At 61.8% G+C, this 57,671-nt stretch carries 50 protein-coding genes, 1 other RNA gene and 1 riboswitch (2 of these 52 running past the window's edge); of the genes, 20 read left to right on the top strand and 31 right to left on the bottom strand.

Annotated features, from left to right (window positions below; genetic code table 11):
• The 4 genes from SR908_RS14865 to SR908_RS14850 all read left to right on the top strand — a co-directional run.
• On the top strand, positions 1 to 872 hold the 3' portion of the coding sequence (locus tag SR908_RS14865; protein WP_246921301.1) for a NupC/NupG family nucleoside CNT transporter. 373 nt of this gene lie to the left of the window's left edge; 872 of the gene's 1,245 nt are visible here — the last part of the coding sequence; the start codon falls outside the window, past its left edge; its stop codon occupies positions 870 to 872.
• A 78-nt stretch (positions 873 to 950) separates the two neighbouring features.
• Positions 951 to 1,166: riboswitch (cobalamin riboswitch) on the top strand.
• A gap of 121 nt (positions 1,167 to 1,287) precedes the next feature.
• Complete coding sequence (locus tag SR908_RS14860) at positions 1,288 to 3,135, top strand: TonB-dependent receptor domain-containing protein (RefSeq protein WP_246921304.1); 1,848 nt, start codon at positions 1,288 to 1,290, stop codon at positions 3,133 to 3,135.
• A gap of 95 nt (positions 3,136 to 3,230) precedes the next feature.
• Positions 3,231 to 3,530, top strand: coding sequence for a winged helix-turn-helix domain-containing protein (locus tag SR908_RS14855; RefSeq protein WP_097023182.1), 300 nt, complete (start codon positions 3,231 to 3,233; stop codon positions 3,528 to 3,530).
• Positions 3,531 to 3,603: 73 nt separating this feature from the next.
• Positions 3,604 to 4,680 (top strand): PA0069 family radical SAM protein, encoded by a 1,077-nt coding sequence (locus SR908_RS14850; protein WP_246921306.1) that lies wholly within the window; start codon positions 3,604 to 3,606, stop codon positions 4,678 to 4,680.
• A 28-nt stretch (positions 4,681 to 4,708) separates the two neighbouring features.
• Here SR908_RS14850 and SR908_RS14845 read toward each other — a convergent pair whose 3' ends face one another.
• From SR908_RS14845 to SR908_RS14835, 3 genes are read right to left on the bottom strand one after another with little or no spacing between them, the layout of a single operon-like run.
• On the bottom strand, positions 4,709 to 5,728 hold the full coding sequence (locus SR908_RS14845; RefSeq protein WP_246921309.1) for a sodium:calcium antiporter: 1,020 nt from the start codon (positions 5,726 to 5,728) through the stop codon (positions 4,709 to 4,711).
• A 27-nt stretch (positions 5,729 to 5,755) separates the two neighbouring features.
• The gene (locus SR908_RS14840; protein WP_246921312.1) at positions 5,756 to 8,077 is read right to left on the bottom strand and encodes a helicase C-terminal domain-containing protein; all 2,322 of its coding nucleotides are present in this window, start codon (positions 8,075 to 8,077) and stop codon (positions 5,756 to 5,758) included.
• Complete coding sequence (locus SR908_RS14835) at positions 8,074 to 9,750, bottom strand: VRR-NUC domain-containing protein (RefSeq protein WP_246921314.1); 1,677 nt, start codon at positions 9,748 to 9,750, stop codon at positions 8,074 to 8,076. Before SR908_RS14835 ends, SR908_RS14840 begins: the two co-directional genes overlap by 4 nt.
• 147 nt (positions 9,751 to 9,897) lie before the next feature.
• On the opposite strand from SR908_RS14835, the gene SR908_RS14830 reads away from it, so the two are divergent.
• Complete coding sequence (locus tag SR908_RS14830) at positions 9,898 to 10,215, top strand: hypothetical protein (RefSeq protein WP_246921316.1); 318 nt, start codon at positions 9,898 to 9,900, stop codon at positions 10,213 to 10,215.
• On the opposite strand, the gene SR908_RS14825 is transcribed toward SR908_RS14830, so the two are convergent.
• Entirely contained in the window at positions 10,169 to 11,080 is a 912-nt protein-coding gene (locus SR908_RS14825; RefSeq protein WP_246921318.1) for an oxygenase MpaB family protein, read from the bottom strand. The genes SR908_RS14830 and SR908_RS14825 overlap by 47 nt on opposite strands.
• Before the next feature lie 281 nt (positions 11,081 to 11,361).
• Here SR908_RS14825 and SR908_RS14820 point away from each other — a divergent pair, with 281 nt between their 5' ends.
• A complete protein-coding gene (locus SR908_RS14820; protein WP_246921320.1) occupies positions 11,362 to 12,093 on the top strand; it encodes a ParA family protein in 732 nt (243 codons plus the stop codon).
• A 73-nt stretch (positions 12,094 to 12,166) separates the two neighbouring features.
• Complete coding sequence (gene cobO / locus SR908_RS14815; RefSeq protein WP_097023174.1) at positions 12,167 to 12,766, top strand: cob(I)yrinic acid a,c-diamide adenosyltransferase; 600 nt, start codon at positions 12,167 to 12,169, stop codon at positions 12,764 to 12,766.
• Positions 12,767 to 12,775: 9 nt separating this feature from the next.
• Here the strand turns inward: cobO and SR908_RS14810 are convergent, their stop codons facing one another.
• On the bottom strand, positions 12,776 to 13,654 hold the full coding sequence (locus tag SR908_RS14810) for a cobalamin-binding protein (protein ID WP_246921322.1): 879 nt from the start codon (positions 13,652 to 13,654) through the stop codon (positions 12,776 to 12,778).
• A gap of 105 nt (positions 13,655 to 13,759) precedes the next feature.
• Between SR908_RS14810 and SR908_RS14805 the strand changes: the two genes are divergently transcribed.
• Positions 13,760 to 14,533: an SIMPL domain-containing protein gene (locus SR908_RS14805; protein WP_246921324.1), complete on the top strand. Its 774-nt coding sequence runs from the start codon at positions 13,760 to 13,762 to the stop codon at positions 14,531 to 14,533.
• Positions 14,534 to 14,635: 102 nt separating this feature from the next.
• Here SR908_RS14805 and SR908_RS14800 read toward each other — a convergent pair whose 3' ends face one another.
• Positions 14,636 to 16,096, bottom strand: a complete 1,461-nt coding sequence (locus SR908_RS14800; protein ID WP_246921326.1) for a sodium-dependent transporter — start codon at positions 16,094 to 16,096, stop codon at positions 14,636 to 14,638.
• A gap of 205 nt (positions 16,097 to 16,301) precedes the next feature.
• On the opposite strand from SR908_RS14800, the gene SR908_RS14795 reads away from it, so the two are divergent.
• The 3 genes from SR908_RS14795 to SR908_RS14785 all read left to right on the top strand — a co-directional run bounded on the left by SR908_RS14795 (position 16,302) and on the right by SR908_RS14785 (position 19,763).
• Positions 16,302 to 16,958, top strand: coding sequence for a potassium channel family protein (locus tag SR908_RS14795; protein WP_179703065.1), 657 nt, complete (start codon positions 16,302 to 16,304; stop codon positions 16,956 to 16,958).
• Between the two features lie 55 nt (positions 16,959 to 17,013).
• Positions 17,014 to 18,375 carry a TrkH family potassium uptake protein gene (locus tag SR908_RS14790; RefSeq protein ID WP_246921329.1) on the top strand — a complete coding sequence of 454 codons (1,362 nt, stop codon included), beginning with the start codon at positions 17,014 to 17,016 and terminating at the stop codon, positions 18,373 to 18,375.
• Positions 18,376 to 18,470: 95 nt separating this feature from the next.
• Positions 18,471 to 19,763, top strand: coding sequence for an arsenic transporter (locus SR908_RS14785; protein ID WP_246921332.1), 1,293 nt, complete (start codon positions 18,471 to 18,473; stop codon positions 19,761 to 19,763).
• Between the two features lie 16 nt (positions 19,764 to 19,779).
• On the opposite strand, the gene SR908_RS14780 is transcribed toward SR908_RS14785, so the two are convergent.
• The gene (locus SR908_RS14780; protein ID WP_246921334.1) at positions 19,780 to 20,106 is read right to left on the bottom strand and encodes an ArsR/SmtB family transcription factor; all 327 of its coding nucleotides are present in this window, start codon (positions 20,104 to 20,106) and stop codon (positions 19,780 to 19,782) included.
• A 55-nt stretch (positions 20,107 to 20,161) separates the two neighbouring features.
• On the opposite strand from SR908_RS14780, the gene arsH reads away from it, so the two are divergent.
• The 6 genes from arsH (at position 20,162) to cfa (ending at position 25,410) form a co-directional block, all read left to right on the top strand.
• On the top strand, positions 20,162 to 20,872 hold the full coding sequence (arsH, locus tag SR908_RS14775; RefSeq protein WP_246921336.1) for an arsenical resistance protein ArsH: 711 nt from the start codon (positions 20,162 to 20,164) through the stop codon (positions 20,870 to 20,872).
• A gap of 72 nt (positions 20,873 to 20,944) precedes the next feature.
• Positions 20,945 to 21,361: an arsenate reductase ArsC gene (locus SR908_RS14770; RefSeq protein WP_246921338.1), complete on the top strand. Its 417-nt coding sequence runs from the start codon at positions 20,945 to 20,947 to the stop codon at positions 21,359 to 21,361.
• 3 nt (positions 21,362 to 21,364) lie between these two features.
• The gene (locus SR908_RS14765; RefSeq protein WP_246921340.1) at positions 21,365 to 21,772 is read left to right on the top strand and encodes a metalloregulator ArsR/SmtB family transcription factor; all 408 of its coding nucleotides are present in this window, start codon (positions 21,365 to 21,367) and stop codon (positions 21,770 to 21,772) included.
• Positions 21,769 to 22,800 carry an ArsJ-associated glyceraldehyde-3-phosphate dehydrogenase gene (locus SR908_RS14760; RefSeq protein WP_246921342.1) on the top strand — a complete coding sequence of 344 codons (1,032 nt, stop codon included), beginning with the start codon at positions 21,769 to 21,771 and terminating at the stop codon, positions 22,798 to 22,800. The genes SR908_RS14765 and SR908_RS14760 overlap by 4 nt, the downstream gene beginning before the upstream one ends.
• On the top strand, positions 22,797 to 24,017 hold the full coding sequence (arsJ, locus tag SR908_RS14755; RefSeq protein ID WP_246921344.1) for an organoarsenical effux MFS transporter ArsJ: 1,221 nt from the start codon (positions 22,797 to 22,799) through the stop codon (positions 24,015 to 24,017). The genes SR908_RS14760 and arsJ overlap by 4 nt, the downstream gene beginning before the upstream one ends.
• Positions 24,018 to 24,243: 226 nt before the next feature.
• Positions 24,244 to 25,410 (top strand): cyclopropane fatty acyl phospholipid synthase, encoded by a 1,167-nt coding sequence (cfa, locus tag SR908_RS14750; RefSeq protein WP_246921346.1) that lies wholly within the window; start codon positions 24,244 to 24,246, stop codon positions 25,408 to 25,410.
• 245 nt (positions 25,411 to 25,655) lie between these two features.
• On the opposite strand, the gene pstB (SR908_RS14745) is transcribed toward cfa, so the two are convergent.
• The 9 genes from pstB (SR908_RS14745) to SR908_RS14705 form a co-directional block, all read right to left on the bottom strand.
• Positions 25,656 to 26,483 (bottom strand): phosphate ABC transporter ATP-binding protein PstB, encoded by an 828-nt coding sequence (gene pstB, locus SR908_RS14745; protein WP_272495912.1) that lies wholly within the window; start codon positions 26,481 to 26,483, stop codon positions 25,656 to 25,658.
• A 31-nt stretch (positions 26,484 to 26,514) separates the two neighbouring features.
• Positions 26,515 to 27,366 carry a phosphate ABC transporter permease PstA gene (gene pstA, locus SR908_RS14740; RefSeq protein WP_040243815.1) on the bottom strand — a complete coding sequence of 284 codons (852 nt, stop codon included), beginning with the start codon at positions 27,364 to 27,366 and terminating at the stop codon, positions 26,515 to 26,517.
• Positions 27,367 to 27,381: 15 nt separating this feature from the next.
• The gene (pstC, locus tag SR908_RS14735; protein WP_246921349.1) at positions 27,382 to 28,329 is read right to left on the bottom strand and encodes a phosphate ABC transporter permease subunit PstC; all 948 of its coding nucleotides are present in this window, start codon (positions 28,327 to 28,329) and stop codon (positions 27,382 to 27,384) included.
• Between the two features lie 82 nt (positions 28,330 to 28,411).
• Positions 28,412 to 29,452 (bottom strand): phosphate ABC transporter substrate-binding protein PstS, encoded by a 1,041-nt coding sequence (pstS, locus tag SR908_RS14730; RefSeq protein WP_246921350.1) that lies wholly within the window; start codon positions 29,450 to 29,452, stop codon positions 28,412 to 28,414.
• Positions 29,453 to 29,652: 200 nt separating this feature from the next.
• Positions 29,653 to 30,549, bottom strand: a complete 897-nt coding sequence (gene pstB / locus SR908_RS14725; RefSeq protein WP_246921352.1) for a phosphate ABC transporter ATP-binding protein PstB — start codon at positions 30,547 to 30,549, stop codon at positions 29,653 to 29,655.
• A 26-nt stretch (positions 30,550 to 30,575) separates the two neighbouring features.
• Entirely contained in the window at positions 30,576 to 31,742 is a 1,167-nt protein-coding gene (gene pstA, locus SR908_RS14720; RefSeq protein ID WP_246921353.1) for a phosphate ABC transporter permease PstA, read from the bottom strand.
• Positions 31,743 to 31,759: 17 nt separating this feature from the next.
• Positions 31,760 to 33,016 carry a phosphate ABC transporter permease subunit PstC gene (gene pstC, locus SR908_RS14715; RefSeq protein ID WP_246921355.1) on the bottom strand — a complete coding sequence of 419 codons (1,257 nt, stop codon included), beginning with the start codon at positions 33,014 to 33,016 and terminating at the stop codon, positions 31,760 to 31,762.
• A gap of 115 nt (positions 33,017 to 33,131) precedes the next feature.
• Entirely contained in the window at positions 33,132 to 34,157 is a 1,026-nt protein-coding gene (locus SR908_RS14710; protein ID WP_246921356.1) for a PstS family phosphate ABC transporter substrate-binding protein, read from the bottom strand.
• 126 nt (positions 34,158 to 34,283) lie between these two features.
• Positions 34,284 to 35,498, bottom strand: a complete 1,215-nt coding sequence (locus SR908_RS14705; RefSeq protein ID WP_246921358.1) for a Bcr/CflA family multidrug efflux MFS transporter — start codon at positions 35,496 to 35,498, stop codon at positions 34,284 to 34,286.
• 246 nt (positions 35,499 to 35,744) lie between these two features.
• Between SR908_RS14705 and SR908_RS14700 the strand changes: the two genes are divergently transcribed.
• A complete protein-coding gene (locus tag SR908_RS14700; RefSeq protein WP_246921359.1) occupies positions 35,745 to 37,433 on the top strand; it encodes a methyl-accepting chemotaxis protein in 1,689 nt (562 codons plus the stop codon).
• 43 nt (positions 37,434 to 37,476) lie between these two features.
• Here the strand turns inward: SR908_RS14700 and SR908_RS14695 are convergent, their stop codons facing one another.
• From SR908_RS14695 to SR908_RS14660, 8 genes are all read right to left on the bottom strand, one after another.
• On the bottom strand, positions 37,477 to 37,992 hold the full coding sequence (locus SR908_RS14695) for an STAS domain-containing protein (protein WP_246921361.1): 516 nt from the start codon (positions 37,990 to 37,992) through the stop codon (positions 37,477 to 37,479).
• Positions 37,985 to 39,124: a PP2C family protein-serine/threonine phosphatase gene (locus tag SR908_RS14690; RefSeq protein WP_246921362.1), complete on the bottom strand. Its 1,140-nt coding sequence runs from the start codon at positions 39,122 to 39,124 to the stop codon at positions 37,985 to 37,987. Before SR908_RS14690 ends, SR908_RS14695 begins: the two co-directional genes overlap by 8 nt.
• 15 nt (positions 39,125 to 39,139) lie before the next feature.
• Positions 39,140 to 39,889, bottom strand: coding sequence for an MlaA family lipoprotein (locus tag SR908_RS14685; RefSeq protein WP_246921364.1), 750 nt, complete (start codon positions 39,887 to 39,889; stop codon positions 39,140 to 39,142).
• A complete protein-coding gene (locus SR908_RS14680) occupies positions 39,889 to 41,031 on the bottom strand; it encodes a beta-ketoacyl-ACP synthase III (protein WP_246921366.1) in 1,143 nt (380 codons plus the stop codon). The genes SR908_RS14685 and SR908_RS14680 overlap by 1 nt, the downstream gene beginning before the upstream one ends.
• Before the next feature lie 49 nt (positions 41,032 to 41,080).
• Positions 41,081 to 45,073 (bottom strand): ATP-dependent RNA helicase HrpA, encoded by a 3,993-nt coding sequence (gene hrpA, locus SR908_RS14675; RefSeq protein WP_246921367.1) that lies wholly within the window; start codon positions 45,071 to 45,073, stop codon positions 41,081 to 41,083.
• Positions 45,074 to 45,155: 82 nt separating this feature from the next.
• On the bottom strand, positions 45,156 to 46,847 hold the full coding sequence (locus SR908_RS14670) for an AMP-binding protein (protein WP_281504812.1): 1,692 nt from the start codon (positions 46,845 to 46,847) through the stop codon (positions 45,156 to 45,158).
• Between the two features lie 332 nt (positions 46,848 to 47,179).
• Complete coding sequence (locus SR908_RS14665; protein WP_246921369.1) at positions 47,180 to 48,997, bottom strand: VWA domain-containing protein; 1,818 nt, start codon at positions 48,995 to 48,997, stop codon at positions 47,180 to 47,182.
• Between the two features lie 38 nt (positions 48,998 to 49,035).
• The gene (locus SR908_RS14660) at positions 49,036 to 49,491 is read right to left on the bottom strand and encodes a hypothetical protein (protein WP_246921371.1); all 456 of its coding nucleotides are present in this window, start codon (positions 49,489 to 49,491) and stop codon (positions 49,036 to 49,038) included.
• A 48-nt stretch (positions 49,492 to 49,539) separates the two neighbouring features.
• Between SR908_RS14660 and SR908_RS14655 the strand changes: the two genes are divergently transcribed.
• The gene (locus SR908_RS14655; RefSeq protein ID WP_246921373.1) at positions 49,540 to 51,651 is read left to right on the top strand and encodes a S9 family peptidase; all 2,112 of its coding nucleotides are present in this window, start codon (positions 49,540 to 49,542) and stop codon (positions 51,649 to 51,651) included.
• A 69-nt stretch (positions 51,652 to 51,720) separates the two neighbouring features.
• Here SR908_RS14655 and SR908_RS14650 read toward each other — a convergent pair whose 3' ends face one another.
• The 7 genes from SR908_RS14650 to ffs all read right to left on the bottom strand — a co-directional run bounded on the left by SR908_RS14650 (position 51,721) and on the right by ffs (position 56,823).
• Positions 51,721 to 52,167, bottom strand: coding sequence for a YcgN family cysteine cluster protein (locus SR908_RS14650; protein WP_097023146.1), 447 nt, complete (start codon positions 52,165 to 52,167; stop codon positions 51,721 to 51,723).
• Between the two features lie 5 nt (positions 52,168 to 52,172).
• Positions 52,173 to 52,463 (bottom strand): YcgL domain-containing protein, encoded by a 291-nt coding sequence (locus tag SR908_RS14645; protein WP_246921376.1) that lies wholly within the window; start codon positions 52,461 to 52,463, stop codon positions 52,173 to 52,175.
• Between the two features lie 12 nt (positions 52,464 to 52,475).
• On the bottom strand, positions 52,476 to 53,603 hold the full coding sequence (gene rnd / locus SR908_RS14640) for a ribonuclease D (RefSeq protein ID WP_246921379.1): 1,128 nt from the start codon (positions 53,601 to 53,603) through the stop codon (positions 52,476 to 52,478).
• Between the two features lie 28 nt (positions 53,604 to 53,631).
• A complete protein-coding gene (recR, locus tag SR908_RS14635) occupies positions 53,632 to 54,243 on the bottom strand; it encodes a recombination mediator RecR (protein ID WP_040243845.1) in 612 nt (203 codons plus the stop codon).
• 3 nt (positions 54,244 to 54,246) lie between these two features.
• Entirely contained in the window at positions 54,247 to 54,573 is a 327-nt protein-coding gene (locus SR908_RS14630; RefSeq protein WP_040243846.1) for a YbaB/EbfC family nucleoid-associated protein, read from the bottom strand.
• A gap of 39 nt (positions 54,574 to 54,612) precedes the next feature.
• Positions 54,613 to 56,556, bottom strand: coding sequence for a DNA polymerase III subunit gamma/tau (gene dnaX / locus SR908_RS14625; protein WP_246921381.1), 1,944 nt, complete (start codon positions 56,554 to 56,556; stop codon positions 54,613 to 54,615).
• 170 nt (positions 56,557 to 56,726) lie between these two features.
• An RNA gene (gene ffs / locus SR908_RS14620) (signal recognition particle sRNA small type) lies at positions 56,727 to 56,823 on the bottom strand.
• Between the two features lie 225 nt (positions 56,824 to 57,048).
• On the opposite strand from ffs, the gene SR908_RS14615 reads away from it, so the two are divergent.
• On the top strand, positions 57,049 to 57,671 hold the 5' portion of the coding sequence (locus SR908_RS14615) for an ATP-grasp domain-containing protein (protein WP_246921383.1). It continues 601 nt past the right edge of the window; only the first 623 of its 1,224 coding nucleotides appear in the window; the start codon lies at positions 57,049 to 57,051; the stop codon falls past the right edge of the window.

The following is a 57,671-nucleotide window of genomic DNA, read 5'->3' as shown; positions in this document are numbered from 1 at the left end:
TCAAGCTGATGGGCGGCGCGCTGCAGAAGCTACTGGGCACCTCGCGTACCGAATCGCTTTCCGCCGCCGCCAATATTTTCGTCGGGCAAACCGAAGCGCCGATGGCCGTGCGCCCCTTCTTGTCGCGAATGACGCGCTCCGAGCTCTTCGCGGTGATGGTCGGTGGCCTGGCCTCGGTGGCCGGAAGCGTGCTCGGCGGTTACGCCGCGATGGGCATCTCCCTGGAATATCTACTGGCCGCCTCGTTCATGGCGGCACCGGGCGGGCTGCTGATGGCCAAACTCATCGTGCCTGAAACCGAGCCGCCGTCTCAGCCGTTGGAAGACGTCATCGACGGCGAAGACGACGAGGCCCCCGCCAACGTCATCGAGGCGGCGGCCAACGGTGCCGCCTCCGGTGTCCAGCTAGCCCTCAACGTGGGCGGCATGCTGCTGGCCTTCATCGCCCTGATCGCGCTAGGCAACCAGATTCTGGGTAGCATCGGCGGCTGGTTGGGTTACCCGGACCTGACCCTGGAACTGCTGCTCGGTTATCTGTTCGCGCCCTTGGCGTTCTTGATCGGCGTCCCCTGGGAAGAGGCGATCCATGCCGGCAGCTTCCTGGGCCAGAAACTGGTACTCAACGAATTCGTCGCCTTCGCCAACCTCGCCGCCGATCCGCAAGCACTGAGCGCGCATGCTCGAGCCATCGTCACTTTTGCGCTGTGCGGTTTTGCCAATCTCGCCTCCATTGCCATCCTGATGGGCGGTCTCGGCATGATGGCGCCCAGTCGACGCAGCGATATCGCCCGGCTGGGTCTCAAGGCCGTCGCTGCCGGCACACTCTCCAACCTGATGAGCGCGACACTGGCCGGCGTGTTCCTTTCTCTCTGACGCACCTGGTCCCAGCACTTCGCCGGTCGCGCCCACCGCGACCGGCGTTTGACTTCCCCGGAACCGCCAAGCAGAATCCCCGCCCGTCGAGACCCAGGTGCTCGGGAAACGGGTGAAAGTCCCGTACTGCCCCCGCAACGGTAATCGCGCCACATCGGAAATCGTCGCTGCCAGCCGCATGCGACCGCCACTGCTCTTTCGTCAGTTCGAGTGGGAAGGCGTTTCCGCCCGGTGTCGGATCTTCTCCGCCGCCAGCGCGTCAGTCCGGAGACCGGCCTGGTTCTCAGCACTGGCTGATGCGGAGGGCTTCGCCAGTGGCGACCGTTGCATTCACGTCGTCCAGGCGACGCGGCGGCGTCACCTCTTGTCCTCCTCATCGCGTAACTCGTTTCTTACGCTGATGAGGCGTTTTTATATGTTGCATAAAAAGAATCTGCTGTGGCTGGCCCTCGTAATGGCGGGCAGCGCACAGGCGCAGGGCGATCAACGACTATCCGATCTCCAGGTCACCGCTAACCGGCTTCCCCAGTCGCAGAGCGATGTTCTGGCCAGCACCACCGTCATCGACCGCGATGATATCGAGCGCAGTCAGGCTGGCTCGATCATCGACTTGCTGCAAGGCCGTGCGGGCCTCGAAATCGCCCAGAATGGCCCCCCAGGAACGCTCTCCAGCCTGTTCATGCGCGGCACCGAATCCGACCATAGCCTGGTGCTGGTCGACGGCGTGCGCATCAACTCGGCCACCAGTGGCGGCGCCAGCCTGGAAATGCTGCCGCTCGAGGCCATCGAGCGTATCGAAATCGTCCGCGGGCCGCGGGCCGCCGCCTATGGTGCCGACGCCATCGGCGGCGTCATCCAGGTCTTCACCCGGCGTGGCACAGCCTCCGGCACGCAAGGCGGGCTCAAGGCGAGCACGGGCAGCGACAGCACCCAACGCCAGAGCGCCTGGGTCGCCACCGGCGATGACGACACTCGGCTGAACGCCTCGCTCTTCCACCGCGACGGCGATGGCTTCAATGCCACCCAGGCGGACGACAGCGGCGAGCGTGACGGCTTCGAGCGCGAAGGTGCCCAGTTGGGGCTCTCACATCGAATCAACGATGACGTCGAGGTGAGCGTCAACGCGCTGCGGCAGAACTTCGAAGGCGAATACGACAATTGTGGCTTCGGCTATTCACCTGGCTGCGAGGACATGCAAACCAAAGGCTATCTGCAGTCCTTTAGCGGCCAGCTCGATGTCCAGCTCCAGCCGGACTGGCAGATGCTGATCACCGCCGGTCATTTCGATGAACAGCGTGAGGAGCGTGACGAAGGCACTAGGACGACTCTAAGCGAATCGCATCGCAATGAGGCAGGCATTCAACACCGCTTTACTCGTGACAATGGCATCGATGTCATTGGTGTCGACTACCGTCAAGACAAGATCGATTATCAGGATGAAGTCGGCGGGAATAGCTATGAAAAAGATAGCCGGGAGAATTACGGACTCTACGGCATGATGCAGCGCACTTATGGCGCCCACGAGCTTTCCGGTTCCTTGCGCTACGACGATGACTCCCTGTTCGGCGATAAGACTACCGGCAGCTTGGGATATGCTTATCAACTAAGTACCAGCCAACGCATAGGTATTTCCTACAGTACGGCTTACAAAGCCCCGAGCTTACAAGAACTTTATGGACCCGAAAGCTGGGGCGCCAATCCGAACCTCAAGGCGGAAGAGTCTAAGAATATCGAGGCATTTTGGGCATTTGATCAAGGGCCTTGGCGCTCACGAGTCACTGTCTTCCAGAACCGTATTGATAACTTGATCACGACCGTCGGCCAATATCCGCACTCTATCTATCGCAACGTCGACGAAGCCCGCATCCGCGGAGTGGAGCTCAGCGGCGGCTGGCAAGCCGGCGGATTGGTACTCAGCGCCAGCCTCACTCACCAGAACCCCGAGGACCGGCAAACCGGAGAGCGCTTGCAGCGTCGTGCCCGTACCTTCGGTCGCCTGGACGCTGACTACGCCCTGGCTGATTGGTCGTTCGGTGCTACCCTGCGCGCGGCGGGCGATCGTCGCGATACCGACTTCGTCACCTATGGCGACACCACCACCGCCGGCTACGGCGTGGTCGATCTACGTACCAGCTGGCAGGTCACGTCGATGGTCGAGCTGTCGGCCAAGGTCGAGAACGCCTTCGACAAGGAATACCAATTGGTCGACGGCTACAACACCCAGGATCGCTACTTGGAAGGCGGTGTGACGCTGCGCTTCTGATTCGTCCTTCCTACGCTGCACACCGCATGGCGCCCTGCCCCTTTATGGGGGTGGGGCGTTATGCTATTCGCCCCTTCCCCTTCCGGAGAACGCCCATGGCACTCAGCAAGACGCAAAGCAGTTTCTATCGCCGGCTATATGTTGCGCACCTCATCGACAACGGGACGGCTAGCGTGCCCGCACTGATCGAAGCCACCGGCATGCCGCGCCGCACCGCCCAAGATACCGTCAATGCCCTGATCGAGCTGGATATTCACTGCGAATTCGAACAGCAGGCCGGTGCCCGGCATCATATCGGACGCTACGTCATCCGCGACTGGGGGCCCATCGACCCGACGTGGGTCGCCGCGCATGCGGCGCGTTTGCGCGATGCCCTGGGCTATCCGCCGGGCTGACACCACGCCGGCCGGTTTGAACCCACCTAAATGACGCCTATACTGTTCATATATACAGTCAAGGTATTGCATGATGACGACGCCCAGAGATCGCTCACAGGCCCGCAAGGGACGAGGCGCGACCTTCGACCCCCACAATCGGTTTGCACCCACGGTCAGTGAAGCCGTCGACGATGGCTGGTGGCAGGAAGAAGCGCCCGCACGGCTGGCAACGCAAGTACGTGACGAGCCCGCCAAGAGTGCGCTGTCCTGGAACCACTCGCCGGATCTGTCCTTCGACCGCTCGTTGAACCCTTACCGAGGTTGCGAACACGGCTGCATCTACTGTTACGCACGTCCCAGCCACGCCTACTGGGACATGTCGCCGGGGCTCGACTTCGAAACCAAGCTGATCGCCCGCACCGGCATGGTCGAGCGACTGCGCGATGAACTCGACAAACCCGGCTATGTCTGTCGGCCGATCAACCTGTCGGGCAACACCGATTGCTATCAGCCGCTGGAAGCGGAGCGCGGCACGACGCGAGCCCTGCTGGAATTGCTGCTGGATACCCGCCACCCTGTCACGCTGGTCACCAAGAGCGCCTTGATCCTGCGCGACAAGGCCTTGCTCGCCGAGATGGCCGAGCACCGCCTGGTGCGTGTCTTCGTCAGCCTGACCAGCCTCGATGATGACCTCAAACGCACGCTGGAGCCACGCACGGCGGCGCCGCGCACGCGCCTCAAGGTCATCCGCGAACTCAGCGAGGCGGGCATCCCCGTGGGCACCTTGATTTCGCCGGTGATTCCAGGGCTGACCGATCATGAACTCGAGTCCCTACTGGAAGCCGGCCACGACGCCGGCGCGCGCACCGCCGCCTGGATGCTGCTGCGCCTGCCGCATGAGGTCGCGCCGCTGTTCGAGACCTGGCTCAACGAGCACTACCCGCTGCGCGCCGACAAGGTCATGAGCCTGATCCGCCAGTGCCGTGGCGGTGAGGATTACGATGCCCGCTTCGGCCATCGCATGCGCGGCGAAGGCGTGTTCGCGAAACTTCTAGCGCAACGTTTCCGCACCACCTGCCGGCGCCTAGGCATCGGCGATCGTGCCGAGATGGGACTCGACACCCATGCATTTCGCGCCCCGCATGCCCAGGGTGATCTCTTCGACTGAGGCGACCGCCCGCCTCGAATCACGTCGTTCAAGCTCCCCCGTGGAAGACCATCGCCACCCCAGCGCCGTACAACAACACCAGCGCCACGCTCTCGAAGCCGATGCGTCCCGGACCGTGTTTCTCGCGACGCACCAGACCCAGCAGCAATACCGCCGTCATCAACACCGACAGCGCGATCCACAGCAATGTCTGATCGGAAACGGCGTGATAGATCGAACCGTCGCGATAGGCGATATCCGAGGCAGCAGCGAACAAGGTGTCGAAGGCGTTACCGCCGATGATCCCGCCCACGGCCAAGGTCAGCGCACCACGACGCACGGCGGCCACGGCGGTCACCAGCTCAGGCAAGGAGGTCGCTACCGAGGTCAACAATATGCCCACGGCGGTCTGGCTCATGCCCGTTTCCGTCGCCAGCGTCGTCGCCGCTTTCTCCATCACCCAGCCGGATACGCCCAACAACAAGGCCAGCGCGGCGAACGCGCACCACAGCCGCGTCAAGGAATGGCGCTGGGCTTCGTCATCCGGGGCATCCTCGCGGGTCTCACGCGTGCGTCGCGGCATCCACATCGGCTGGCTACGCACTTCATCGATGATGCGCAACCCATACACGTAGCCCAGAAACAGAAGCGGCGTGACCGGGTGAATACCCCACAACGTCCACTCCGGCGAATAACGCGCCACCAGCAACATGCCTAGCAGGCACATTAACAACGTGCCCTGCGCCAGATTGCCGATGGAAGCCGCCGCATGCTCGAGATTGACGCGTCGCAGCGCCACATCGGCAACGGTGAGAAATAGTGTCTGTGCAGCGATCCCGCCTACGGCGTTGCTCATCGCCAGTTCGGGCTGGCCCTTCCAGGCCGCTGTCACCGACAACACGATGCCGGATAGCGAGGTCGCCATACCCATCAGCACCGCCCCGGCAATGGCTTCACCCATGCCGGTACGGTCGGCCAGCGTGTCCACCACACCGGTCAGGCGCGTCCCGACCACACCGATGACCAGTGCACATCCGGCGAATAGCGCCACACTCAGCATCAAACTCATACCACTCATCCTTGAGAAATTTGCGCCCTACCCTAGAGAAGCACCGCCCGGGTTGCGAGCCTGGTTGTCAACGTTGTGGGTGACATGCCACCACGACGGCAATAACGCCTGAATGCGGGGCTCGGCGAAGCGATCGTCGATCAGATGAATCGTGCCCCGGTCCTCGCGGGAGCGAATGACGCGCCCAGCAGCCTGAATCACCTTCTGTACCCCGGGATAGACGTAAGCATAGTCGTAGCCGGCACCGAACATCGCCTGTAGATAGCGTCGACGCTGCTCGTTGACCGGATTGACCTGCGGCAGCCCCAAGGTGGCGATGAAGGCACCGATCAGTCGATCACCCGGAAGATCGATGCCCTCGCCGAAGGCACCGCCGAGTACCGCGAACCCGACCCCGCAGCCGTCCGGCGTGAAACGCGCCAGGAAATCCGCCCGTGCCGTTTCGTCCATGCCCCGCGCCTGTTGCCATTGCGGCACATCGGGATGCGTCTCGCGCAAACGCGCGGCCACATCTTCCAGATAGGCGAAGCTGCTGAAGAAGGCCAGATAATTGCCCGGCCGACGCGTATAGGTCGTGGCGATCAAGTCGGCGATAGGTGCCAACGATGCCTCGCGGTCGCGAAAGCGCGTAGAAATGTGCTGCGCGATATGCACGCTGAGCTGTTCCTTGGCAAAGGGCGACGCCACGTCCAGCCACACACTGTCCTCGGGCAACCCCAACAGATCGCGCTGATAACGCTCGGGCGTCAGGGTGGCCGAAAACAACACACTGGCATGTGCGGCCTGGAAACGCGGGGTCAGCAATGGCGCCGGCACGATGTTGCGCAGACTCAGGCGCGCATGGCGCATGCCGCGGTGGCCCGCCCGCATGGCGATGTCGCAAACGAAATGACGATCGAACAGTTCGGCGATGCGCACCGTCTTCAAGGCATCGAAATAAAAACGCTGCAAGGCCGGTGACAAAGTATAAGGCGGCTCGGCCGCCACTTGCCCGATCGTCCCCACCAGGCGCTGCAACGCGGCCAACCACGCCTCAGGGACGCGTTCGAGCGCGGTATGCTCATTGACACACTCACGGCCCAGCGAATTCCACTCGCGATTGAGCTGCTTGAGTGCGGCGCTGACGCCGGCGGGTTTCTCGCGTATCAGGGCGCGCAAATCGCCTTGATCGAGGCTCGCGCTGTACATGTCACGCGCGCGTTCGACCAGATTGTGTGCCTCATCGACCAGCACGCCCAGGCGCCAATCGTTGGACTGAGCCAACAGATGCAACAAGCCGCCACTGGCGAAGTAGTAATGATAATCACCGACCGTGACATCGCTCCAGCGCGCCATTTCCTGGCCCAGGTAATACGGGCAGACGTCATGCGCCAAGGCGGTATCGCGCAAATGCGCGCGATCCCAGTCGCCATCGGCGATCAGTGCGCGCCGTGCGTCAGGCAGCTTATCGAAAAAGCCCGCCGCCAACGGGCAGGACTCCCCATGGCAGGCAAGGTCGGGATGCTCACAGGCCTTGTCGCGCGCGGTCAGCTCCAGCACGCGCAGCGGCGTCGTTTCCACCACGGGTTTCAGCGCATCCAGCGCCAGCTGGCGTCCGGGAGTCTTGGCAGCGAGATAGCACAGGCCATCGAGGCGTTGCGTGGGCATCGCCTTGAGCATCGGAAAGAGTGTGCCCAGAGTCTTGCCGGTGCCCGTCGGCGCCTGGGCCAGCAGCGCGCGCCCGGTACTGGCCGCCTTGTAGACGTTTTCCGCCAGCATGCGCTGCTCGCCCTGCCAGCTCGCATGCGGAAAACGCAGCGCCTCGAGGGCGCTATCGCGTGCCCCACGGTGCGCCGTTTCCTGCAACGCCCAATCGAGGAAAGCGGCGCACTGCGCCTCGAAGAAATGACGCAAGGTTTCACGGCCCACGCGTTCGACGAGCGGTGTCTCGACCTGGCGGGCGATATCGAAATACACCAGCGCCAGCTCGAGTTCGTCGAGGCCCCGCGCCTCGCACAGCAACCAGCCGTAAAGACGCAACTGAGCCCAATGCAGATGACGATGGTTCTCCGGTTGACGCGTCAGATCACCGCGATGGGTCTTGATCTCTTCCAGGCGTCCACGTTGCGGATCGAAACCGTCCGCACGCCCACGCACTCGCAAGCCTTGCCCGGCAGCGCTCCAATAGACACCGCTCAAGGCGACTTCGCATTGGTAATGGGAGGCGCGACGCGAGGCCACTCGAGCATGCCCTTCCATGCCCTCTTCAGCGCTGGGCGATGGCGTGAAACGCAAGTCGAGATCGCCCTGTTTAGCGGTGAAATCACACAGGGTGCGCACCGCCACCGTATAATCCACTGCCTCGCTCATGACGCCCACGTCACGTGGCAGACATCGAGAGGCATACCGTGCCGCGCGCAGAACGCCAACCACCGGCGTTGGTTGTCCTGCAGCCGATCGCCCGGCCCTTTGACCTCGATCATCCGGTAGTCGCCCTGCTCGGGGCGAAACTGGATCAGATCCGGCATTCCCGCCCGGTTGGCACGCACATCGCGCAGCAGACGCTCGAACCACAGCCGCAGATGCGCCGCCGGCAGGCACGCCAGCGCCATTTCCAGCAGCGCTTCATCGAGCGCCTCCCACTGCACGAAAGCAGATTCTAGCCCATGCTTGGCGTGATAAGTGCGGCGGATCACGGCGCGATAGCCATGCTCGCCCTCGGGCACCTCGAGCCGCGCCAGGCATCGGGTGAAGAGCGTCTCGCGACGCGATGCGAACTCGGGGCGCAACAGATCCGCAGGAGCACGCTGGAACGGATGAAAGAAGGCGCCGGCAAGCGGAGCGAACACCGCCTCCCAGCACAACAGGCCGAATAGCGCATTGATCAACGCGTTCTCGACGTAGTACACCGGCATCGACTCGCACGACAGATGCTCCACCACGGCGCGTTCTACCGAGGCCGTACGTGGTAACGTCATCTCCAGGCGCGCCGGCACCGGCTCCTCGGTCACGGACGGCGGCGCAAGTGCAAGGCGCCGATGCAGGCGCGGCAAGAGGCGATCCAACTGCTGGCGTTCGGTCTCGCTTTCCGGCGCCGCTGCGGCGGCGTTTGCCAGTTCCAGGGCCTCGGCATGGCAGGCTTGACGTTCCAACATGCGCAGGCGACGCCCGCGTGCACCGGGGTGAACACTCTGGGCGTAGAGGCCTTCCGCCGCCGCCAACTCGCCTTCACGCTCACGCGCCCGAGCCAGCAGAAACAACAGCTTGCCGCGCCGGTTTTCCAGCCATGGATTGTCATCCGCCGCCGGCACGTCATGGAGTATGTCGGCAATCGGCTCGCCAGCCTCCAGGCGCTCGCGACAGGCATGCAGGTGTGCGTAGGTGTGGATGTCCTCGCGGCGTTGAAAGGCCCGCGAAGCCGGGCTCAGCGGCACTCGCTCGAAGCGGCGCACGCCAAGGTCGGCAAGCACGAACTCGCTCCAGTCCTGATGCAGGTTGCCGAAGAACATCAAGCGTAGCCGATCGCACAGCGCCATACGCGTCATGCGCACCACGTTGAAGGAAATCTCGGGGCACCACACCGTCAACGGATACTCGCCAAGATCGGCCTCGGCGAGCACCTCGAGCATGTCCGCCTTGCGCGCGCCACGCGTGAGGCCGTGATCGCGCAACAGCCCGTTCAGGTGGCGACCGATTTCCGCCTTGGTCAACAAAAGCCACAACGCCGACACTGACAGCGGCGGATCATCTTGCACCCACCCCCGTTCGATCAACGGCGCCACGGCCGTGGCCGGCATCCCGATTTCCGCATAACCAAGCCGGTCGTCACGGAAGGTATCGCCTTTGCGCATGACCATACGCACCCACAGCGCCTGCGCAGGCTCGGGCAAGGTTTCAAAGCGGGTGAGGAAGTCGCGCTCGTCGTCATCGAACAAATCCACGTAGCACGCCTCGATCCAGCGCAAGGCGCTGCGGAAGTTATGCAGGTAATAAAGCGGATCGTCGAGGGACGCGGGTCGCGGCGGGAGCGGCGTAGCGTTCATGAGTGCATGATAGCAACCGCGTCTTGGCGACCCAAGCAGAGCGCGCCTTGCCTGGCGATATGTTGGCACGCGACATTGCGCCACCCCGCCACCAGGCCCTGCTTTGTTATACTCCCAAGACGCACTCAACCGACGAAAGAGCTCGCCGTGAAAGACGTTTCCTCCTCGCGCGACGCGACACCGCGCCGTGCCAACAAGCTGGGCTGCCTGGGCCTGATCGTCGGCGCCATTGCCTTCATCGTGGCGGTGTACGCCATCATCATCTATTTCATCAGCCAGGGCGCGACCCCGGAAGACGAAGCCGGCGAAGAACGCGGCATCGCGCAGTGCTGGCAGTCGATGGCGGCGCCGGAGATGACCGATCGACAACGACGCACCACCGAAGATCGCTGTCAGGAGATGACCGAGCAGTTCGAGCTCAAGTACGGTCATCCGCCCTCGGTGACTCAGCCGCCATCGTCGTAGCCCCGGCAACGCGTCGCCGTGCGCGACTCGAGGCGCCATTGCGCACCGACCAACGCATGACCGGCACCAGGCGATGCACACCCGCCCGCACGGTATGACGCTGCCAGCGCGGCATATCGCGATGAGCCATCTCGGCCGCCCAGAGCGGCAACAAGTCGACACCGGCGCGCATCGCCAGTGCCACCAGCGGCCGCGCCAACGGGTGTGGGGGCGGCGCTCCGATCAGCAATCTAAAGACCTCGGCGGTGCGTACGTCGAAGCGTAACTGCGGGCGCATCGCCTCGAGATAGGCATCGGTATCACCGCGCGTGCGTGGTACATCACGTGCACCCAACGCTTCAGCGATACGCGCCACTTCGGCATAGTAACGGTCCTGGTCGGCAACGCTCAGGTCAGGGTTGCGATAGCGCAGATGCGCGGCGAGAAAACGACTGACCTCGGCGACATGCACCCACGTCAGCAAATCCGGATCGTTGGCGGTATAGGGACGACCATCAGGCGCAACGCCTGCGACCTCGTCGTGAATGCGCCGTACCCGGTCGATGAGACGCTCGGCGTCCGCCGTGGAGGCGAACGTGGTAGCGGCGATGAACTGACTAGTGCGGCGCAACCGGCCGAGCATGTCGTCGCGAAAGTTGGAATGATCCCACACGCCGGCCAGCGCCAGCGGATGCAGCATCTGCAACATCAGCGAGCTGATGCCGCCGCACAGCATCGAGGTGAAATCGCTATGCACCCGCCAGCACACACTCTGCGGCCCGAACAGACCAGGATCGCCCGGCGGCTGTTCATAATCGATACCCCCCAGCGCCATGCCGGTCACGCCCATGATCTGGTTTTCGATCCGCTGTCTTATTGCTTCCAACGCGCCCTCCCGATCACCCTGGCGGCCTCCTTGTCATCCTACTCTCTCGCAACAACCTCAGCACCCTGCCATGCCGAGGCTAACCAGATACCTGTTTCGCAACGCATGGAAAACCGGCGCCTCGAGCAACTACTGTATAGTGTTGAATAACGCATATTGGCGATGCCCAGCTATTGCTGGCGAACCGCCAACCCTTGGTGGCGACTGTCACATCATTGACACGCAAACGTCACACCTCGCTGCCAAGGTGCCCCACGCGCCACTTGCCGGGAGACGTCTCGATGAAAATGCTAGCCATTTACAGTATCAAGGGTGGCGTGGGCAAGACTGCCTCCGCCGTCAACCTGGCCGCCCTGGCGAGCCAAGCCGGCTATCGCGTGTTGCTCTGGGATCTCGACCCGCAAGCGGCCACGACCTTCTATCTACGCGTCAAGCCCAAGGTGCGGGGCGGCGTGGACAAGTTGGTGAAAGGCAAGGCGTCCTTCGACAAGGTCATTCGTACCAGCGAGATCCCCGATCTCGACCTGCTGCCGGCGTCTTTCGGCTCGCGGGAGCTGGACCACCTGCTTGAAGGCCGCAAGCTCAGCCGGCTGCGCAAGATACTCAAACCGGTACACGACGATTACGACCTGGTGATACTCGACTGCCCACCGAGCATTTCCACGCTCTCCGAGCATGTTTTCTCGAGCGTCGATGCCCTGTTGGTACCCACCGTACCGACGACGCTCTCGCTGCGCACCCTGGAGCAACTACGCGAGCATCTCGACGAGGCCGATCATGCCTGCCCCGTGTGGCCTTTTTTCACGCTCGCCGACCGACGCAAGAAACTACATCTCGAGGTCATGGCCACGCTGAATCAGGATTGGCCCTTGATGATGACGACGACCATTCCCTACGCCAGCGCCGTCGAGCGCATGGGACTCGAACGCGCCCCCGTCACGCAATTCGCACGCTCGTCCCCTGCGGCGCGTGCCTATCGTAGCCTGTGGCAAGAACTCGAACAGCGTCTGTAAATCACGCATGTCTGCAACGTTGTGGTGCAGTCCCTCATCGCGTTACGTTGCTTCTTTTACCCGGAAATATTTCATGACCGACCGTCAGTCCCGCCATCGCAACGCCATGCGCAACCTCAAGTCGCATGTCGACGAGAAAGTCGCCGCCGCCACTGAGCAGCGTGGTCTGCTGCTCGTTTTCACCGGCAACGGCAAAGGCAAGACCACCGCCGCCTGGGGCACTGTCACCCGCACCCTGGGCTACGGCTACCGTGCCGGCGTGGTGCAGTTCATCAAGGGCATGTGGGAGTGCGGTGAACGCGAACGCCTCGCAGACGACGCCAACTTGAGCGTGCATATCATGGCCACCGGTTTTACCTGGGAGACTCAGAATCGTGAGTCGGACACCCAGGCCTGTCAGGCCGTATGGGCGGATGCAGAGCGCCTGCTGAGCGACCCTGAGGTCTATCTCGTGGTGCTCGACGAAATCACCTACATGCTCAAGTTCGGCTATCTCGATATCGCCACGGTCCGCGAAGCGCTCGCCAACCGGCCCGCCGAGCAGACGGTGATCGTCACCGGGCGCAATGCTCATCGTGAACTGCTCGACATGGCCGATACCGTCACCGAGATGCAGGAAGTGCGGCACGCTTTCAATGCCGGACTCCAGGCACGCCGCGGCATCGATTATTGAGTGTCTCGCTCAAGGCGATTGGGACGCCCGCTCGAGGGCCTGGCAGACCTGTTCGATGCCCTCGACGAGGCGTGGACCAGGACGGCTGATGGGATCGGGGTCGAGGGTGTATAGGTGGCCATCGCGCACCGCCGGCAACCAGTCTTGGCCTTGCCAAGCGCGCTGCCAATCATCGCTGGGTGCGGCCGACAGAATCACCTCGGGACGCGCCTCGATCAGCGCCTCGCGCCCGATCTCGGGCACCAGCACCGAGCGATCGGCGAACAACGGTTTCCCCCCGCAATGACGGATCGCCTGGGTGATGATATGCCCATCGCCCAGCGTGGTCAGCGGGTTGTGCCCCAACTGATAGAACACACGCGGCGTCTCGCGCAGCGTTTGACGCGACGCGGAGAGGCGTGACTCAAATGCTCCAGCCGCGCGCCCCGCCGCCTCCGAGTGCCCTGTCAGACGGCCCAGGTCACGCAGATCGTCCGCCACATCGTCGAGCCGGCGCGGTTCACTTTCGTAGACCGGTACGTCCAGCGCCTTGAGACGCTCCACCACGCTGCGCGGTGTTCCGCTACGCCAGGTCACGACGAGATCCGGCTCGCGGGCCATGATGGCCTCCAGCGCGATGCCTCGATAACTGCCCACACGAGATACCTGCTTGGCCGCCTCGGGGTAATCGCTGCCCTGCAACACCCCCACCAGCCGTTCGCCGGCCTCCACCGCATAGAGCATTTCCACGATATGCGGCGCCAGCGCCACGACGCGCTCGGCGGGGGCGTCGAGTGTGACCGTGTTGCCGGCATCGTCGGTCACTTCGAGCGCCGCCAGTGCCGTGCTTGGCGATAACAGCGCGGCTATCGTCAATAGATATGCAAGAAACAAGCAAATACGGCGCAACCTCACGACTCCCATAGCCACTTTCGGGCACGCAGGATAGCATGCTCGCATGAGTCGCTCGCCTTTGGCGGCGGCTCAGTTTCTCAATACCCACAGGAGATTTGCATGATGCGCAAGGATATTCGCCTTCCATTCATGGCGACGGCGCTGCTCGGCGCGTTGCTGGTGGCCGTGCCTCAAGCCCAGGCCAAGCCTGGCCCCAAGACGTCGCATGAACTTCACGTACAGGCACAGTCGAGTCTCGACGTGGCGCCGGACATGGCGCGACTCAACGCACGCTTGTGGGAGCGCACCCCCGCCGTGGCTAGAAGCGAGGAGGCCAGTGACACCCAGGCCCTCGGCGATGCGCGCGAGCAGCTCGAGTCGCGTACCGGAGAGCTAGTCCGCGCCCTGGAAGACGCCGGCGTGGAGAGTCGCGACATTCAAGCCGGCTCGCTCAATGTTCGCCCCGAGATCATCTCGCGCTCACGGCAGGACGATGACGCGGAAGATCAAGTACGGACTCAGGTCGAGCGTCCCGTCAGTGTCACGATCCGCGATCTCGAGCGTCTACCGCGTATTCTCGATGCGCTGACCGCCGCTGGCGTGGATGCACTGGATGGCGTCGAATACGATCTAAAGGACCGCGACGCAGCCACCGACAAGGCGCTTTCAAAAGCCCTCGAGCGCGCCAGACACAAGGCACAGCTGATGGCCGACACGCTCGAAGTCAAGCTCGGCGATGTGATCAATGTCGAGGAAACGCAGTCCCCCACCTACACGCCGCGTACCATGATGATGCGCGCCGAGTCTGCCGACGCCAAATCGACCACGGAATACCGCGCCGGGGAAATCGCCATCGACGCCGGTGTCAACGTCACCTGGGAAATCGCGGACTGACGCCTCACGCTGGCAATCTACTCACTTCTCACAACGACGATGCCCGGCCAACAAGGCCGGGCATCGTCATCGTACGGCAACAATCTGGCAATTGAGCAGCAATCAGCCGGTGAACTGACGCCGCACGCGCGGGCTCAGCATTTCGCCGAGCACGGTGATCACCACCAGAGCCGCGAGGAACCACACCCACTGGCTGCCAATGTCGATGGTCATCACGCCCAACGCGTCGATGAAGATCAGCACGATCCCCAGCGGACTGACGTAGCGCACCATCAACAGCCATAAGGCATGCTGCCACCTGGAGAGGCGCAGCTCGTCGCGAAAGATCTCGTCGCGCAGCAGGAAGCCCGCCATCAGGCAGAGGCCCAAGCCACCCAGCGGCATCATCCACCGCGAGGTCAGGTAATCAAGCCAATCGAAGAAGTTCTTACCGGCGAGCGTCCAATCGGCGCCCAGGTTGAACGACAGCATGGCTAATGTGCTCAGCAACCAGAGCACGATGCCACTGCTCCAGGCCGCCGCCTTGCGACTCATGCCCTTGCGCTCGGTCAGCCAAGCCACAGTGGCTTCGATCATCGACACCGCCGAGGTCAGCGCCGCAACGCTGAGCATCACGAAGAAGATTACCTGCAGCACGCTTCCCATCGGCATCTGCTGGAAGGCCAGGGGCAGACTCATGAAGATCAACCCCGGGCCGCTGGCCGGATCCATACCATTAGCGAAAATCGCCGGAAAGATCGCCAGCCCCGCCATCAATGCAATCAGCGTGTCGCAGATCGCCACGGTGAAGGTGGTGCGCGCGATGGACTTGCTGTCAGGCAGGTAGGCGCCGTAAGCCATGATCGCCCCGGCCGACAGCGACAACGTAAAGAACGCATGCCCCATCGCCGCCAGCAGGCCCGCACTCGACAGCTTGCCGACCTCAAAGGAGAACAGGAACGTCACCGCTTCGCCAAAGCCGCCCGAAAACATGGCGTAGACGATCATCACCAACAACAGCAGCACCATCCCCGGCATCATCCACCGCATGCTGCGCTCGATGCCCTCTTGCACCCCCTTGCCGACGATGCACATGGTCACCACCGTCACCAGGGTACTCCACGCGCCCAGGCTCAACGGATTGGCGTTGTTGGCCCCAAAGATGGCCGCCATGTCGTCGACACTACCGCCTTGCAAGCCACCACTGAGCGCCTTCCACAGATAGGCCAGCGACCACCCTGCGACGACCACGTAGAACGACAGAATCATGAAGCCGGCGAGCATCGACATCCAGCCGAAGCCGGACCAAATCTTGCCGCGCCCGGATTCCTGCGCCACGCGCTTGACCGCATCGATGGGACTGCCGCGACCGCGCCGCCCGAAGGCGATCTCGGTCATCATCGCGGGAATGCCAATGCACAGAATGCAAGCCAGGTACACGAGTACGAAGGCGCCGCCGCCGTACTCCCCGGTCATGTAGGGGAACTTCCAGATATTGCCCAGGCCCACCGCCGAGCCCGTCGCCGCCAGCACGAAGCCCCAGCGGCCGATCCAAAGATTTTTGGGTTGCTGTCTTGCCGTCATGGTTCACCTGAAGGGTTATTGTTGTGGTTCATGCAGCGCGGCGCGAGCACTTGCCACCGCGAGATTCTACCGTTTTCCGTTGGCATTTCGCGAACCGCGCGCCATACCATTATTGCGTGCGCTGGAGCCTGGCCCCGGCATATGCGAAGCTGCCACGAAATGCCGCCTGCGTGTGGCAGTAAGGGCGACAAGCCAAGGAGGCCGCATGTCTCGCCAATTCGCCATCCTCGGACTCGGCTATTTCGGTAGCACGGTCGCGCGCGAACTCAAGCGCCATAATAATCAACTGCTTGGCGTCGACCGCGACGAGGCCCGTGTCGATGCCATGGCCGAGCATCTCGATCACGCCGTGATCGCCGATGTCACCGACGAGAAATCCCTCGCCGAGCTTTCCCTCGAGAATTACGACGCCGTGATCATCGACGTCGACGGCAACCTAGAGGCCAGCGTGATCTGCACAGTGCACGCCAAGGAACTCGGAGCACGCGAAATCTGGGCCAAGGCGCATTCCGACGCTCATCACAAACTACTCGACCGCCTCGGCGCAGACCATATCGTCTACCCCGAATACGATAGCGGCATCCGCGTCGCCGAAAGCCTCAATTATCATGCCATGGTCGATTTCATTCGTCTCGGCGAACGCGAATTCATCGTCGAAATCGAAACCACCGAGCGCCTCACCGAGCGGTGCGAGACTGTCGCCAACCTGGGGATCGATGAACGCGCGCTCCAGCTAGTGGCTATCAAGCGAGGCGACGATGTGATCCGTGCACCCGGACACGACATCGCCCTCGTCTGCGGCGATCACCTCGTGTTGATGGGCGATCTCGCCGCCCTACGCGAGCTTGGCAACAAATTATGATGGGCGTACCGTCACAGCGTGCCTGGGCGTTCGGCAACCGAGGAGAACGCTGAGCATGCATCTCTGGAAGCGTCTGACGCGTCCGTTCCGGCATGCGCCACACGGGCGCGTCCTACGGCTTTCCCCGCCGGAATCCCTGCTGCTGGGTTTTACCCTATTGTGCCTGCTGGGAAGCGGCTTGTTGATGCTACCCGGTGCCGCGACCCAGCCGCTTGCCTGGCATCAGGCGCTGTTCACGGCGACCTCTGCGATCACCGTCACTGGCTTGGCGGTCATGGATACCAGCAGTTTCACCGCCTTGGGTCAGGCCATCCTACTGGTGCTGATCCAGATCGGCGGGCTCGGCTTCATGACCTTCGGCGCCTTGACGCTGCTCCTGCTCGGTGCACGCCTCCCCTTGCAGCAGCAAACACTGGTGCGCGAAGCACTCGGCGAAACCTCCTTCGGCGCGCTCTCGCAACTGGTACGCATGGTGGTCACCTTTGCCCTGGTGGTCGAGGCGCTGGGCACCGCGTTGTTGGCACTGCATTGGGTGCCGGAGCTGGGCTGGTCACGAGGGCTATGGGCAAGCCTGTTTCATGCCGTATCCGCGTTCAACAACGCCGGCTTCTCACTGTGGCCCGATAGCCTGATGCGTGACGCCGGCAACTCTCTGGTAACGCTTGTCGTAAGCGGGCTGTTCATCGTCGGCGGACTGGGTTTCGTGGTCATCAGCGATGTGCGTGAGAAGCGTCGGTGGGGCCGCTTTTCGATGCAAACCAAGGTGGTGCTTTGCGCCACTCTGGCCGTCAACCTCGTCGCCATGCTGGCACTGGGGTGCCTCGAGTGGCATAACCCCGCCACGCTGGGTGGGCTTGAAAGTCTCGGCGACAAGCTTCAAGCCGCCTGGTTTCAGGCCGTAACACCGCGCACGGCAGGTTTCAACAGCGTGGATACCGCCGCCATGACCGATGCCTCGTCGCTGCTCACCATGCTTTTGATGTTCATCGGCGGCGGCGCGAGCTCCACTGCCAGCGGGATCAAGCTCACCACCTTCATCGTCCTCATCCTGGTGGCCCGCGCCTTCCTGCGCGGCACGCAACCCGCGGCCTTCGGGCGCTCGATCTCTCAGCAGACCGTAATGAAGGCCATCGCCGTGGCACTCGCCGGGGTCGCGCTGGTGTTCGTGACGCTGCTGGTGCTTACCATCACCGATAGCCGCCAGACATTTCTCGATCTGGCCTTCGAGAGCGTCTCGGCGTTCGGCACCGTGGGACTGTCACGTGGCATCACCGAGGAGCTCTCAAGCCCCGGACAATGGATGCTGATCCTGACCATGCTGCTGGGGCGTGTCGGGCCGCTGTCGTTGGGCTACTTCCTCGCCACGCGGCGCACAGGTGGCATGCGCTATGCCGAGGGTCATATCCAGATCGGCTGATAAGGGGAGAAGTCGTCAACGCGGACGTTTGCAACATTTCGATAATTATTTAAATATAGAATCATCGCGATCCACTCACCCGCTTCGGACATAGCATGCTACTCGCTCTTCCCCTCTTCATCGTCACGCTCGTCCTGGTCATCTGGCAGCCACGCGGTCTGGGCATTGGTTGGAGCGCAAGCGCCGGCGCCTTGGTCGCCCTGCTCACCGGCGTCATCCACCTCGAGGATATTCCCGCTGTCTGGAGCATCGTCTGGAACGCGACGTTTACCTTCATCGCCATCATCATCACCAGCCTGCTCCTCGACGAAGCCGGTTTCTTCGAGTGGGCGGCACTGCACATCGGGCGCTGGGGCAACGGCCGAGGTGCTCGTCTATTCGCTCTGGTGATCCTGCTCGGCGCTCTGGTGGCGGCGGTCTTCGCCAATGACGGTGCCGCCCTGATTCTCACTCCCATCGTCTTCGAAATGCTCATCGCCCTGGGCTTCAGCGCCGGTGCGACACTGGCCTTCGTCATGGCAGCCGGATTCATCGCTGATACCGCCAGTCTGCCGCTGGTAGTCTCCAATCTGGTCAATATCGTCTCAGCGGACTATTTCGAGATCGGCTTCGGCGAATACGCCAAGGTGATGGTGGTGGTCAACGTCGTCTCGGTCCTGGCATCGCTTGGCATGCTGTACCTGTTCTTCCGCCGTGCCATCCCCGACTCCTATGCACTCGACGAGCTGCGCACGCCCCGCGATGCGATCCGCGATCCGGCGGTGTTCAAGGCCGGCTGGTGGGTGCTGGGGCTCTTGCTGATCGGCTTTTTCGTCGCCGAACCGCTAGGCGTACCGGTCTGCGTGATCGCCGCTCTTGGCGCGCTGATCCTCTTCGTCATCGCCCAGCGCGGCCGGCACATTCGCACCCGTAAGGTGCTCCGCGAGGCACCCTGGAACATCGTGGTGTTCTCGCTGGGCATGTACCTGGTGGTGTATGGCCTGCGCAACGCCGGGCTTACCGACATGATCGCCGGCGGTCTGGAATGGCTGGGTGGGCATGGCCCGTGGATCGCCACGCTGGGCACCGGCTTCATCGCCGCCGGGCTTTCCTCGGTGATGAACAACATGCCCACCGTGCTGGTGGTCGCCTTGTCGATCGACGCCAGCGACGTCACCGATCTGACCCAGCGAGCGATGGTCTATGCCAACGTCATCGGTAGCGATCTGGGACCCAAGATCACGCCCATCGGCAGCCTCGCCACCTTGCTGTGGCTGCACGTATTGTCGCGCAAGGGCATGACCATCAGTTGGGGCTACTATTTCCGCGTAGGCATCGTGCTCACCGTTCCCGTGCTGACGGTCACCTTGCTGGCGCTGGCCGCCTGGCTACAGTTGCTCGATATATGAAGCAGCAAGCCCAGGATCAGCATCGCCCCGCATCATCCGGCAGACGGCAACGCTCGGGCTGGTCATCGCAGCAATGCGCTGTCAGATAATCCACCAGGCCACGCATTTGCGAAAAATCGGCGCGGTAATGCACATGCCGGCCATGTGCTTCGCCATGCACCAAACCGGCGTGCGTGAGCTCCTTGAGGTGGAAGGAAAGCGTCGAGGGCGAGACCCCAAGCGCCTCGGCGATATCGCCGGCGAAGGCGCCATCGGGGCCGACCCCCACCAGGTGCCGAAAAACCGCCAGTCGCGTGCGCTGCGCCAGCGCCGACAAGGCCTTGAGAGCGTCATTCGTTTCCATATTTGCACAACGATAGAAGTTACGTTTGCCCGACTATCCCACACAGGAGTCGCTCATGCACGATCTACCCAACCTCGACGCGACATGCTTCGCCGTGCCCTCCGCCGAGGACCTGCTGGCGCCACGCCCCAGCGAGCATCCGCCGCGCATCCTGCTGCTGTATGGCTCGCTGCGCGAACGTTCGTTCAGCCGCCTGGCCAGCGAGGAAGCCGCTCGCCTGCTCACGGCCATGGGCGCCGAGACACGGCTTTTCGATCCGCGTGGCCTGCCCTTGCCGGACAGCGAGGAGGCCTCGCACCCCAAGGTGCAGGAACTACGTGAACTGGCCCAATGGGCGGAAGGCATGGTGTGGTGCTCTCCGGAACGCCACGGCGCGATGAGCGGCATCATGAAGGCACAGATCGACTGGATTCCTCTGGCGCTGGGTGGCGTGCGCCCGACGCAGGGCAAGACGCTGGCGGTCATGCAGGTGTCCGGCGGGTCGCAATCCTTCAATACGGTCAACCAGCTACGTATTCTCGGCCGCTGGATGCGCATGCTGACCATCCCCAATCAGTCATCGGTGCCCAAGGCGTTCCTGGAATTCGACGACGATGACCGCATGCAAGCCTCACCGCTCTACGACCGCATCGTCGATGTCATGGAAGAGTTGATGAAGTTCACGCTGCTGACACGCGATCGTAGCGAACTGCTCACCGACCGCTACTCGGAGCGCAAGGAAAGTGCCGAGGAGGTATCTCGACGCGTCAATCAACGCGGCATGTAGCCCGGCACGTTCATCGAAATGACATGGATCTCGGGCATATTCGTCTGGGCATATATCCAACGAGGCTGACCCATGAGCAAAAAACGCGTTCTCTTTCTCTGCAACGCCAACTCGGCCCGCTCGTTGATGGCTGAGGCCCTGCTGCGTCACATGGCCGGAAAGCGCTTCGAGGCCTACAGCGCCGGCGTCGAACCCGACGCGCCACAGCAAGCGGCCTTGCAAGCGCTCGAAGAGCTGGGCATCGACACCTCAGGCCTGGCCAGCGAATCGCTGGATGCCTACGCCGGCGAGCATTTCGACAGCGTGATCATCCTCTGCGAAAAAGCCCAGCAGCGTTGCCGCGACTGGCAAGGCAACACCGACGAACTGCTGTTCTGGGACATCCTCGATCCGCGCCTCAATGCGCGTGACGGCGCCTATACACAAACTCTCGAGGAAATCCGCGGGCGCTTGCGGCTATGGTTGAACGTCCAGTCTCGGGAGGCTTGAACCATGACCACGGCAGCGCTGACTCCGGCAGCTTTGCATCGCTGCCTCGCCGACGAGACCCGCTTGACGCTTATCCTGCTGCTTGGTACCGAGTCCGAGCTCTGCGTCTGTGAACTGACCGAGGCCCTGGCCGCTCCGCAACCCAGGATATCGCGCCATCTGGCACACCTGCGTCGAGCCGGCCTGCTGCATGGTCGCCGTCAGGGCGCCTGGATCTACTATCGCCTGAACCCGGCACTGCCCGATTGGATACACCCTATCCTCGAGGCCTCACGGGACGCCGCGCCGGCGGCCTTCGTCGCGGCCCGACAACGACTCATCGACGCCGGCACCGCCAGCCGACGCCAAGCGGCATGCCACGCCGAGTCCACATCGGCCCTCTTTTCCTCCACCTCAGGAGATATCGCATGACATTACGCATCGGCATCAACGGCTTCGGACGCATAGGCCGCCTTGCCCTGCGCGTTCTGTGGGCATCGCGCGCGACGCAGGCCCTGGAGGTCGTCCGCATCAACGACCCCGGTGGTGACGCGGCGACCTTCGCTCATCTGCTGGAATTCGATTCGGTACACGGCCACTGGTCCCCCGGCGCGGGCATTCGCGCCGAGACGGATTGGCTCATCATCGATGACACCTCGATCGTCTTCAGTACCCATCGCGATCTCGCCAACAGCGACTGGTCTCAGTGCGACGTGGTGATCGAAGCCTCGGGCGCCATGACCACGGCGGCCAAGCTGCAGCCCTATCTCGATCAAGGCGTGCCACGCGTCGTAGTCTCCGCACCGGTCAAGGACCCCGAAGTGCTCAACGTGGTGATGGGCGTCAACGATGGCGATTTCGTCCCCGAGCGACACCGCATCGTCACCGCGGCCAGTTGCACTACCAACTGCCTGGCGCCGGTAGTCAAAGTCATTCACGAGACCTTCGGCATCCGCCATGGCTCGATGACCACGGTGCACGACATCACCAACACCCAGACGATCCTCGACGCCCCACACAAGGACCTTCGCCGTGCTCGGGCCTGCGGCATGAGCCTGATCCCCACCACGACGGGCTCGGCCAAGGCGATCACGGCTATCTTTCCCGAGCTGGAAGGCAAGCTCAACGGCCACGCCGTGCGCGTGCCGCTGGCCAACGCCTCGCTCACCGACATGGTCTTCGAGTTGGAAAGCGAGGTCACCGTAGAAGAGATCAATGGCGCGCTCGAAGCCGCCGCCAAAGGCGAACTGGCCGGCATTCTGGGCTACGAAAAGCGCCCGCTGGTTTCCATCGACTATCGCACCGATCCGCGCAGCGCGATCATAGATGCCCCATCGACGATGGTGATCAACGAGACGCAGGTAAAACTCTATGCGTGGTACGACAATGAGTGGGGCTATGCCAATCGCACGGTGGAGCTAGCCTTGAAAGTCGGCAACGCCCGGGAAACAGCACGATGACGACCCTGGAACGCCTGCGCGCCCTGCCCTTCGAAATACGCCAGTACCTGCTGGTCACGGGCAATTATTGGGCCTTCACGCTGACCGACGGCGCCTTGCGCATGCTGGTGGTGCTGCATTTCCATCAGCTTGGCTATTCGCCGCTGGAAATCGCCCTGCTATTCCTGTTCTACGAGGCCTTCGGCGTGGTCACCAACTTCGTCGGTGGCTGGCTCGGCGCTCGCCTGGGACTCAACCGCACCATGAACCTCGGTCTGGGGCTGCAGTTGGTCGCCTTGGGCATGCTGCTGGTACCGACCTCAGCCTTGACGGTGCCCTGGGTCATGGCTGCCCAGGCGCTCTCGGGGGTCGCCAAGGATCTCAACAAGATGAGCGCCAAGAGTGCGGTCAAGGTGCTGGTGCCCAAGGACAGCACCAACGCCCAGGGCGCGCTGTATCGCTGGGTGGCCATACTCACGGGTTCCAAGAATGCCCTCAAGGGTGCCGGCTTCTTCGCCGGCGGCTTGTTGCTGACATTGATCGGTTTCCAGGGCGCGATACTCGCCATGTGGCTGATGCTGGCCGTGGTGCTGGGGCTTTCGCTATGGCGCTTGCGTGCCGACCTCGGCCGTACCAAGGCCAAGCCCAAGTTCGGCGAGATTTTCTCCACGTCGCGCGCGGTCAATGTCCTCGCGGCAGCACGCCTGTGCCTGTTTGCCTCTCGCGATATCTGGTTCGTGGTGGCCTTGCCGGTGTTTCTCTACGATCAGCACGGTTGGAACTTCTGGAGCGTCGGTATTCTGATGGCTGTCTGGGTGATCGGCTACGGCGGGGTTCAGACCCAGGCCCCACGCATCACACGATACCTGCATGGCGATACGCGCAGTATCACCGTCATCTTGGCCGTGGCACTCGCCCTGCTTCCCGCCCTGCTCGCCTTCACGCCGCTGGCGACCACCGTCACCTGGCTGGTCACCGGACTTCTCGCGTTCGGCGTGCTCTTCGCCATCAACTCGAGCTGGCACAGCTACTTGATCGTGCGCTTCGCACGCGCCGAGGGCGTCTCCATGGACGTGGGCTTCTACTACATGGCCAATGCCATGGGGAGGCTCATCGGTACCATACTTTCCGGCTGGGTCTATCAGGCCTATGGCTTGGCGCCCTGCCTGGCACTGTCCGCAGCACTGGTCGCCGCCAGCGCCGTCATGGCGATGGGCTTGCCTCGCCAGACGCAATGAGGGTGCTGCATACACACATGGTGATTGTCTGCCGTCGTCCCCTAGCAACGCGGCAGATACCTTCCCTATAGTTTTTTACGTCATGCACAATCTATAAAAACTATTAACTCGGTAGCGTGCAAACGGTGTCAATGCCGTATAATGTTCGACTAGCCTAAGAGCAGAGCGAAAAAGCCAAAATAAGCTTCCACTCCCACTGGAGGCATGAGCAAGAGGAAACATTGCAGTGAATGCTCCACTCAAGGAAACCAGCACTACCTCCAAAGCCATCGAGCAGCACAAGAGCTATCGTTTCGTCACCGATCTCTTGGCACGCGCCGACATCCAGATCAACGGGACGCGCCCGTGGGACATGCAGGTCCATTCTTCGGATGTCTTCGACCGTGCGCTCGCCGAAGGCAATCTCGGGCTCGGCGAAGCCTACATGGCCGGTCACTGGGACGCCAAACGCCTCGACGAATTCTTCTTTCGGCTGCTACGCGCCGATATCGACAAAGCCGTGCAGCCTTCGAAGCTGGTCTTTCACGCCCTGCGGGCCAAGCTCACGAACCTGCAGAGCGTCAAGCGCGCCTGGAAAGTCGGCGAAGCGCATTACGATCTGGGCAACGACTTCTACGCCACCATGCTCGATAAGCGCATGACCTATACTTGCGGCTACTGGCACGACGCCGAGACCCTGGATGCTGCGCAAGAGGCCAAGCTCGACCTGATCTGTCGCAAGCTGGATCTCAAGCCCGGCATGCGCATTCTCGACATCGGTTGCGGCTGGGGCAGCTTCATGGCCTACGCCGCCGAGCACTATGGCGTGGAGTGCGTCGGCCTCACCATCTCGCGCGAGCAGGCCGACTACGGGAAGTCCTTGATGAAGAAGGGGCTTCCCGTGGAATTTCGGCTTCAAGACTATCGCGAGATAGACGAGCAGTTCGACGCCATCATCAGTATCGGCATGTTCGAGCACGTGGGCCGCAAGAACCACCGCGAGTACATGGAAGTCGCTCATCGTTGCCTTAAGGATGACGGTCTCTTTCTTTTGCACACCATCGGCAAAAACGTCCGTGAAAGCACACCGGACCCGTGGATCGACAAGTACATCTTCCCCAACGGAGACCTGCCCTCCATCGGCCAGATCGGCGACGCGGCCGGCGGGCTGTTCGTCACCGAAGACCTGCACAACTTCGGTGCCGACTACGACAAGACGCTGATGGCCTGGTGGGAAAACTTCGAGCACCACTGGCCCCAGTTCCAGGGCCGCTACGGCGATGAATTCTACCGCATGTGGCGCTACTACCTGTTGTCTTGCGCGGCGGCCTTCCGTGCTCGCGATATCCAGTTATGGCAGTGGGTGCTCGCCAAACCGGGTATCGTCGGTGGCTATCAACGCATCACGTCGTAATCCCATGCACCGGATAAGGAAGCGAAACGGGGCATCGCTGTCATCTTGTTGCATAACGCTTGGGGCATCTTGGCCTATATGCTGCTTTCAGGCATCGTGACCGGGATGCAGGAACCTACGGTCACCAGCCTGTTGGGCGGCTGCGTTCGATCTTCGTGGCGGGTATGGTGTTCTGGTCAGGCCAAGCGCCTGACCCTCGATTACGCCACAAGTGCATCGATTGCGCGCAATGACCAGTATCCATATTACCCAAAACGGCCGGTGATATAGTCTTCCGTCTTGCTTTGCGTTGGCTTTGTGAATATTTGCGTGGTTTCACCATGCTCGACGAGCTCACCCAGATACATAAAGGCCGTGTAATCCGAAATCCGCGCAGCCTGCTGCATATTGTGGGTCACGATCATCAGCGTGTAATCCCGCTTGAGTTCGTTTACCAAGTCCTCGATATATCCCGTGGAAATCGGATCGAGCGCCGACGTTGGTTCATCGAGCAGAATGACATCCGGTTTGGCCGCGATTGTGCGTGCAATACAAAGCCGTTGTTGCTGTCCTCCAGATAACGCCTGACCACTGTAGTTAAGCTTATCCTTGACCTCGTCCCAAAGGGCCGCCTTGCGCAAGGCCCACTCAACGCGCTCTTGCATCGCGTGGGATGACAAACGTTCGTAAAGCTTGATGCCGAATGCGATGTTATCGAACACCGACATGGGAAATGGTGTCGGCTTCTGAAACACCATACCTATACGTGCTCTTATCAAATTGGCATCAACACCTCGCGCATTGATGTTCTGCCCATCGAGGAGGATGCGCCCTTCACTGCGCGGACCGGCGTAAAGATCGTGAATTCGATTGAAACAACGTAGCAACGTGGACTTCCCACAGCCCGAGGGTCCGATAAAAGCCGTCACCCGGTTAGCGGGCACATCGAGCGAAATATCTCTCAGCGCCTGCGTCTTGCCATAGAAGAAATTCAAGTTTTCAACGCGCAACTTGGCCGGGGCCTCGTCGATCGACGAAGGAGATGCTTGTTCATGTTTTGTGAGCGGGTACATGAAACCTTCACTGATTGTCATCGCAATGTCTCTTTGAAAACAGCGTCGAAGCTTAGTGCGACTGGCGCGACACGAAGCGCGCGACGATATTGAGTATCAGGATGCCCAAGGTCAGAATCATCGCTCCGGTCCAGGCCAGATTGACGAGGTCGGGAATGAACGAATTTATCGTCATGTTTTGATATAGCGTCATCGGCAGGTTGGGCATCTCTCCCTGCATATCGAAGAAATTCCACTGGTTGGAATTGAGTGACGTGAACAATAACGGCGCCGTTTCACCGCTGATGCGCGCTCCCCCCAGCAGAATACCGGTGACGATGCCCGCCCGTGCGCCGCTATAACAAACCCGACTCACCACCCACCAACGATGCGCTCCTAATGCCGAGGCCGCTTCGCGCAACTCTGTAGGTACCAGATTGAGCATGTCCTCGGTGGAACGAATTACCACCGGTACGATAATGACCGTTAGCGCCGCGATACCAGCCCAGCCAGAGAAATGCCCCATGGGTAGCACCAGCACCGCGTAGACGAAAAGGCCGATGATGATGGAGGGTGCGGAGAGCAGCACGTCATTGATGAAGCGCACCGCCCGGGCCAACCGCGACTTGCCGCCATATTCCGCCAGCCACGTACCTGCCGCGACACCGACCAGCGTACCGATTGCCGTGGCCGCAGAGGTGAGTATCAAGGAGCCGAGAATGGCATTGCCCAGGCCACCATCGCGCATACGCGTGCGCTCGAAGAAGACATCCAAGGACAGCGCGGACACCCCCTTGACCATCAAGGTGCCCAGAATCAATACCAACCAAGCGAGCCCGAAAAAAGCGGCCAGTAGGCATAGCACCATGGCACAGCGGTTGACGAAACGTCGGCGCCGATACAGCGCGCTCGTATAGTGACGCAAGATATTCTCCCTGTATCAGGCCGCGCGCCGCTCGATACGATTGAGCATGTATCGCGCGGTTGCCAACACGGCAAAAGTAATCAGAAATAGCACCAGCCCTAGCGCCAGCAAAGCAGAACGCTGTGCGCCATCGGCTTCAGGAAATTGATTGGCGATCAAGGCAGCGATCGAGGTGCCCTGCCCCGTGATGGTGGGATGAAAAAACAAGTTGTTGCCGATGACGAAGGTCACGGCCATGGTCTCGCCCAATGCGCGACCGAGGCCTAAAACGACGCCTCCCATCATGCCGTGACGCACGGTAGGGAAAATCACTCCTCGTACGACTTCCCATGTCGTGCACCCCAGTCCGTAGGCCGACTCCCGCGTTATAGGTGGCACCGTGAGCATCACGTCACGGCTGATGGCGGTAATGAAAGGTATGATCATGATCGCCAGTACCAAGCCGGCTGTGGCCAGCCCCGAGCCAGCCGGAAACAAATCCGGAAAGATGTGGTTGAGAAAAGGCGCCAGCATTTCGACGCCCCACATGCCATAGATGATCGATGGAATTCCCGCCAATAGCTCCACGGTAATGCCCAGCGGACGGCGGAGTATCTCCGGGCACTTTTCGGTCAAAAAGATGGCGATGCCAAACGAGACAGGAACCGCGATCGCCACAGCGATCAAAGATGTCACCAAGGTGCCGTAGATCGCTGGCAAGGCACCGAATATCTCCATGTTGGCAGCCCAACGGTCGCCGGTCAGGAAATCGACCGCATGCGCGGACAACGTATCCCAACTCGAGACGCACAAAGAGACAAGTATGGCGCCCAGCAGCAATAACACGGCCAAGGCAAATGCTTGTGTCGAACGCTCGAACGCTCGATCGATCAGCGCATTACGCTTGAGAATGCGTATTTCCTTGTCGCTGGCACCGGGAAACGCAAACCGAGACGAGGCAAGGCGCTTGGTGGAAACGTGCATGATATCTCACCGCGTTGACATAACAGGCACCGGCCGCGGATTGCCCGCGACCGGTTTCGACATGGGAGAGACGGTTCCTGGCTTACGGCCAGATCGACTCACCCTGCGGTCCTTCGATATCACCCCAGCTATCGCGAACCTGATCGGCCACGTTCTCAGGCATGGGCACATAGTCGAGCTCGTTGGCTGCGTCGCCGCCGTTGGCATACGCCCAGTCGAAGAATTCCAGCACGCGCTTGGCTGCGGCCGGATCTTCCACCTGCTTATGCATGAGGATGAAAGACGCGCCGGTAATCGGCCAGCTGTCTGCGCCAACCTGATCGGTCAGCACCAGATAGAACCCGGGCGCGTTGCTCCAATCGGCATTGGCTGCAGCGGCCTTGAAGCTATCGCTGCTGGGCTCGACGTATTCACCGTCATGATTGCGCAAACGGATGTGATCAAGATCGTTCTGCTTGGCATAAGCGAACTCGACATAACCAATCGCCCCTTCGGTCTCGGCGACTTGCTTGGCGACCCCCGCATTGGCCTTGGCGCCTACGCCAGCCGGCCAAGCCACTGACTTCCCTTCACCGATAGTGTCGGCAAATTCATCGTTCACTTGCGATAAGTAGTGCGTGAACAGGAAGTTGGTACCCGAGCCTTCGGCTCGATACACCGGCGTAATCGCCGTATCGGGTAGATCGACATCGGGATTGAGGTCGGCAATCGCCGCATCGTCCCAATGCGTGATTTTCCCGGCATAGATATCCGCCAGGGTCTCGCCATCGAGTTTCAGTGAATTTTTCTCGGTGCCCGGCAGGTTAAGTACCGGCACGACACCGCCCATGATCATCGGCCACTGCATCAGCCCATGCTCGTCGAGCTCATCTTTCTTGAGGGGGGCATCACTGGCACCGAAGGTCACGGTCTTGGCGGTTATCTGCTTGATGCCACCACCGGAACCGATGGCCTGATAATTGAGGCCGATGCCCTTGGCGTCCTGATAATCGTCCGCCCACTGGGAATATACCGGGTACGGGAACGTAGCGCCGGCGCCCGTCATGGTCTCCTGCGCGCTTGCCTGAATGCCGTGAAGTGCCAATATACCAGCAAGCAATGCTGAACAACTCGTCTTTAACATGGTTACGTCCCATTATTCGTCATGTGAAGGAGTGGTAACGACGTTGCGAAGGTTGCTAACACTCTCAGTGCTAAACATTAGCTCGCATATATTTCATATATATGTCATTTCCGTGATAATGACTCTCCCCGGAGAGTCAGATCCATACGCACAAAAAAGGGCGCCGAAGCGCCCTGCAAAGTCATTCGCGTTGTCAGGCATTAGCCATAACGACCGGTAATGTAGTCTTCCGCCTTCTTGGTATGCGGGTTGGAAAACATCTGCTTGGTGGCGTTGTACTCGATCATTTCGCCGAGGTGGAAAAACGCCGTGTAATCCGCCACGCGTGCCGCCTGTTGCATGTTGTGGGTAACAGTGACGATGGTGAAGTCCTGCTTCAGCTTGTCCATCAAGTCTTCGATGGTCGCCGTGGAGATGGGGTCGAGCGCCGAGGTCGGCTCGTCCATCAGGATCACATCCGGTTGTACGGCGATCGCACGCGCGATGCACAAACGCTGCTGTTGACCACCGGATAGCGAGGTCCCCGGCTCATGTAACTTGTCCTTGACCTCGCTCCAAAGTCCCGCGTCGCGCAGCGCGCGCTCCACCAGCTCGTCCTGATCGGCCTTGCGGCTGACCATGTCGTGCATGCGCGGCGCATAGGCGACGTTTTCATAGATCGACTTGGGAAACGGGTTGGGCTTTTGAAACACCATGCCCACACGGCGACGAAGTGCCACCTCATCCATGCCACGGGCATTGACGTCGTGGCCATCCATTTCCACCAGCCCCTTGATACTCACCGTGCTGATCAAGTCGTTCATGCGATTGAGACAACGCAGGAAGGTCGACTTACCGCATCCCGAAGGACCGATCAACGCGGTGACGGTATTGGCGAAGATATCGATACTGATGTCGGTGAGCGCCTGGTGGTTGCCATACCACAGGTTGAGATCGCGCACCCGGACGCTCAGGTTTTCCTCGACGTTTTCGTTACGCGTTACCGGCTGTCCCTTGTCGGGTGTCGGCGCCTCGCTGTATGGGCCGCGCACGGCACCCTCGGATGCCGTGGACGAGTCTTGCTGGGTCTGAAAGTTTTGCAGGGTCGTGTCGTTCATGGCGATGATGTCCTGTCGGAAGTCGCTTACCAGCGGCGTTCGAATTTGTTGCGTAGCCAGACGGCGAGAGCGTTAAGGAAGATCAGCACCGCCAAAAGCACCAGGATGCCGCCCGCCGTTTTCTCGGCAAAGGCACTATTCGGCTCGCTGGCCCAGGTGAAGATCTGCGCCGGCATTACCGTCGAGGCGTCTGTGATCGATACCGAGGCGTCGGGGATGAAGGCCACCATACCCACGATGATCAACGGTGCGGTCTCCCCCATGGCTTGCGCCAGGCCGATGATCGAGCCGGTCAGGATGCCCGGCAGCGACACCGGCAGTACGTGATCGCGTACGACCTGCCAGCGCGAGCAGCCCACCCCGAAGGCAGCGTGACGAATGCTATCCGGCACACTGCGCAAGGCCGCACGTGTCGAGATGATGATCACCGGCAGCGTCATCAGCGCCAGGGTCAACCCGCCCACCAGTGGCGAGGAACGTGGCACCCCGAAGAAACTGATGTAGATTGCCAGCCCCAGTAGACCGAACAGGATGGACGGTACAGCAGCCAGGTTATTGATATTGATCTCGATGAGCTGCGTCAATCTGTTGTCGGGGGCGAACTCCTCGAGATAGACGGCCGTCATTACGCCGATCGGAAAACATACCGCCATGGTGACCAGCATGGTCATTACCGTACCGATGGCCGCCGAGGCGATCCCCGCCAGTTCCGGCATCTTGGAATCGCCGGTGGTGAAGAAGGTGGTATTGAACTTCAGCGCTGCGCGCCCCTCTTCGACCAGTGCCTCGAGCGTTTCCTTGTCAGCGGGACGCAGCCGATCCTCGTTACCCTTGAGGAACTGATCGACCCGACTATCGGCAATCACCCACTGGGTCTGGGTCGTGCCCATCAACGCCGGATTGTCTTCCATTTGCCGTGGCAAGGGCCGGAAAAACCCGCGCGAGATCAGCGGCCGGACGTCCTCATCGACAGCCGCGAGTGGTAACTCCTGGGACTGCTCGTCATAGCTGACCTCGACCTGTATCTGCGCCTGCTGAAACGCGGGCCACCCTCGCACCACCATGTCGGAAATGAACACGACGAGGAATGCCGCCGACAGGATCAAGGCGCCCATGGTCATCCATTTCATGCGCGCCGAACGCCGGTGGCGTTTCTTGAGCTGCGCGGAAATTTCTTCGAACGATTGGCTCATGCTCTCGACCTATCGGATTACAGGTTGTTGACGCGGTACTTCTCGCGGAAGCGGCGGATCATGAATACCGACACCACATTCAGCGTCAGCGTCACGATGAATAGCACCAGTCCCAGGGCAAAGGCCGAGAGTGTCTGGGCGCTTTCGAATTCCTGATCGCCGGTCAGCGCCGCGACTATGCTCACCGTCACGGTGGTCATGTCTTCCAGCGGATTGGCTGTCAGGTTGGGGCGCATACCGGCCGCCATGACGACGATCATGGTTTCCCCCAAGGCGCGGGAGACGGCCAGCAACGAGGCCGAAATAATCCCCGGTGCGGCGGCAGGCACCACCACGTTGCGCACCATTTCCGCCTTGGTGATACCCAGTGCCAAGGCCCCTTCCCGCAGGCTATTGGGGACCGAGTTGATGACATCGTCAGAAAGCGAGGAGATGAACGGAATGATCATGATGCCCATCACCAAGCCCGGTGCCAGAGCATTGGAGTAAGACGCATCGAGCCCGAAAAGCCCGGCGATATCCACCACCAGCGGAGCCACGGTCAAGGCCGCGAAGACGCCGTATACCACGGTGGGGATCCCCGCCAGCACCTCGATTACCGGCTTGGCGGCCTTGCGAATGCGCAGGGGCGCAAACTCCACCATGTAGATGGCGGCCCCCAGACCGAAGGGGATCGCCACCAGCATGGCAATCAAGGTAATCATGAACGTGCCGGCAAACAGCGGGATCGACCCGAACTGCGCGGCACTGCCACCCTCATCGCCACGCCCGGCGGCGTCGAGGAAGCTCGCTCCCGGATTCCAGGTGGTGCCAGTCACGAAGTCCCAGAAGCTATGCATCTGGAAGAAACGCAGGGCCTCGGTGATGATCGACAACAGAATGCCCAGCGTGGTGAGAATCGAGATCATCGCCGCGGCCGCCAGCAGCTTGCGAATGACCCCTTCGATGGCGCGCCGAGCATGGAAGTCGGGGCGCACTTGGTTCAAGCCCATGACCAAGCCGATCACCGCGATGATCAGGCTCGCCGTCAAGAGATAAATCGTGGGGATCTCCGCCCCCATCAGCAACAGGGCAAACGCCCCCAGGGCGCTGACCAGAAGCGCTGGCCCAGCGGTAGCGAGGACCGCGAACCAGGCATATTGATCCGGCTGTGCGTGCATCGTCATGCCCGTGGCACGCACGCGGGCGGCCTTGGCGCGGCTCAGGGTGAAAGCGACTCCCCCTAGCACCAAGAGCACCGCACAGAACAGCAGGAAGACGTTATTCGTCGGCATGTCGGTCTCTCAGGATAACGTTGCTCCCGGTGGGAGCCATCAAGCCTTTAGGGCCCGTCAAGCAAATGGGCCGGCAGCATAAGCCGCCGGCCATCTCATCGGTCCACGTACGGCCTTATTTCAGATCACTGAGTTCAAGGCTCTCGCGATTCTCGACATCGTTACGCTGCTGTTCACGCATATCTTCCGGCAGCGGGATCAGTCCCAGACCCTTGAGGTAGCCCATCGGGCTGATCATCTGCTCGCCCATGAACAAATCGACGTAGGGATACATGGCCGGCACGCTGTCGGCATGCTGATTCTTGACGTAGAAGAACAGCGAACGCGACACAGGGTAGTCACCGGAGCTGATGGCTTCAGGCTCAGGCGATACGCCGTCGATACTCGCAGCCGTCAGGACATCGGCGTTCTCTTCGAGGAAGGAATAGCCGAAGATACCGAATGAGGTGGTGTTTTCCTGGAGACGCTGAACGATGAGGTTATCGTTCTCGCCGGCATCGACATAGGGACCATCTTGACGGATATCGGTATAACCTTCACCGCCGTAAGCCTCCATATCTTCGGAAGCAGCTTCCATCACCAGTTCCTCGAAAGCGTCGCGCGTACCCGAAGTAGTCGGCGGGCCGTACACTTCGATTTCACGATCCGGCAGCGAGGAGTCGATGTCGCTCCACTTGGTGTAGGGGTTATCGACCAGTTCACCGTCCTGGGGCACCTTGGCGGCCAGCGCAAGGAAGAGCTGCTCACGCGTGAAGTTGACCGGCTCATTGGCGTTGGACTCGGCGAATGCGATCCCGTCATAGCCGATTTTCGCTTCGGTGATGTCGGTCACGCCGTTTTCCTGGCAGCGCTCGAATTCGGAGGGCTTCATCCGACGCGAGGCATTGCTGATGTCCGGCGTGTCCAATCCGACCCCATTACAGAACAAACGCAAACCGCCGCCCGAGCCTGTGGATTCGATGACCGGCGTCGGGTACTCGGTGGTCGCGCCGAACTCCTCGACGACGTAGCTGGCAAACGGATAGACGGTGCTGGAACCGACGATGCGTAGCTGCTCGCGTGTGTCGTCCTGCGCTTGAGCGACACCCGCGACGCTCATCACGGCAGCGGCTAACGCGGTAGTCTTGAGGATACGGTTCATGCGGGTAACTCCTGTCGATGAGAGTGTTCAACCTTCGCGACACCTAAGATGCCCAATTAAGATGACAGCTTCATGACAAAAGATGACGAGTATCACCCCAATGCTCTCCGATACATTGCGCCCTTTCTAGCGCTCGGCCACTGCGCCTTCTTCCTGAGCCCCCAACGCCCTTCTGGCCAATACCCGCACGCCGATATTGCCCAGCAACGAGGCACCCAGCATCGTCAACACCGTTGGCCAGGCACTGGCGATTTCGAAGGCCCCCACCAGCATGCCGGCGAACGCCCCGCTGGAAAATTGCAGACACCCCAGCAAGGCCGTCGCCGTCGCGCTCATCTTGGGGAAGTGATCGAGCATGGAGGACATCGCGTTCGGCGCGATCAGCCCCTGCATGCCCACGAACACCACCATCAACGGTGCCACACTGTAGATCGAATCCATCCCCGAGAGGATCAACGCTACCAGGGCTACGCCGGCACACAACTGGATGCCCAAACCGACGACGAGATTCTGCTGCGGGGTGCGCGTTTTCAGCAGGTGGATGTTGAGCCGGTTGGAAGACGCCATGACCAGGATGTTGGCACCGAACACGAACGGGTAGACCGCCACCGATAATCCGTAATGCTCCATGTACAAATAAGGTGAGCCAGTAATGAAGGCGAACATGCCCGCGAATGACATCGACACCGCACAGATATACCCCATCGCCTCGCGATGACGAAGCACGCTAGCATAGTTGCCCAGCACTTGCCGTGGCGACGGCGCATTGGGATCGCGACCATGGGTCTCAGGCAACCGTGTGCCCAGAAAGAACAACAAGAATGCCGCGTACAAGGCCAGGAACAAAAAGATCGACTGCCAGTTGAAAAGCCCCAGCAACACGCTTCCCACCGTGGGTGCCACGAGCGGCGCCAGCATCAGGATCATCGCCATGGTCGACATCACCTTGGCGGCCTCGCGCCCGCTGAAGCAATCGCGCACGATGGCCGCGGAATTGACCACGCATGCCCCGCCACCAAGCGCCTGGATGAACCGCAACCCCCAAAGCGTCTCCAGCGACGAGACCTGCATGATCCCTAGGCTGGCGAGCAAGAACACGACCAGACCGCTCAACAGCACCGGGCGCCGGCCCAAGCGATCCGATAGTGGCCCACATAACAGCTGCCCGATAGCGAACCCGAACAGGAACACGCTCAGCGACAGCTCGGTGTGATGCACGCTGGCATTCACCGCCTCGGCGAGCGTCGGCATGGCGGGTAGATAGGCATCGATGGCGAAAGGCGCCAGGGCGGTGTTGGCCGCCACCAAAAAAGCCAATCGCCGCGCATTGAGTTGAGTCACGAAATCTCCCGAAAAACGTACGTCTAAGCACCGACGCCCTGGAAGCTCGGTACTCGATCATGAAGAAGGCTAAAAGCTAGTGCGCTCATCATAGCCGATAACGGTCGCGCTGGGGGCCAGGCATCGGTTCGTGTGTCCATAAATCGAAACAATCCCGCGCCATCATGACAGCCACATTGTAGTGCTCGGCAGCATCACGAGCCTGCCTCTCTTCGATCTCAAAAAAAGATACAGGAACTGCCCATCATGCGCGTTTCTTTGCCTCGCCGTTTACCGCCGCTGACAATCCGAGCCATCAGCATGCTGGTGCTAGGCGCATTCAGCCTGATGGTGATCGCCGTCGGCTTATTGGGAGGATATGCGTTGCATGTCGGTCAACAAGCCTTCGATACACTCGACCGTCTCAACGCCGAACGCACTACCATACTCGATGATGTTTATGCCGACACATTGCGCGCCCAACTGGCTATGAACCGTGCCGCATCGCTACTCGAACGCCCGTCGTTCGATCCTCCGGGGCCGGTCATCGATGAGGCCGAGGCCTTGATGGCCCGAGCGCAGGACGCCTTCGAGGGACTCGCCCCCACGTCCTCCTCACCGGAACTCGAGGCGCTGGGCCAACGCTTTCACTCGTTGGCCAATACCGGCATGTCCTTGCAATTGATGCAACTTCAAGAAGCCAATGAGCGACTCGCCTCCGGCGATAACACGGCACGCGATCTCAGTGGCTACCGTTCCGGCCAGTCACGCTTGCACGACATGAATGCCACCTTCATGCAGAGCGCCGACGCCTTCATGGCCACCAGCCAACAGCAAAGCGCAACCCTGGTCGACGACTTCGGCGTCATGGCCGACACGCTCCGGTTCTTGATCGGCGCCGCCATTGTCGCCTCGCTGATCGCCATTGCCTTTGTCATGTGGGGCATGACGCGACGCGTGGTAGCGCCGCTCAATGGCCTAATCGAGCATTTCGAGCGCATTGCCGCAGGGCGCCTGGACAACCCTGTCACTACGCGGGGGCAACGCGACGTTCGCCGCCTTTTCGAAGCGCTCGATGGCATGCGCCAGCGCCTCGCCGCCAACGTCGGCGAGGTTCGCACCAGCAGTCAGACGATTCACCGTGATACCCAGCGTATCGCCGAAGATAGCCACGACTTGTCCGCAAGAACCGAGCGACAAGCGGCTGCCCTGGAAGAGACAGCCGCCAGCATGGCACAACTGACCGCCACAGTAGGACGCAATGCCGAACATGCCGAGCGCGCCGTCACCTTGGCTGCCACTGCCTCGCATTCGGCCGAACGCGGCCAAGTAGCCGTATCACAAGTCACCACGACGATGGACAACATTCATACTGACTCGCGTCAGGTCGAGGATATCGTCGCCATGATCGACTCGCTGGCATTCCAGACCAACCTCCTCGCACTCAATGCGTCGGTCGAAGCGGCGCGCGCCGGCCAGCATGGCAGAGGTTTTTCTGTCGTCGCCAACGAAGTCAGACGCCTCGCCAGCCAAAGCGCCGACGCCGCACGCGATATCCGCTCGCTCACCGACAACGCTCGACGCAACGTTGAAGCCGGTCGTCAGCGCGTCAAGGAAACCGGCACCACCATTGGCGAGCTAGTCGCTTCCGTGGAACAGACAGCCCAGCTCATGCGCGAGATTGCCGACGCCAGCCAAGAACAGCATCAAGGCATCGAGCAGATCGACCGGGCGATCGAGCAGTTGGAACAACTCACGCAGGGCAATGCCGCCATGGCCACTCAGGCCACACACGCCGCTACCACGTTGGGGGAAGAAACCACACGCCTGCATGCCTCGGTAAGCGAGTTCGTGCTTGAGGACACTGACGATCAAGCGGGCGACATGTTGTCGGCTCATCAAGAGGACGTCACATCGGCGGCAGAGCACCCTCCAGCACTTGCCGCCACCCCATGACAAGAGGCTCCCACGTTGCACGGGCGCATCATTCGAAGGGCTTTCAGTGGTGCGCCTTGGAGCAATCCTCGTCGGATTTCTGCTCTTCGAGCAGGTCGACCAGCGGCTGGAACTCGTCGCGGTTATGGTCGCTCATACGCATGAGGATACGATGTGCCTCGAGGATGCGTTGCTGCATGCCATCCTCGTCGGCACTCACCTGCGGCAACTCATCGAGACTCGCCGGCTCGGTCAACGGTGCTTCCAGCAAGGTGAAGTAACGCGAGAACCCCATGACGTCGAGCATGCGGCGTACGTCGGGATGTTCAGCGACGATGGTCGGCGGCTGTTCGAGACGCCCCTGGACGGCCATCGCCACTTTGGCCAGAAAGCCCAGCGCCGTGGAGTCGACATTCGTCGCCTCGCGCAGATCGATCATCACCGCGACAAGGCCTGGGCTCTCGGCCACACGCTGCGCCTGTTGATCGAGCGTCGCGCATAACGTCAGACGCACGTCACCACTGAGCTTGAGCACGAACACACCGGCGTCGAACGCCGCCTGAATACGCCCTTCATGCATGGTCGAATCCACTCAAAGTCATCATGGTGAGATCATCAGGCAATTCATCGCCCAGAACGAGCCCGTCTTTCAACGCGTCCACCGACGCACAAGAGGCAATCCTATGTTTAAGTGCCTCAAGACGCTGATCGAGAGTATCGCCGCCCAAGCACTCCAAGATGCCATCGGAGCAAAGCCAAAGGCGGAATCGTTCCGGCAATGTACAGCCATAGGTGGGGAACTCGACATGGGGAAACAACCCCACCGGAGGCCCCTCGCCCTCGAGCACGCTGACTTCACGATCCACTTGCAAAAAGGGCATCGGCATCTGCGCGCCGAGCGAATAGTGGAGATAGCGTTGCTCGTGGTCAAGCACCCCGGCAAACACCGTGGCATGTTTGCCGATCCCCGTCTCCAACAGCTCTCGATTGAGCTCCGTCAGGCAGCGCGCAGGGAAGGTCTCCGCCGCCTGTTGCCGCCACTGTGTCAGCCAGCGATTGCTGAGGTACTTGAGCAGCACGGTCACAAAAGCCGACGACGCTCCGTGACCCGAGACATCGACGAAATAAAAGAAACTGTAGCGTGCATCGCAACGCTGAAAATCCAGAAAGTCGCCCGACAGATAAAGAGATGGTGCTAGCCAGTAATCGGCCCTCACGCCATGCAGTGTTATCGGGCTGGCTGGCAGCAACTTGCGCTGGATCTGCCAACCGGCCTGCTGATCGAGACGCAACATGGCCAGGTGGGTCTCCAGGCTTTCGTTGAGCTCGGCCAGGCGTTGGCGGTCGCGGGCGTGCTCCTGGGTCAAACGATGATGCTCGATGGAACGAGCGATCAAGCGACGCAAGATATCGCCATGGCATTCCGGCTCGACCAGATAATCGACCAACCCGGCGTCCACGGCCTGCAGCAGGTCGCCATCGAGGCGTGTCTCACTGATGACGATGGTCGGCCAACGCGCGGCCAACGTGGCCCAGTCTTCCCTTGCGACCGCTCGCACATGGGCGACCACCAAGGCCACGTCGTCGGGTAACGCGTCTACGGACGTCGTCGCCAATACGGCAAACTGCCCGCTTCCAATGAGGCTAGCCAGCGCATCTCGCGATGCGCCGGGCGTGTCGAGCAGACCGATCAGAGTACGTGCGTTGGCCATGCAGGGGCCTCGGGATCAATCGGCGAAGGCGTCTTCGTCGTATTCGAAATCGTCGCCGAAATCACCGCTGGCGAAGGGATCTTTTCCCGTTTCACCGTCGTTGACCTCATAGCGCCGGTTCTGGAGATACGCATCACGAATGAAGCTGTAACGATCGCCGCTAATCAGCTCCTCGCGGTCAAGGAGTCCCGCTCGGGTATCGATGAGATCGATGAATCGCAAACCATAGCGCACCGAATCGTCTTCGACATAGGTCACCGGGTCGGTATACCAATCCACGGGTAATCCCGAGGTATGGCGCAGCGTACGCCCGCCCAGCACCGGCAAGACCACGTAAGGCCCTTCGCCGACGCCCCAGGTGGCCAACGTCTGACCAAAATCTTCTTCACGCTCGACGAGGCCCATGCGCGAGGCTGGGTCGAGAATGCCGCCGATCCCCAGGATCGAATTGATCACGAAACGCCCGGACGACACCCCGGCGTTGGCCCACTTCCACTGCAACACGCTATTGACCGTGGTGCCAATCTCACCCAGGTTGCTGAAGAAATTGCCGACCCCCGACTGAACCGGCTCGGGAGTTACATAGTCATACCCTTGAGCAGCGGGCTTCAACGCATAGCGATCCAGCGTGTCGTTGAAAGCGAACACTTTACGGTTATACCCCTCCCAGGGATCGTCGGGGTTGGCGTCCGTCTGGCCCTGCGTCGCGCAGCCGCTTACCGCCGCCACCATGCATGCCGCGGCCAGCCACTTGGTCATTTTCATCAAGCCTTCACCTTCCGCAATAATATATTGCCCGCACTGTAGCCCGCTCCGAACGAACAGACCACCCCAACATCCCCCACGGCCAGATTGTCGCGATGCAAATGAAAGGCGATGATCGAACCGGCAGAACTGGTGTTGGCATAGCGGTCGAGAATCACCGGCGCTTCGCTTTCATCGGGGTCGCGCCCCAACACGCGCCGGGCGATCAGATCATTCATATGACGATTGGCCTGATGCAGCCACAACCGCTTGAGATCATGAGGTACCACATTCTGCGCCTCGAGGTGAGCGCCAATCAACTCGGCCACCAGCGGACACACCTCCTTGAAGACCCGACGACCTTCCTGCACGAATAACTTATCGGCAACGAACGCCGGTTCGGCATCGATCCTGTGCTCCGTCACCCGGTCGAGAAAGCCAAAATTGTTGCGAATCGCGTTCGAGAAACGCGTCACCAGGCGCGTGCTCATGACCTCGAAGCGCTCCTCCGCTCGCGCCACGTCATCGGCCTCCAGCAGCACCGCCGTACACGCATCGCCGAAGATGAAATGACTATCGCGATCGCGGAAATTGAGATGCGCCGAGCAGATCTCCGGGCTCACCACCAGCACGCGCTTGGCGCTGCCGGCGCGAATCGCATTGTTGGCGAGATCGATGGCGAAAGTCGCGCTCGAACACGCCACATTCATGTCGAAAGCGTACCCGCCAGCGCCCAATGCCGCCTGCACCTCCACGGCGATGGCTGGATACGCACGCTGCAGGTTGGAGCACGCGACGATCACCATATCCAAGTCATCTGGCGTGACGGCGGCATTGGACAGCGCCTGGCGCGCCGCTTCCAAGCCCATCTCGGCCTGCACACTGAGCTCGTCATTGGCGCGTGGTGCCAATTGCGGGCGCATGCGGTCGGGGTCGAGGATCCCCGCCGCCTCGACCACGTAGCGGCTATGAATTCCCGAAGCCTTGACGATGAACTCGCTGCTCGAATGTTCGAGTGGCTCGCGATGTCCGTCTCGAATCGCCTCGTGGTGGCGCGCGTTCTCAAGGTCCACCCAGGCGTTGAACGAAGCCACCAACGTCGCGTTGTCGATGACGTTGGGGGGCGTGTAGAGTCCCGTTCCGGTGATGACCGCATGCGTCATGAGCGTGCTCCCGGGTGCGCTTGTCGTGTGGTCGTTAGAGGGCGCGGTGTCACTGCTGACGTCCCGTCAGTTCCGCCCAGCGACGTTCGAGGCGCTTGTCCGAGACCGGCGCCAAGGTGCCGAGCTGCTGGGCGAACAACGACACCCGCAACTCCTCGATCCACCAGCCGAACTCGATGAAACGTGGGTCACGACGTCCCTCGCGCCGATCGGCCTCGAGGCGCGCATGCAGGCGCTCCTCGAATTCATGCACCTGCTGCATCGCGGCCTGGTCACGGTTGCGTTCACGCGGCGCCTTTTCGAGCCGGATCAGCGCTGCTTGCATGTAGCGCGGATACTGCTCGAGCCAGGCCTCGGCGTCGCTGATAAAGCCGGGATACACCAGACGTCCCATCTGGGCTTTCAAATCACTGTAGACCAAGGCCAAGGACAAATTGAGGTTGCCCTTGAGCGCCTTGGTCACTTCCAGATGCCCTTCCAGGGCTTTCTGGAGAGTCGCAACCAGGGATTCGGCATGCGCGACGAGTTCGCCCCGCGTTACCTCGATGCGCGCCTCCAGGGCCTGGCGATCACGCGGCAACGGATCCACGGCGACAACTTGCAGGAAGACCGCCTCGATCAGGTCGTCGACGAGTTGTTGCTTACTCCCCACCTTGGCGAACAGCAACGCACAGCGGTCAACGCCCTTGAGCTCGCGGGCAAGATAGCGCACCTGCTCGGGCAGGCGCAGCATCGCTGCGCGCTTGACCCCATGACGATGCACCGCGTGTGCCTTGTCTGGATGATCGAAGGATTCAATAGCCAGACTCTCGCCCTGATCGACCAATGCCGGATAGGCCTCGACGCGAATCCCCGCCTGTTGTGTGGAACGCGATTCGGGGATCGCCTGTGCCGGCAACTCGTCCAGCGCCTCAGCCGTCGGCCCACTCGCCGCCAGGGCCTTCGCGCCTTGACTTGCCGCCTCATCGAAACGCTGCTTGAGGACGCCCAAGTCACGCCCTTCACCAAGCACCTTGCCGTCATGATCGACCACGCGCAGATTCATGACCAGATGCGCCTCGAGGGCCTCGGTATGCCAGTCATCGGGCCCCAAGCGCACGCCGGTGCGTCGACGCAGGAACTCGCCCAGCGCCTCGGTCAGCGGGCGCTCATCGGGCACCAGCGTTGCCAGGGCGGCATCCACCCAGTCGGGAATCGGCACCACCTGGCGGCGAATCGCCTTGGGCAGCGTCTTGAGCAGCGCGATACACTTCTCGCGCAAGAGCCCCGGCACCAGCCATTCGAGGCGTCCTTCGGGCAGTTGCGACAGCATCGCCGCCGGCACCGTCAAGGTCACACCGTCGTCGGGTTGCCTGGGTGCAAAATGATAGCTGAGCGGGTAACGCACGCCATTGTGTACCAACACATCGGGATAGGCTTCCTGCGTGATCTCCTCGGCGTCGCGCGCCATCAGCGTGTCGCGATCGAGCTTGAGCACATCGGGCGCCTCGCGCTCGGCTTTCTTGCGCCAGCGCTCGAAGCTACGGGCACCCGCGACATCCGCCGGCAAGCGCGCATCGTAGAAAGCGAACAGCGTCTCCTCGTCGACCAGAATATCGCGCTTGCGGGCGCGGTCCTCGAGTTCCTCGACGTCGTCGATCAAGGCGCGATTATGCTGGAAGAAATCGGCCTGGCTGCGATACTCGCCTTCCACCAGGGCGCGGCGGATGAATATTTCGCGCGCCTCTGCCGGCGCCACCTTGGCATAGTCGACGCGCCGCCCAGTGACGATGGGCAGGCCGAACAGCGTGACCTGCTCGAAGGCGACGACCTGACCGCGCTTCATTTCCCAATGCGGCTCGCTATGGCTGCGCTTGATCAGATGCTCGGCCATGGGCTCTACCCAGGCCGGCTGTATGCGCGCCACGTCACGCGCATAGAGTCGCGAGGTTTCCACCAGCTCGCCGGCCATGACCCACTTGGGCGTCTTCTTGGCCAGCCCCGAGCCGGGATGAATCATGAACTTGCGATTGCGCGCACCCAGATACTCGCGATTTTCCTGCAGCGTCCCCAGATGCGAGAGCAACCCCGAGAGCAACGCCTTGTGCAGGCGTTCACTGTCGACACGAGGATGCGCCGTCGCAGGGGCGTCTTCCTTGGGCGGCAGCACCGCACTGGAGGACTCGAGCCCCATGTCGCGGGTCAGTTGCTTGAGCTGGCGGAAGGTATCGTGCCACTCGCGTAGTCGCAGATAACTCAGATAATTGTCACGGCACCAACGTCGTAGCTGGTTGCCGGACAAGGTCTCGCGCGCATGTTCGACGCCATGCCAGAGATTCAGCCAGGCCATGAAGTCGGACTCAGAATCCTGCCATTGGCGATGTTGCTGGTCGGCGGCCTGGCGCTTGTCGGCGGGACGGTCACGCGGGTCTTGGGCGGCCAACGCGCTGACCACGATCAATGTTTCGCGCAGGCTGCCCTGCTCGGCGCCGGCCAGCACCATGCGTGCCAGGCGTGGGTCGATGGGCAAGCGTGCCAGACGCCGCCCCAGCTCGCTCAAGCGATTGTCGGCCCCCACGGCCCCCACGGCCCCCAGCTCATAGAGCAGACGATAACCGTCCTTGACGAAGCGCGAATCCGGCACGTCGACGAAGGGGAACGCCTCGATATCGCCGAGCTTGAGCGCCAGCATCGACAAGATCACCGAGGCCAGATTGGTGCGCTGGATCTCGGGTTCGGTGTAAGTCGGCCGCGCCAGGAAATCTTCCTCACTGTAGAGGCGAATACACACGCCCTCGCTGATACGCCCGCAGCGCCCCTTGCGCTGATCGGCACTGGCCTGACTGACCGGCTCGATGGGCAGGCGCTGGACCTTGGCGCGGTAGCTGTAACGGCTCATGCGCACCAGGCCAGGATCGATGACATAGCGGATGCCCGGCACGGTCAGCGAGGTTTCAGCGACGTTGGTGGCCAGCACGATGCGACGCCCGGTGTGCGACTGGAACACGCGATTCTGCTCGGCATTGGAAAGTCGCGCATAGAGCGGCAGGATCTCGGTGCCCCGGAGATCGGCACGCCGCAAGGTATCCGCCGTCTCGCGGATTTCCCGCTCGCCGGGCAGAAAGATCAGCACGTCACGCGGGCCGCTGAACCAGCGTCGTTCGCGCTCGATGGCCTCGATCTCTTCCACCGCATGCAGAATCCCTTCCTGCAAGGAGCGGTCTTCCTCGTCGTCGGCATCACGGACCAGCGGCCGATAGAACACATCCACCGGGTAGGTGCGCCCCGACACCTCGACCACCGGCGCCGGTTTTCCTTCACGCCCGAAGTGCTGGCTGAAGCGTTCAACGTCAATGGTCGCCGACGTAATGATGATCTTGAGATCCGGGCGTCGTTCGGTCAGACGCTTGAGATAACCGAGCAGGAAGTCGATGTTGAGGCTGCGCTCGTGGGCCTCGTCGATGATGATCGCTTCGTAGCGCATCAGGTCCGGGTCGTTCTGCGTCTCGGCGAGCAGGATGCCGTCGGTCATCAGCTTGACGAGAGTGCGCTCATCGGTCTGGTCGGTGAAACGCACCTGGTAGCCGACCTGCGACCCCAGCGGTACTTCCAGTTCTTCGGCGAGGCGCGTGGCGACGGTTCGCGCCGCCAGACGCCGTGGCTGCGTATGGCCGATCAGGCCACGCCGTCCCAGTCCCAGCTCGAGGCACAGCTTGGGTAACTGGGTCGTCTTGCCCGAGCCGGTTTCACCGGCCACCACGACGATCTGGTGCTCGTCGAGCGCTGCCAGCAGATCGTCGCGCCGCTCGGCCACGGGCAGATGCTCGGGATAATTCAGCGTCAGCGGCTGGGCACGCCGCGCCGCCAAGGCCTCGCGCGAGCGCGCCAGACGCGTCTCGATCTCGCGCAGCGAACGGTCGATGGGCTTGCCGCCGCGCGCGCGTCCTGCCAGCTTGTCGAGACGCCTCCCTTGATCGTGAGCATCACGCAGCAGGCAGTCGTCGAGTTGCGCGCGCAGTTGCGCCAATTGATCGTGGGAATCGCTCGTCGGTGTCGTGCTCAAGGGCGCCTCATGAAATCAGCAAAACGGCTCGCCTCCACGGGAAGGCGAGCCGTCAATTGTAACGCCAAGGCCGACCTCGCGCCTATGTCGCCCCATCACCCGGCACCGATTCTTTGTCGCCCTGGTCGTCGCGGAGCTCGCGGCGCAGCACCTTGCCGACGTTGGTCTTGGGCAGCTCATCGCGAAACTCGATGAGCTTGGGCACCTTGTAGGCAGAGAGCTCCTGCTTGCACCAGGCGCGCAACGTGTCGGCATCCAGCGCCTCGTTGCGGCTCACCACGAAGAGCTTGATCGCCTCGCCGGTGGCCTCGTCGGACACCCCGATGGCAGCGACCTCGATCACATCCTCGTGCGTGGCGACCACGTCTTCGACCTCGTTGGGATAGACGTTGAAGCCGGAGACAATGATCATGTCCTTCTTGCGGTCGACGATGCGCACGTAATCGTCGTCCTGAATCACGGCGATATCACCGGTGCGAATCCAGCCCTCGGCGTCCAGCGTCTTGGCAGTATCCTCGGGACGATTCCAATAGCCCTTCATCACCTGCGGCCCCTGGACACACAACTCGCCGGGCTCGCCCCGCGCAACTTCTTCGCCTTCGGGGCCGACCACCTTGATCGAGGTCCCGGGCACCGGCTTGCCGATGGTGCCCAGTTGAATACCGTCCGGCGGATTGACGCATACGATGGGCGAGGTCTCGGTCATGCCATAACCTTCCAGGATCGCGCAGCCCGTGACCTCTTCCCAACGTTTCGCGGCGGCCTTGGTCAGCGCCATACCACCGGAAATGGTCAGCTTGAGACGCGAGAAATCCAGGGCTCTAAAGTCCTCGCGCTGACACAGCGCGTTGAACAACGTATTGAGCCCCACGAAACCGGTGTAATCGGTCTTACGCAACGTCTTGATGAAGCCATCGATATCACGCGGATTGGGAATCAGCACAGTGTGATTGCCGGTGACCATGGTGAACAGGCAATTCACCGTGAAGGTGTAGATATGATAGACGGGCAAGGGCGCGATGATCGTCTCGCGCCCTTCCTCGATCAGTCCGGCGATCATCTGGCGCGTTTGCAGCATGTTGGCGATCAGGTTGCGATGCGTGAGCATGCTGCCCTTGGCCACGCCGGTGGTACCGCCGGTGTACTGCAACACGGCCACGTCATCGGCCTGACATATGGCTGCCTCACTCGACTGCCCTCGCCCACGCGTCAGGGCGTCGCGAAAACGTGTCGCCTCCGGCAATGTGTAGCGCGGCACCATCTTCTTGACGTGCTTGACCACGGCATTGATCAACGTGCGCTTGGGAAAGTCATGCATGTCGCCGAGCTCGGTCACCAACACATGACGAATCGCCGTGCGCGGCAGTATTCGCTCGAGCTTGTCGGCCATGTTGGCGAGAATCAGGATCGCCTTGACGTCGGCATCCTGAAATTGATGCGCCATCTCGCGCTCGGTATACAGCGGATTGGTATTGACCACCACCAGCCCGGCGCGTATGGCGCCGAAGATCGCCACGGGAAATTGCAGCACATTGGGCAACTGGATGGCGATGCGGTCCCCTGGCACGAGATCGGTTTCCTCGCTGAGCCAGCCAGCGAAATCCCGCGAGAGGCGTTCGAGCTCCGCATAGCTCAGCGTTTGCCCCATACAGGTGAATGCCGGCTTGTCGGCGAAACGTCCGCAGGTATGGGCGAACACCTCGTTGACCGAGGCGAAATTCTCCATTCCTTCGAGAGGCGGACCGGAAACGACCGGCGAGGTGGCGTGGCTCATCTTATATCTCCGCTGACCGAATCGACTTAATGGCGCCGACATTTATTATTGAATCTCAAGCCTGGATCATGCTGAAAAAACACAGGCTTTCCGCAAGATAGCGCGACACCAGCCACTACACCAGCCAGTTCGACGTGCGTGATGAAACATTGTTCGACATCCATCGGACAACATCATGGACGGTGTCGTTTCCGTTATAACAGGTCAGCATGAATTAAAACAGACGATTGAAACTAACGTTCAATATCGGCCGCCGACACATCTTCACGAGGCTCGGGAGACAAAAAAGCCCCGGCAATCCTGCCGGGGCTCTGGGATCTGCTGACGGTGACCTATACCTGCGGTTCGCGCCGGCGTCGATGGCGGCGCCGTCTGGAGCGCTGACGCAGCCTCCACAAGAGCACCAACGCCAATAACAGCGCGGCGAACACCGCCCACGTCGTGGGACGCTTGGCGTAGGGTTCGACATGCGGTCGCAGCGCCTGCCACTCGTCGCCGGCCTTGCCCCATAGCGCGCCGGCCAGGGCGGTCAAGTTGCCCTCTTCGCGCGCGCCACTTTCCTCCGCTTGGGTAGCGGCATTATCGTCGTCCGGCAACGCTTCGGCCCGCGGTCCATCGCCATCGACATCGGCCCCGGAGACACCGATACGGGCCTCGGGATTGAGTCGTAGCGCGGGCAAGGCGATGGACCAGGTGCGCTCATCAAGCGTCACCGACACATCGAGATCCAGCGGCACCGATTGCTCGGGATCGATCTCCGGCAGCGCGACCTGCCATGTCCGCTCGCCATCAGGCACCACGTCGAGCGTTTCGCCCAACAGATTCACCGAGATCTGCGTGTTGTCGACGTTCAAACGCGGATGCTGCGCTTCCAGCGTAACCTGCGTGGCATCGTCGTTAAGCGTCGCGGTTACGGGGGTGACGACATTGACGCCCTGCACGCGCTCGCGCTGCCATGAGCCGCTATCGGCGTTGAGCACCAAGCGGGCATTGCCTGCCTCCTCGGGTGCCGACAGCGTCCCCGTGAAATGCCCATCGTCGCCGGCCTTCAAGGACGTCGAGGCCAACGTTTCGTCATCGAGCCCGCGCAATTCCCCCCGAAGACGCACGTCGTCCGGCAACGTATCCCCCTCGAGAATTTCGCCTTCACGGGCTAGCCAGGCATCGAGCGGCACGTCGAAGCCCAGATACAAGGTTGGCGGCAGCGTGTCACTGCGCAATTGCAGCGGCGACTCGATGCTCACACGGCTATCGCGTCCCACTGGCCCTTCGATATGCCACTCGCCCTCCTGCGGCTCGGGCACACGAATCAGGTCATAACGTGGGTTGCTCTGCCAGAACATGTCATCGGGATGATCATCACGCGTGTAACGCTCCCCGTCGGGGCCCACCAGGGTAATCTCGGGCGCGTCCTCGTCGTGAAACAGCAGCGCATTGAAGCCCTCGACCTCGTCATCGACGTCGAAGCTGCCCTTTTCAAGCGGCAACTGATCGCTGGGCACGATACGCTCTAGCACATCGAGAAACGCCCGTAGCAACGCTGCGGGCGTTTCGGCCACCGCCGCCAAGCCCCCTGTGGTCTGGGATATTCGCTCGAGCAGCTCGCGATCCACGTTATGCGATAGTGCGATGGTATGCACCACCACATCGCGCGAGGCAAGCTCAGGCGCCAGCGAGGTCAGCAATGTCTCGCGCGACGCCGTATCGCGGGTGCGCTTTTCCTCGCCACTCCCCGGCAGATCGACCATGCCATCGGTCAACAGCACCACATGGCGTTTGCCTCCCGAAGCGTCGGTGGCATCACGCAATACCCCTTCGATATCCGTGAATTGCTGATAGTCGACCAGTTGCGGGGCCAGCGAGCGAGCACGCCGCCGCCATTGGGCGTCGACCTTGCCGTCGGGCAAGGGGTTGCGCACCTTTGAGCCGAACGTCCACACCGAACCACGCGACTGCGAGGGCAACAAGGTCGCCGCCAATTGCAGGGCCGAGGCCCTCAGGTTGCCGGGATCGTTGGCTTTCATGCTCCCCGAGACGTCGAAAATCATGCGCACATCCGGCGTCTGGGATACGGCAGAGTCCTGTGCCCAAACGAGGGGCGAGAGCCCCCCGCCAACGCACAACAACAGCAACGCGAAAAGCGCTCGCATGCCCCTTCCTTCTTTTGTAATGCAGATATCAGAGAATGTCAGTTGAGCACCGGCTCGCGACGCCGAGCGTCGTCGTTCCCCGCATTTCCGTTAGGCGACTTACGCTGCTTGCCACCACCACGTGGTGCGTCGTTATCATCACCGCTATTGCGACGCTGGCGCCATATCCACATCAGCGCCCCCAGCACGCCGCCTATCGCCATGCCGACTAACAACAGCGGCGTGGCCACGGCAATCTGGCCTCCATCGCCCTGCAAGACGCCCACCGCAGCGACGACGATGGCCGGCGCGAGGCCGGAATAATGTTCACCGTCTTCCAACAAGGGCGAGGTAAACGGCGCCACCGCCCATAACATCCCCGCGACCGCACCGGTCACGACCCAACGCGGTAGCTTCGGTAAAAAGCGCACCCCGAGGTAGCCGGTGACCAGCACCAGCAGCGATAATACAAAGTAACTCAGCCACAACTGTGGCAAGGAATCGGAAATCAGCATCGCGTCCTCTCGCGTTCGACCTTTCTTCGACATGGTACACCGCTGCACATGAAAGCACAGCCGCACATCCCTGCGCTTCACGACGCGACCCAACTCTCGCCGGTCGCACGCTTCAAACGCAAGGACGATCCTCACTGGCATTGGCTGGAGAATCGCGACGATCCCGAGGTGAAGGGCTTCCTCGAGCAGGCCAACGAAGAGTCCACGGCCTGTTTCGAGCCCCTCGAGCCGCTCGTCGAGACGCTCTACGCCGGTCACTTGGCGCGTCGCGAATTGGCCGTCGACGGCCTGCGCACGCCGCTCGATCACCATACTTATTGGAGCGAGACCGCCCACGACGCCGACTATCCGATATGGTGGCGTCACCCCAACCACGACGCATCTCAGCGTGAATGCGTGCTCGATGTCCAGGCCCGCGCCCAGCATCACGACTTCATGGAAGTCGCCGACATGGCCATCTCCCCCGATGAAAGCTGGCTGGCATGGACCGAAGACACCAACGGCGACGAGAATTTCGATCTCTTCCTGCGTGTCCTGCCCGACGGCGCCCCCCGGTGCCTGCTGACCGACATCGGCCCCGAGCTATGTTGCGCCGAAGACAACCGCAGCTTGCTGTTCACGCGTTACGACGACACGCAGCGCCCGGACAGTATCTGGCGGCTGGATATCGTTAACGGGGAAAGCGCATGCCTGTTCCGTGAAGCGGATAGCGAGTTCTGGGTGGGGGTAGGCAAGACCCGTTCACGCGCCTGGCTGTTACTGGAAAGCGCCTCCAAAGACACGTCGGAGTGCCACCTGATTCCGGCGGCAACGCCCGATACGCCGCCCCGCTGCGTACGCGAACGCGTCAAAGGCGTCGAATACGGCATCGAGCATCGCCCCGGTCACTTTTACATCCTGCATAACCAGGACGCACCGCACTTCCGGCTCGATATCGCGGCCGAGTCCACGCCAGGCGACTGGACACCACTGCTCGACCACCAGGAGCACCTGACGCTGGAAGGCGTCGATGCCTTTGCCTGGGGACTCGTCATCACCGAGCGCGACCATCGCGAAGCCCAGGTGCATCTCAGCGTGGTTACACTCGACACGGCGACACTGATCAAGCGCCGTCTGCCGCTGCCCGAAGCACCTTGCAGCCTGATACTGGGCGATACACCCGACTTCGACACCCGCCGCCTGCGTCTACACGAAGAATCGTTCACGCTGCCGCCGCGCTGGATCGAGCACGATCTCGATACCGATGCGCGCCGCCTGCTCAAGGCCCAGCCCGTGCACGGGGATCTTGCCCCCGAGCAACTGGTGTGCCGCCGCCTGTGGGCCGAGGCACACGACGGCGAACGCATTCCGGTGTCTGTCGTGGTGCGGGGCGATCTTATCGAGCAAGGCCCCCTGCCGACGTTGCTCTATGGCTATGGCGCCTACGGGGAAGTGCTCGATCCGTGGTTTTCCGTGGCACGGCTCGAATTACTGTCGCGAGGCGTAGCGTTCGCCGTCGCCCATGTGCGCGGCGGCGGCGATCGGGGCGAACCCTGGTATCTCGCCGGCAAGCTGGAACACAAGGAAAACAGCTTCCGCGACTTTCTCGCCGCGCGTCATGCCCTGGTCGAACACGGCATCGCGGATAGCAAGCGCATCGCCGCCTATGGCGCCAGCGCCGGTGGGCTGCTGGTAGGCGCCAGCCTCAATCTCGAGCCGGATGCGTTCTGTGCCGCCGTACTCGACGTGCCATTCGTCGATGTGCTGCGCACCATGGAGAATCCCGACCTGCCGTTGACGACCGCGGAATACAGCGAATGGGGCAACCCCAATGAACCGGAAGCGAAACGCCGCATTCGCGACTATTCCCCCCTCGATAACCTCGTCGCGCAACCCTACCCCACGCTGTTCCTGCAAGGCAGCTGGCACGACTCACGCGTTCCCTATTGGGAGCCGGCCAAGCTGTATGCCCGTTTGACCGAGCTCGCCGCCCAGCTCCCCGCCGACCAGCGCCGCCCGGCGGGTGGCCGCCCCATCCTCCTGCGCACTGACATGGCGGCCGGACATGGCGGCGCCTCGGGACGCTTCAAGGCCTGGCACGATAACGCCCGTCAGGATGCCTTCCTGCTGTGGGCACTGGGCTTGGCCGATAACGAGACGCCCGCTGATCCCCCGGGCTGACGCCCCATAACGATGAAGGCCCCGTATCGGGGCCTTCATATCAGTCTCCGCGCCACGCCGTCGAAAACGTCATTGGCAGGGAATGATGTCGATGATGTGATCCTCGAGCGCCTCGTCGGCCACCTCGCACTCGCTCACCGCGAAGTGACGCACGCTCTTCTGCTTGCGATGCATCCGCCGTGCATCGCCCGCAATCAGCGGATGCCAGGCCGCGAGCTTGCGCCCCTCGGCCAACCGACGATAGGCACACGACGGCGGCAGCCAGCTAAACGTCGCCAGGTTGTCGCGGGTCAGCTTGGTACATCCCGGCACGTGCTCGAAGCGGTTCTCGTAATCACTGCAACGGCAGGAATCGATATCCAGCAGCTGGCAGGCGACGTTGAGCGTGGCGATATCGCCGCTCTCGTCGTCTTCGAGCTTGAGCAGGCAGCACAAGCCGCAACCGTCGCAGAGGGCTTCCCACTCTTCATCGTCGAGCTCATCGAGGGTATAGCGTTCCCAGAAACGTTCACGCATGGTCGTCAGTACCGTGCCTCGGTAGGCGCCTTGTATAAATCCAACAGGTAGTCCTCTCGCGCCGGCGGCATCTGCAGGTAGAAGCCTTGCGACGCGATGGCGGCCAGCACGTCGCTCGCCTTGGCCCGCGCCAGCGACTTGTCGTCACTGAGCATCAGCACGGCTACCGACACCGGCGTGCCGAAACGCTCGAGCAGCGCCTCCGGCACATCCGCCAGCCCTCGCACGCGATCCACATACAGATACATCTCATCGCGTCGCGGGCTCTTGAAGATTTCACAGAGTCGTTTGGACATCGTCTTCGCCTCTCAGTGATCGGCCAGTGCCTGGGTGAACGCCTCGGCAAGCAAGGTGCCACGCCAGCCCTGGGGCAGCGACAGCGGCACACCGTCCAGATCCGCCATCACCAGGGCTTCAAGATCGCGGCGGTTGGCCAGCACCTCGGGGGCGATGTCCAAGCGTTCGGCCTCGCGGTTGACGACGGTCTTGAGCGCCTTGAGCCGCGTCTTGAACGCCGATGAATGCGGTGGCGGCAGCGGTGCCGGCAGTGCCTCGTCATCGAGGTGCACGGCCGCCTGCACCATCGCCAGCAAAGCATCACCGTCATGCTTGATCAGCTTGGGCCTGACGCCTTCGATAGTCGAGAGCTGATGGCGGTTGTGCGGCATCTCCACAGCGATCGCGAACAGGACCTTGTCGCTCGCCAGCCAGCCCCGTGGCAGATCGCGGCGTCGCACCTCGCCTTCTCGCCAACGCGTGAGCGCCTGATAAAGCGCCAGCTGACGCGGTTCGAGCCGCCACAGCTGGCGATGACGACGATACCACTGTTCATCGGCATCGCGGTTACGACGATTAGCCTCGCACAACCGCGCGCACTCCTCTTCCAGCCAGGCCAGGCGCCCCTGCTGCACCAACGTGTCGCGCTGCGCCTGCCAGACAAGCGGCAGATAGACCACGTCCAGCGCAGCGTATCGTAGCTGTGATTCGGACAACGGACGCTGCAGCCAATCCGAGCGCGTTTCCTCCTTGGGCAACACATCGCCGGTCCACTGCTCGACCAGCCGTTGATAGCCTAGCGACGCCTGGGTGCTCAGCAGGCTCTGCGCCACCTGCGTATCGACGATCGGCGCGACGGCAACATCCGCCCAGCTCTCCAACACCTCCAGGTCTTCGCCGCTGGCATGCAGCAACTTGAGCGGCCCATGCGGGCCTAGCAGCGCCTGCAGAGCGCTATCGGCCGCCACGACTTGCGGATCGATCAGGAAGGCCTCATCGCCGCCGGCATAGAGCTGCACCAAGGCCGCGATGGGAAAGAACGTCGACTCGCGGTGAAATTCTGTGTCCACCGCTAGCCAATCGGCGTCGGCCAGCGTCTCGCACGCCTCGGCCAGCGCGGTGGGCGTTTCCACCCAGCGAATCTCGAAACTCGGGGGCATCCCGTATCCTTGTTGACGATAATGAGGGTCAGCTTGATTCTTGCGCGAACGGCAGACGGCCATTGAAAGCGCGACTCAGTGTCCCGCCATCCACGTATTCCAGCTCGCCGCCCATGGGCACACCGTACGCCAGGCGTGACAGACGCACGCCAGTGCCACGCAATTGCTCAGCGATGTAGTGCGCGGTGGCTTCGCCTTCCACGGTGGGGTTGGTGGCCAGAATCAATTCCTCGATGGCGCCGTTCGCGAGCCGTTCATCGAGCTGATCGAGCCCAATGTCTTCGGGGCCGATGCCATCCAGTGGCGACAAATGGCCGTGGAGCACGAAATAGTGGCCGCGATAGCCGCCGGCCTGCTCGATCGCCAGCATGTCAGCCGGCGATTCGACCACGCACAGCAACCCTTCATCGCGCCGTGCATCCTCGCAAATGGTGCATAGCGGCGTCTCTGTCAGCGTGCGGCAACGCTGACAATAGCCTACCTGCTCCAGTGCCTCGCCCAATGAGGCGACAAGCCGACGGCCGCCATCGCGGTCTCGCTCCAGCAGATGCAGAGCCATACGCTGCGCGGTCTTCGGGCCCACGCCCGGCAACACGCGCAGCGTCTCCAGCAGTTGATCGACGAGGGGAGAAAACGCCATCGCTTAGAACGGCATCTTGAAGTCCGCCGGCAGGTTCATCCCCGCGGTGACTTCTTCCATACGCTCCTTGGATGTCGTCTCGACCTTGCGCACCGCGTCGTTGACGGCGGCGGCCAGCAAGTCCTCGAGCAATTCCTTGTCTTCTTCCATCACCGAGGGGTCGATATTCACGCTACTCACGTCGTGACGACCGTTCATGGTGACCTTGATCATGCCGGCCCCGGCCTCGCCCGTGACTTCGGTCTCGGCGATTTCCTCCTGGACCTTCTGCATCTTTTCCTGCATTTCCTGGGCCTGTTTCATCATGTTGCCCATTCCGCCCTTCATCATGGTCGTATCCTCACGGGGTTCGAAAAGTCAGCGACGGCGCTACGCACCGGAAGCGGCGCCGTCGGTCGGCGTCACACTGCGTTCCAGCAAGTGGGCGCCGAAATCGTGTTCTAGCATCTGAATATGCGGGTCGCGGCGCAACGCTTCAACCGCTTGGGCATGACGCTCTCGCGCCAGCCGTTCGCTTTGCGAGCGCGGCGTGTCCAAGTCCTCGGGCAGGGCCTCGACCGTGACATTCAAGCGCCGCTCGATGCCCTGATCGGCCAAGGCCTTGGTGAGACGCTCGACATGCACATCGGCCAGCATCGCTCCCTGCGAAGGATCCAGCCGCAGCGCCAGCGTTTCGCCATCGTCGTGCTCGACGATGCAGTGCGCCGCCAGGTTGCGCGTCAGCCCACCCAGCGCCAGCGATTCGAAACTCGCCAGCCAACGCGCGTGGTCGAAAGCGCCCGCATCGGGCATGGCGGCGACGGGGGCCAGCGTCGTAGGCTCGGGATCAGGCTCAACCGGCTCTGCAGCGACATCCATCGCCGGGGGCTCCGGCGCGGCCGCAGGTGGCTCGGAGGCGGCAGGCGCCGGGGCCTCGTCGAGCGCCCAGGGCGGCGCATCAGCCACGGGAGGCGGCATCTCTTCCACTGCCGAGGTCGCCTCGACTTCAGCCACCTCGGTCTCAGGCGATTCGGTTTCAGGTAACGCGTGCGCTACATCTTCACTGCCATCATCCGCTACGGGCGCCTGGGTTTCGGGGCGCGAAGACTCGCTAGGCGAAGGCGCGGCGGCAGGCGCCGGCTTGCTGGGTTCGGACTCAGTCGCGGGAGAGCTCGACGGCGTGGCGGCGGGCGTATCGCCTTCCGCCGCACTGCGAATCGGTAACGGCGTCTGCGGCGGCTTGGGTACACCCTGGGGCCGGAACGCCAGCATGCGCAGCAGCGTCATCTCCAGCGCGGTACGCGGGTCCGGTGCGCTGTCCATGTCGCCCCGCCCCTGCAAGGCGATCTGATAATAAAGCTGTACATCTTCGGCCGTGAAGCGCGCGGCCAGCGGCAACAACGTATCTCGATCGCCGTGTCCATTATCCAGTGCATCCGGCACCATCTGGGCGATGGTCAGGCGGTGGAAGACGCCGGCCAGATCGTCCAGGATGGCGCCGAAATCCGGTCCTTGCTCAGCCAAGCTGGCGACTTCCTGCAACACCCGCGCGGCATCGACCTCGGCCAGCGCCTCGGCCAATGCCAACAAGTGACGATGGTCGAGTGTACCCAGCATGGCCGCGACATCGGCATGACGCACCTCGCCCTGCCCGAAAGCAATGGCCTGATCGGTCAGACTCAAGGCATCGCGCATCGAGCCCTCGGCGGCCTTGCCCAGCAGCCACAGCGCCTGCTCGTCGAAGGCCACCGACTCGGCCTCGAGAATACGTGTCAGATGCCCGACCACGCGCTCCGGCGGCATGTTCTTGAGCGTGAGCTGTAGGCAGCGCGAGAGTACCGTGACCGGAAGCTTCTGCGGGTCGGTGGTCGCCAGCAAAAACTTGACGTGGGGCGGCGGCTCCTCGAGCGTCTTGAGCAGCGCATTGAAGCTGTGCGTAGAAAGCATGTGCACCTCGTCGATGAGGTACACCTTGTAGCGGCCTTGGGTCGGCGCGTACTGCACGTTATCGAGCAGCTCGCGGGTATCTTCGACCTTTGTACGCGAAGCGGCGTCGACTTCGATCAAGTCGACGAAGCGACCCTCGTCGATCTCACGACACGTCTCGCATTCACCGCACGGCACTGAGGTCACGCCCTGCCGGCAGTTCAGGCACTTGGCGAGAATCCGCGCCAGCGTCGTCTTGCCGACCCCGCGCGTGCCGGTAAACAGATAGGCATGATGCAGACGCCCTTGGTCGAGCGCGTTGACCAGCGCACGCGAAACATGCTCCTGGCCGACCAGTTCGTGAAACGTGCGGGGGCGCCATTTGCGGGCCAGAACCTGGTAACTCATACCGTCGGGATGTCCTTGCAGATCGGGCCGATTCCCACCTGGCAGCACTAAGCACTCGACACAGAGGGGAGTATCGTTAAAGCGTCCATTCTAGCGGGTAGCGGGAACTTCGACGAGGGGCGAGTCGACATCGGGGCCGAACAGAAATACGGGGGACGAAATGGAGGCGGCCCCGCCAGCCACATCCCGGCACACGCAGCCACCACTACCGTTGCTCCCTTCCGGGCCTGGCGGGGTTCGCGGTTTAGCGTTGCGGGAGGACCGACGGGGCCACCACAGTGCATCCGGTTGACGAGCGCTTTGTACGGGTCGCCACCGAAACGTTCGAAGATGAGGAAAACGCCAGGCGCTTTCAATGACTTGCCTCGAACGCCGCTGCACTATAACAGCGCGTTCGCCGGTCGGCAAGGCATCAAACAGTTCAACGCCTGCTATGCATTATAGGCTAGGCTAGAAAGACACGGCCCTTTCCCGCACTCAAGGAGCATGAGCATGGAAAAATCCCCCGACAAGGGACATATCGCGCTACTGGGCTGGAGCCTGAATGCCGTCGAAGCCGCCGAGAACTTCGATCGACGCTATGTCGTCGTGGCCCCCGATTGGGCCGAGGAGTACTGCAAGGAGCACGATATTCCCTACGTGCCCTGGAACTTCGAGCGCCTCAACGACCGCTCGATGGAAATCGCCGAGACGCTTCAAGAGATGGGCGTCGACGTCGCCATTCCGCTGTACGAGGAAACCGTGGAGTGGGCCGGGGCAATCAACTCGGTATTGCTCGACAACCCACGCCTCTATGGCCAGGCATTGCTATTGCGCGACAAGGCGCTGATGAAGCGGCGCGCGCAGTTGGGCGGCATCCGTGTGGGCATCTTCGAGGAAGCCCACGACAAGGAAGACGTCATCCGCTTCCTCAAGCGCGTCAACCAGACCCTGCTCAAGCTAGACGGCGATCCCAACGATCCGATTCACCTCAAGGCCTTCGACAAGGCGGGCTGCCTCGGCCACCGCGTGATCCGCACGCCGGACGAGGTCGATACCATCCCCGAGGAAGAATTCCCGGTGCTGATGGAATCGCACCTCGATGGCTGGGAATTCGCCGTCGAGGCGTGGATCCA

The organism is Chromohalobacter canadensis (assembly GCF_034479555.1).
GTDB lineage: Bacteria > Pseudomonadota > Gammaproteobacteria > Pseudomonadales > Halomonadaceae > Chromohalobacter > Chromohalobacter canadensis.
The sequence above is the reverse complement of the archived record's forward strand: the minus strand, read 5'-3'. Positions and strand labels throughout refer to the sequence as shown.

Bases quoted from the DNA above. Each gene is read 5' to 3' on its own strand.
- SR908_RS14860 (WP_246921304.1), top strand. From the start codon at position 1,288: ATGTTGCATAAAAAGAATCTGCTGTGGCTGGCCCTCGTAATGGCGGGC.
- SR908_RS14855 (WP_097023182.1), top strand. From the start codon at position 3,231: ATGGCACTCAGCAAGACGCAAAGCAGTTTCTATCGCCGGCTATATGTT.
- SR908_RS14850 (WP_246921306.1), top strand. From the start codon at position 3,604: ATGACGACGCCCAGAGATCGCTCACAGGCCCGCAAGGGACGAGGCGCG.
- SR908_RS14845 (WP_246921309.1), bottom strand. From the start codon at position 5,728: ATGAGTTTGATGCTGAGTGTGGCGCTATTCGCCGGATGTGCACTGGTC.
- SR908_RS14840 (WP_246921312.1), bottom strand. From the start codon at position 8,077: ATGAGCGAGGCAGTGGATTATACGGTGGCGGTGCGCACCCTGTGTGAT.
- SR908_RS14835 (WP_246921314.1), bottom strand. From the start codon at position 9,750: ATGAACGCTACGCCGCTCCCGCCGCGACCCGCGTCCCTCGACGATCCG.
- SR908_RS14820 (WP_246921320.1), top strand. From the start codon at position 11,362: ATGAAAATGCTAGCCATTTACAGTATCAAGGGTGGCGTGGGCAAGACT.
- cobO (WP_097023174.1), top strand. From the start codon at position 12,167: ATGACCGACCGTCAGTCCCGCCATCGCAACGCCATGCGCAACCTCAAG.
- SR908_RS14805 (WP_246921324.1), top strand. From the start codon at position 13,760: ATGATGCGCAAGGATATTCGCCTTCCATTCATGGCGACGGCGCTGCTC.
- SR908_RS14800 (WP_246921326.1), bottom strand. From the start codon at position 16,096: ATGACGGCAAGACAGCAACCCAAAAATCTTTGGATCGGCCGCTGGGGC.
- SR908_RS14795 (WP_179703065.1), top strand. From the start codon at position 16,302: ATGTCTCGCCAATTCGCCATCCTCGGACTCGGCTATTTCGGTAGCACG.
- SR908_RS14790 (WP_246921329.1), top strand. From the start codon at position 17,014: ATGCATCTCTGGAAGCGTCTGACGCGTCCGTTCCGGCATGCGCCACAC.
- SR908_RS14785 (WP_246921332.1), top strand. From the start codon at position 18,471: ATGCTACTCGCTCTTCCCCTCTTCATCGTCACGCTCGTCCTGGTCATC.
- SR908_RS14780 (WP_246921334.1), bottom strand. From the start codon at position 20,106: ATGGAAACGAATGACGCTCTCAAGGCCTTGTCGGCGCTGGCGCAGCGC.
- arsH (WP_246921336.1), top strand. From the start codon at position 20,162: ATGCACGATCTACCCAACCTCGACGCGACATGCTTCGCCGTGCCCTCC.
- SR908_RS14770 (WP_246921338.1), top strand. From the start codon at position 20,945: ATGAGCAAAAAACGCGTTCTCTTTCTCTGCAACGCCAACTCGGCCCGC.
- SR908_RS14765 (WP_246921340.1), top strand. From the start codon at position 21,365: ATGACCACGGCAGCGCTGACTCCGGCAGCTTTGCATCGCTGCCTCGCC.
- SR908_RS14760 (WP_246921342.1), top strand. From the start codon at position 21,769: ATGACATTACGCATCGGCATCAACGGCTTCGGACGCATAGGCCGCCTT.
- arsJ (WP_246921344.1), top strand. From the start codon at position 22,797: ATGACGACCCTGGAACGCCTGCGCGCCCTGCCCTTCGAAATACGCCAG.
- pstB (WP_272495912.1), bottom strand. From the start codon at position 26,483: ATGACAATCAGTGAAGGTTTCATGTACCCGCTCACAAAACATGAACAA.
- pstC (WP_246921349.1), bottom strand. From the start codon at position 28,329: ATGCACGTTTCCACCAAGCGCCTTGCCTCGTCTCGGTTTGCGTTTCCC.
- pstS (WP_246921350.1), bottom strand. From the start codon at position 29,452: ATGTTAAAGACGAGTTGTTCAGCATTGCTTGCTGGTATATTGGCACTT.
- pstB (WP_246921352.1), bottom strand. From the start codon at position 30,549: ATGAACGACACGACCCTGCAAAACTTTCAGACCCAGCAAGACTCGTCC.
- pstA (WP_246921353.1), bottom strand. From the start codon at position 31,742: ATGAGCCAATCGTTCGAAGAAATTTCCGCGCAGCTCAAGAAACGCCAC.
- pstC (WP_246921355.1), bottom strand. From the start codon at position 33,016: ATGCCGACGAATAACGTCTTCCTGCTGTTCTGTGCGGTGCTCTTGGTG.
- SR908_RS14710 (WP_246921356.1), bottom strand. From the start codon at position 34,157: ATGAACCGTATCCTCAAGACTACCGCGTTAGCCGCTGCCGTGATGAGC.
- SR908_RS14700 (WP_246921359.1), top strand. From the start codon at position 35,745: ATGCGCGTTTCTTTGCCTCGCCGTTTACCGCCGCTGACAATCCGAGCC.
- SR908_RS14695 (WP_246921361.1), bottom strand. From the start codon at position 37,992: ATGCATGAAGGGCGTATTCAGGCGGCGTTCGACGCCGGTGTGTTCGTG.
- SR908_RS14690 (WP_246921362.1), bottom strand. From the start codon at position 39,124: ATGGCCAACGCACGTACTCTGATCGGTCTGCTCGACACGCCCGGCGCA.
- SR908_RS14685 (WP_246921364.1), bottom strand. From the start codon at position 39,889: ATGAAAATGACCAAGTGGCTGGCCGCGGCATGCATGGTGGCGGCGGTA.
- SR908_RS14680 (WP_246921366.1), bottom strand. From the start codon at position 41,031: ATGACGCATGCGGTCATCACCGGAACGGGACTCTACACGCCCCCCAAC.
- SR908_RS14670 (WP_281504812.1), bottom strand. From the start codon at position 46,847: ATGAGCCACGCCACCTCGCCGGTCGTTTCCGGTCCGCCTCTCGAAGGA.
- SR908_RS14665 (WP_246921369.1), bottom strand. From the start codon at position 48,997: ATGCGAGCGCTTTTCGCGTTGCTGTTGTTGTGCGTTGGCGGGGGGCTC.
- SR908_RS14660 (WP_246921371.1), bottom strand. From the start codon at position 49,491: ATGCTGATTTCCGATTCCTTGCCACAGTTGTGGCTGAGTTACTTTGTA.
- SR908_RS14655 (WP_246921373.1), top strand. From the start codon at position 49,540: ATGAAAGCACAGCCGCACATCCCTGCGCTTCACGACGCGACCCAACTC.
- SR908_RS14650 (WP_097023146.1), bottom strand. From the start codon at position 52,167: ATGCGTGAACGTTTCTGGGAACGCTATACCCTCGATGAGCTCGACGAT.
- SR908_RS14645 (WP_246921376.1), bottom strand. From the start codon at position 52,463: ATGTCCAAACGACTCTGTGAAATCTTCAAGAGCCCGCGACGCGATGAG.
- rnd (WP_246921379.1), bottom strand. From the start codon at position 53,603: ATGCCCCCGAGTTTCGAGATTCGCTGGGTGGAAACGCCCACCGCGCTG.
- recR (WP_040243845.1), bottom strand. From the start codon at position 54,243: ATGGCGTTTTCTCCCCTCGTCGATCAACTGCTGGAGACGCTGCGCGTG.
- SR908_RS14630 (WP_040243846.1), bottom strand. From the start codon at position 54,573: ATGATGAAGGGCGGAATGGGCAACATGATGAAACAGGCCCAGGAAATG.
- dnaX (WP_246921381.1), bottom strand. From the start codon at position 56,556: ATGAGTTACCAGGTTCTGGCCCGCAAATGGCGCCCCCGCACGTTTCAC.